This is a genomic window from Spirulina sp. CCY15215, from assembly GCF_016888125.1.
In the GTDB taxonomy this organism is placed as follows: Bacteria; Cyanobacteriota; Cyanobacteriia; order Cyanobacteriales; family Spirulinaceae; genus CCY15215.
The window spans coordinates 1-50,551 of sequence record NZ_JACSWA010000366.1; the positions used below are offsets into that span (position 1 = coordinate 1).

At 41.7% G+C, this 50,551-nt stretch carries 48 protein-coding genes, 1 other RNA gene and 1 pseudogene; 23 read left to right on the forward strand and 27 right to left on the reverse strand.

Translation table 11 applies throughout. The features are described from left to right. Positions 1 to 89 precede the first annotated feature (89 nt). From JUI58_RS10025 to JUI58_RS10035, 3 genes and pseudogenes are all read right to left on the reverse strand, one after another. Positions 90 to 1,279: pseudogene (locus JUI58_RS10025) on the reverse strand (thiamine pyrophosphate-binding protein); the annotation flags it as partial. A gap of 39 nt (positions 1,280 to 1,318) precedes the next feature. Further along, complete coding sequence (locus JUI58_RS10030) at positions 1,319 to 2,935, reverse strand: glutamate synthase-related protein (RefSeq protein ID WP_204103645.1); 1,617 nt, start codon at positions 2,933 to 2,935, stop codon at positions 1,319 to 1,321. Between the two features lie 110 nt (positions 2,936 to 3,045). Beyond that, entirely contained in the window at positions 3,046 to 3,726 is a 681-nt protein-coding gene (locus JUI58_RS10035; RefSeq protein WP_204103646.1) for an urease accessory protein UreF, read from the reverse strand. 189 nt (positions 3,727 to 3,915) lie between these two features. Between JUI58_RS10035 and JUI58_RS10040 the strand changes: the two genes are divergently transcribed. From JUI58_RS10040 to dnaK, 6 genes are all read left to right on the forward strand, one after another. After that, on the forward strand, positions 3,916 to 4,260 hold the full coding sequence (locus tag JUI58_RS10040; RefSeq protein WP_204103647.1) for a hypothetical protein: 345 nt from the start codon (positions 3,916 to 3,918) through the stop codon (positions 4,258 to 4,260). Between the two features lie 76 nt (positions 4,261 to 4,336). Beyond that, positions 4,337 to 4,579 carry a hypothetical protein gene (locus JUI58_RS10045; protein ID WP_204103648.1) on the forward strand — a complete coding sequence of 81 codons (243 nt, stop codon included), beginning with the start codon at positions 4,337 to 4,339 and terminating at the stop codon, positions 4,577 to 4,579. 150 nt (positions 4,580 to 4,729) lie between these two features. After that, positions 4,730 to 5,323, forward strand: coding sequence for a 3-isopropylmalate dehydratase small subunit (leuD, locus tag JUI58_RS10050; protein ID WP_204103649.1), 594 nt, complete (start codon positions 4,730 to 4,732; stop codon positions 5,321 to 5,323). A 112-nt stretch (positions 5,324 to 5,435) separates the two neighbouring features. After that, positions 5,436 to 6,632 (forward strand): class I SAM-dependent methyltransferase, encoded by a 1,197-nt coding sequence (locus JUI58_RS10055; protein WP_204103650.1) that lies wholly within the window; start codon positions 5,436 to 5,438, stop codon positions 6,630 to 6,632. Between the two features lie 110 nt (positions 6,633 to 6,742). After that, positions 6,743 to 7,137, forward strand: a transfer-messenger RNA (tmRNA) gene (gene ssrA / locus JUI58_RS10060). A 299-nt stretch (positions 7,138 to 7,436) separates the two neighbouring features. Continuing rightward, positions 7,437 to 9,353: a molecular chaperone DnaK gene (gene dnaK / locus JUI58_RS10065; protein WP_204103651.1), complete on the forward strand. Its 1,917-nt coding sequence runs from the start codon at positions 7,437 to 7,439 to the stop codon at positions 9,351 to 9,353. Between the two features lie 134 nt (positions 9,354 to 9,487). Here dnaK and JUI58_RS10070 read toward each other — a convergent pair whose 3' ends face one another. The 4 genes from JUI58_RS10070 to JUI58_RS10085 all read right to left on the reverse strand — a co-directional run bounded on the left by JUI58_RS10070 (position 9,488) and on the right by JUI58_RS10085 (position 11,880). After that, a complete protein-coding gene (locus JUI58_RS10070) occupies positions 9,488 to 9,943 on the reverse strand; it encodes an FxLYD domain-containing protein (RefSeq protein WP_204103652.1) in 456 nt (151 codons plus the stop codon). 75 nt (positions 9,944 to 10,018) lie between these two features. Next, positions 10,019 to 10,354 (reverse strand): DUF760 domain-containing protein, encoded by a 336-nt coding sequence (locus JUI58_RS10075; protein WP_204103653.1) that lies wholly within the window; start codon positions 10,352 to 10,354, stop codon positions 10,019 to 10,021. A gap of 113 nt (positions 10,355 to 10,467) precedes the next feature. Beyond that, the gene (scpB, locus tag JUI58_RS10080; RefSeq protein WP_204103654.1) at positions 10,468 to 10,980 is read right to left on the reverse strand and encodes an SMC-Scp complex subunit ScpB; all 513 of its coding nucleotides are present in this window, start codon (positions 10,978 to 10,980) and stop codon (positions 10,468 to 10,470) included. Positions 10,981 to 11,031: 51 nt separating this feature from the next. Further along, entirely contained in the window at positions 11,032 to 11,880 is an 849-nt protein-coding gene (locus JUI58_RS10085) for an ABC transporter ATP-binding protein (RefSeq protein ID WP_204103655.1), read from the reverse strand. Positions 11,881 to 12,059: 179 nt separating this feature from the next. Here JUI58_RS10085 and JUI58_RS10090 point away from each other — a divergent pair, with 179 nt between their 5' ends. Beyond that, entirely contained in the window at positions 12,060 to 13,169 is a 1,110-nt protein-coding gene (locus tag JUI58_RS10090; RefSeq protein WP_204103656.1) for an AAA family ATPase, read from the forward strand. A gap of 134 nt (positions 13,170 to 13,303) precedes the next feature. On the opposite strand, the gene JUI58_RS10095 is transcribed toward JUI58_RS10090, so the two are convergent. Then, positions 13,304 to 14,356, reverse strand: a complete 1,053-nt coding sequence (locus JUI58_RS10095; protein WP_204103657.1) for an ABC transporter permease — start codon at positions 14,354 to 14,356, stop codon at positions 13,304 to 13,306. An 87-nt stretch (positions 14,357 to 14,443) separates the two neighbouring features. Further along, the gene (locus JUI58_RS10100) at positions 14,444 to 14,962 is read right to left on the reverse strand and encodes an adenine phosphoribosyltransferase (RefSeq protein ID WP_204103658.1); all 519 of its coding nucleotides are present in this window, start codon (positions 14,960 to 14,962) and stop codon (positions 14,444 to 14,446) included. Between the two features lie 12 nt (positions 14,963 to 14,974). Here JUI58_RS10100 and JUI58_RS10105 point away from each other — a divergent pair, with 12 nt between their 5' ends. From JUI58_RS10105 to JUI58_RS10120, 4 genes are all read left to right on the forward strand, one after another. Beyond that, positions 14,975 to 16,462, forward strand: coding sequence for an alpha/beta fold hydrolase (locus tag JUI58_RS10105; RefSeq protein ID WP_204103659.1), 1,488 nt, complete (start codon positions 14,975 to 14,977; stop codon positions 16,460 to 16,462). A 1-nt stretch (position 16,463) separates the two neighbouring features. Continuing rightward, positions 16,464 to 17,057: a hypothetical protein gene (locus JUI58_RS10110; RefSeq protein ID WP_204103660.1), complete on the forward strand. Its 594-nt coding sequence runs from the start codon at positions 16,464 to 16,466 to the stop codon at positions 17,055 to 17,057. A gap of 43 nt (positions 17,058 to 17,100) precedes the next feature. After that, on the forward strand, positions 17,101 to 18,537 hold the full coding sequence (locus JUI58_RS10115) for an FAD-binding domain-containing protein (protein ID WP_204103661.1): 1,437 nt from the start codon (positions 17,101 to 17,103) through the stop codon (positions 18,535 to 18,537). A 159-nt stretch (positions 18,538 to 18,696) separates the two neighbouring features. After that, entirely contained in the window at positions 18,697 to 19,941 is a 1,245-nt protein-coding gene (locus tag JUI58_RS10120) for a WD40 repeat domain-containing protein (protein ID WP_204103662.1), read from the forward strand. A 38-nt stretch (positions 19,942 to 19,979) separates the two neighbouring features. On the opposite strand, the gene JUI58_RS10125 is transcribed toward JUI58_RS10120, so the two are convergent. After that, the gene (locus JUI58_RS10125; RefSeq protein ID WP_204103663.1) at positions 19,980 to 20,315 is read right to left on the reverse strand and encodes a hypothetical protein; all 336 of its coding nucleotides are present in this window, start codon (positions 20,313 to 20,315) and stop codon (positions 19,980 to 19,982) included. Positions 20,316 to 20,686: 371 nt separating this feature from the next. On the opposite strand from JUI58_RS10125, the gene JUI58_RS10130 reads away from it, so the two are divergent. Continuing rightward, complete coding sequence (locus JUI58_RS10130; protein ID WP_204103664.1) at positions 20,687 to 21,418, forward strand: Bax inhibitor-1 family protein; 732 nt, start codon at positions 20,687 to 20,689, stop codon at positions 21,416 to 21,418. 104 nt (positions 21,419 to 21,522) lie between these two features. Here the strand turns inward: JUI58_RS10130 and JUI58_RS10135 are convergent, their stop codons facing one another. Both JUI58_RS10135 and JUI58_RS10140 read right to left on the reverse strand, forming a co-directional pair. Next, positions 21,523 to 22,128 carry a pyridoxamine 5'-phosphate oxidase family protein gene (locus tag JUI58_RS10135; RefSeq protein ID WP_204103665.1) on the reverse strand — a complete coding sequence of 202 codons (606 nt, stop codon included), beginning with the start codon at positions 22,126 to 22,128 and terminating at the stop codon, positions 21,523 to 21,525. Between the two features lie 76 nt (positions 22,129 to 22,204). Continuing rightward, positions 22,205 to 22,828 carry a glutathione S-transferase gene (locus JUI58_RS10140; RefSeq protein ID WP_204103666.1) on the reverse strand — a complete coding sequence of 208 codons (624 nt, stop codon included), beginning with the start codon at positions 22,826 to 22,828 and terminating at the stop codon, positions 22,205 to 22,207. Between the two features lie 117 nt (positions 22,829 to 22,945). Between JUI58_RS10140 and JUI58_RS10145 the strand changes: the two genes are divergently transcribed. Beyond that, a complete protein-coding gene (locus JUI58_RS10145; RefSeq protein WP_204103667.1) occupies positions 22,946 to 23,518 on the forward strand; it encodes a TetR/AcrR family transcriptional regulator in 573 nt (190 codons plus the stop codon). Here the strand turns inward: JUI58_RS10145 and JUI58_RS10150 are convergent. Next, positions 23,505 to 24,281 (reverse strand): class I SAM-dependent methyltransferase, encoded by a 777-nt coding sequence (locus JUI58_RS10150; RefSeq protein ID WP_204103668.1) that lies wholly within the window; start codon positions 24,279 to 24,281, stop codon positions 23,505 to 23,507. The two genes, JUI58_RS10145 and JUI58_RS10150, sit on opposite strands and share 14 nt — an antisense overlap. Positions 24,282 to 24,495: 214 nt before the next feature. Between JUI58_RS10150 and JUI58_RS10155 the strand changes: the two genes are divergently transcribed. Next, a complete protein-coding gene (locus JUI58_RS10155) occupies positions 24,496 to 25,623 on the forward strand; it encodes a PIN/TRAM domain-containing protein (protein WP_204103669.1) in 1,128 nt (375 codons plus the stop codon). 150 nt (positions 25,624 to 25,773) lie between these two features. Continuing rightward, positions 25,774 to 27,741: a molecular chaperone HtpG gene (gene htpG / locus JUI58_RS10160; protein WP_204103670.1), complete on the forward strand. Its 1,968-nt coding sequence runs from the start codon at positions 25,774 to 25,776 to the stop codon at positions 27,739 to 27,741. Positions 27,742 to 27,850: 109 nt separating this feature from the next. On the opposite strand, the gene JUI58_RS10165 is transcribed toward htpG, so the two are convergent. Continuing rightward, complete coding sequence (locus JUI58_RS10165; protein WP_204103671.1) at positions 27,851 to 28,153, reverse strand: hypothetical protein; 303 nt, start codon at positions 28,151 to 28,153, stop codon at positions 27,851 to 27,853. Between the two features lie 201 nt (positions 28,154 to 28,354). Between JUI58_RS10165 and JUI58_RS10170 the strand changes: the two genes are divergently transcribed. Beyond that, complete coding sequence (locus JUI58_RS10170; protein WP_204103672.1) at positions 28,355 to 29,848, forward strand: protein kinase; 1,494 nt, start codon at positions 28,355 to 28,357, stop codon at positions 29,846 to 29,848. 19 nt (positions 29,849 to 29,867) lie between these two features. Here the strand turns inward: JUI58_RS10170 and JUI58_RS10175 are convergent, their stop codons facing one another. From JUI58_RS10175 to JUI58_RS10185, 3 genes are all read right to left on the reverse strand, one after another. Beyond that, on the reverse strand, positions 29,868 to 30,473 hold the full coding sequence (locus JUI58_RS10175; RefSeq protein ID WP_204103673.1) for a hypothetical protein: 606 nt from the start codon (positions 30,471 to 30,473) through the stop codon (positions 29,868 to 29,870). 115 nt (positions 30,474 to 30,588) lie between these two features. Next, complete coding sequence (locus JUI58_RS10180; protein ID WP_204103674.1) at positions 30,589 to 31,383, reverse strand: hypothetical protein; 795 nt, start codon at positions 31,381 to 31,383, stop codon at positions 30,589 to 30,591. A gap of 124 nt (positions 31,384 to 31,507) precedes the next feature. After that, positions 31,508 to 32,149 carry a Uma2 family endonuclease gene (locus tag JUI58_RS10185; protein ID WP_204103675.1) on the reverse strand — a complete coding sequence of 214 codons (642 nt, stop codon included), beginning with the start codon at positions 32,147 to 32,149 and terminating at the stop codon, positions 31,508 to 31,510. A gap of 262 nt (positions 32,150 to 32,411) precedes the next feature. Between JUI58_RS10185 and JUI58_RS10190 the strand changes: the two genes are divergently transcribed. Then, complete coding sequence (locus JUI58_RS10190; RefSeq protein ID WP_204103676.1) at positions 32,412 to 33,140, forward strand: ABC transporter ATP-binding protein; 729 nt, start codon at positions 32,412 to 32,414, stop codon at positions 33,138 to 33,140. An 11-nt stretch (positions 33,141 to 33,151) separates the two neighbouring features. Here JUI58_RS10190 and JUI58_RS10195 read toward each other — a convergent pair whose 3' ends face one another. From JUI58_RS10195 to JUI58_RS10240, 10 genes are all read right to left on the reverse strand, one after another. Next, the gene (locus JUI58_RS10195; protein WP_204103677.1) at positions 33,152 to 33,928 is read right to left on the reverse strand and encodes a sulfite exporter TauE/SafE family protein; all 777 of its coding nucleotides are present in this window, start codon (positions 33,926 to 33,928) and stop codon (positions 33,152 to 33,154) included. Between the two features lie 166 nt (positions 33,929 to 34,094). Next, positions 34,095 to 34,640 carry a rhodanese-like domain-containing protein gene (locus tag JUI58_RS10200; RefSeq protein ID WP_204103690.1) on the reverse strand — a complete coding sequence of 182 codons (546 nt, stop codon included), beginning with the start codon at positions 34,638 to 34,640 and terminating at the stop codon, positions 34,095 to 34,097. Between the two features lie 62 nt (positions 34,641 to 34,702). Continuing rightward, a complete protein-coding gene (locus JUI58_RS10205) occupies positions 34,703 to 35,401 on the reverse strand; it encodes an MBL fold metallo-hydrolase (protein WP_204103678.1) in 699 nt (232 codons plus the stop codon). Between the two features lie 143 nt (positions 35,402 to 35,544). Continuing rightward, entirely contained in the window at positions 35,545 to 36,306 is a 762-nt protein-coding gene (locus tag JUI58_RS10210) for a sigma-70 family RNA polymerase sigma factor (RefSeq protein ID WP_204103679.1), read from the reverse strand. A 123-nt stretch (positions 36,307 to 36,429) separates the two neighbouring features. After that, on the reverse strand, positions 36,430 to 36,945 hold the full coding sequence (locus JUI58_RS10215; RefSeq protein ID WP_204103680.1) for a hypothetical protein: 516 nt from the start codon (positions 36,943 to 36,945) through the stop codon (positions 36,430 to 36,432). A 32-nt stretch (positions 36,946 to 36,977) separates the two neighbouring features. Then, the gene (locus JUI58_RS10220) at positions 36,978 to 40,013 is read right to left on the reverse strand and encodes an N-6 DNA methylase (RefSeq protein WP_204103681.1); all 3,036 of its coding nucleotides are present in this window, start codon (positions 40,011 to 40,013) and stop codon (positions 36,978 to 36,980) included. A 187-nt stretch (positions 40,014 to 40,200) separates the two neighbouring features. Beyond that, the gene (locus tag JUI58_RS10225; RefSeq protein WP_348539873.1) at positions 40,201 to 41,148 is read right to left on the reverse strand and encodes a succinylglutamate desuccinylase/aspartoacylase family protein; all 948 of its coding nucleotides are present in this window, start codon (positions 41,146 to 41,148) and stop codon (positions 40,201 to 40,203) included. A gap of 54 nt (positions 41,149 to 41,202) precedes the next feature. Beyond that, positions 41,203 to 42,108, reverse strand: a complete 906-nt coding sequence (rimK, locus tag JUI58_RS10230; RefSeq protein ID WP_204103682.1) for a 30S ribosomal protein S6--L-glutamate ligase — start codon at positions 42,106 to 42,108, stop codon at positions 41,203 to 41,205. Positions 42,109 to 42,123: 15 nt separating this feature from the next. Beyond that, positions 42,124 to 42,585, reverse strand: a complete 462-nt coding sequence (locus tag JUI58_RS10235) for an ATP-dependent zinc protease (RefSeq protein WP_204103683.1) — start codon at positions 42,583 to 42,585, stop codon at positions 42,124 to 42,126. An 83-nt stretch (positions 42,586 to 42,668) separates the two neighbouring features. Continuing rightward, on the reverse strand, positions 42,669 to 44,093 hold the full coding sequence (locus JUI58_RS10240; RefSeq protein WP_239121379.1) for a trypsin-like peptidase domain-containing protein: 1,425 nt from the start codon (positions 44,091 to 44,093) through the stop codon (positions 42,669 to 42,671). Between the two features lie 220 nt (positions 44,094 to 44,313). On the opposite strand from JUI58_RS10240, the gene typA reads away from it, so the two are divergent. The 6 genes from typA to JUI58_RS10270 all read left to right on the forward strand — a co-directional run bounded on the left by typA (position 44,314) and on the right by JUI58_RS10270 (position 50,310). Continuing rightward, positions 44,314 to 46,107: a translational GTPase TypA gene (gene typA / locus JUI58_RS10245; RefSeq protein ID WP_204103684.1), complete on the forward strand. Its 1,794-nt coding sequence runs from the start codon at positions 44,314 to 44,316 to the stop codon at positions 46,105 to 46,107. Positions 46,108 to 46,223: 116 nt separating this feature from the next. Then, on the forward strand, positions 46,224 to 46,718 hold the full coding sequence (locus JUI58_RS10250; RefSeq protein ID WP_204103685.1) for a hypothetical protein: 495 nt from the start codon (positions 46,224 to 46,226) through the stop codon (positions 46,716 to 46,718). Between the two features lie 201 nt (positions 46,719 to 46,919). Then, entirely contained in the window at positions 46,920 to 47,225 is a 306-nt protein-coding gene (locus JUI58_RS10255) for a patatin-like phospholipase family protein (protein WP_204103686.1), read from the forward strand. Positions 47,226 to 47,266: 41 nt separating this feature from the next. Then, the gene (locus JUI58_RS10260) at positions 47,267 to 48,229 is read left to right on the forward strand and encodes a DMT family transporter (RefSeq protein ID WP_204103687.1); all 963 of its coding nucleotides are present in this window, start codon (positions 47,267 to 47,269) and stop codon (positions 48,227 to 48,229) included. Between the two features lie 131 nt (positions 48,230 to 48,360). Next, positions 48,361 to 48,870: a hypothetical protein gene (locus JUI58_RS10265; protein ID WP_204103688.1), complete on the forward strand. Its 510-nt coding sequence runs from the start codon at positions 48,361 to 48,363 to the stop codon at positions 48,868 to 48,870. A gap of 105 nt (positions 48,871 to 48,975) precedes the next feature. Then, the gene (locus JUI58_RS10270; protein ID WP_239121380.1) at positions 48,976 to 50,310 is read left to right on the forward strand and encodes a P-loop NTPase fold protein; all 1,335 of its coding nucleotides are present in this window, start codon (positions 48,976 to 48,978) and stop codon (positions 50,308 to 50,310) included. Positions 50,311 to 50,551 lie beyond the last annotated feature (241 nt).

Genomic DNA, 50,551 nt, shown 5'->3' on the forward strand with positions numbered 1-50,551 from the left:
CTGAGAACGCCAGTTGTTCTGGGAACGCTACGAGGTCTCTCGTAGCTGAAAGAATCCCCAACCATAATCTTTGATTTGGTTGGGGAGCGTTCAATAATCGGTTTTCCGGGGTAAATTCCCGTGTGATTGGAAAAAGATGCACCAAAAACCAACTGGCGATGGGGGTACCGCTTCGCCCTAAGACTCCACAGCCGAGGGGATGGCGATCGCTAATCAATCCTTTGGCTTTAAAGGTGGTGAGAATGGGCGCACCCAAAAGTTCCGCCAGTTCGACGATCGCGGGCATATTGAAGCGAGAACCGTGGCCGACAATGATAACGGGACGGCGGGAGGATTTCAGACGCGCGATCGCCTGTTGTAGGGACTCGGGAGGAGGCGCAATTTGCAGAGGGGTAATGCGTCCGGTGGAATTGGACGCAGGTACATCAACCGCAGATTGAACTTGAATTTCATCAGGAAAGATTAAGTGAGAAACATCCCGTTCTAAAAGAGCGTGTTTGATGGCTTGGTTCATCAATTCCGCGTGTTTGCTGTGACTCAACACCGTTTGACTCCAAGCCGCAACCCCACTAAAAGCAGCAGTGAGATCGCACTCTTGGAAATTTCCCGTCCCCAATACTTGGGAATTCACCTGTCCCGTTAAAGCCAAAATGGGGGCGCGATCGACCTTAGCATCCCATAATCCTGTCATGAGATTTGTTGCTCCTGGACCGGCGATCGTTAAACAGGCCGCTGGTCGTCCCGTTAGCTTCCCATAAGCCGAAGCCGCAAAAGCCGCCGCCCCTTCGTGACGAATCCCAAAAAAGGTCAGATTTCCTTGTTCTTCTTGACGACGCAGGGCATCTGCTAAACCGAGATTAGAATGCCCTACCATGCCGAATACATGGGTAATGCCCCAATTGACCATCGTTTCCGCCATAACATCGCTAACGGTTCGCACGTGGGGCTTTTCGACGAGTAAACCCACGTAAACCCCATCCTCTCGCACTTCAACGGGGAAAGTTTCCAGGGAGTCATCCACATCCAAAGCACCAGGAGGCTTTCCGGTGAGAGGACAGTAATCCCAACCATGCCAAGGACAGCGTAACAGCCCATTTTCAATTGAACCTTCTCCGAGAGGTCCCCCTTGGTGAGGACAGCGATTATCCAGTGCGCCATATTGGCCGTTGTAGTGGGTCAGTGCTAGACCTTTATGCCCAGCAATTACTGTTTTGACGCGGCCTTCCGGTAATTCGTCCGGCGCTAAAACTTTAAACCATTGAGTTGATGTATTTGCCATAATGGGCTCCTCAAATTCACTATTCAAATTGCTTTAGCTTTAAGTTAGAGGCATCGCACCCGCATACTGCACGCCGGAAAGATAAGCCATATCCCGATCCCAAGTGGTCAAATCGTCCGAGCAAAACTGATTTAAGTGGGTGTGTCCGCAAGCTCGCGCCAGAACCTGCATTAGCTCTGTAGAGGCACGGAAGAAGCGATCGAGCCTTGCTGCGGCTTCATCAATAACCAAACGGCGGCGTAAATGCTCCTTTTGGGTCGCAATTCCCACCGGACAGTTATTCGTGTGACAAGCACGCATTCCCAGACAACCGATCGCCTGAATAGCAGCATTAGAAACAGCAATTCCATCGGCTCCCAGTGCTAAAGCCTTGGCAAAATCCGCCGGAGTCCGCAAACCCCCTGTAATAATCAAGGTGACATCTTTTGCACCCCGGCGATCGAGGTATTTCCGCGCTCTGGCCAGGGCGGGAATTGTCGGGACGGAAATATTATTGCGGAATAATAATGGCGCGGCTCCAGTGCCTCCGCCTCGACCATCTAAAATGATGTAATCTACGCCAATTCGTAATGCTGCTTCAATATCTTGTTCGATATGCTGGGCCGAGAGTTTGACACCAATGGGAATACCTCCCGTGGTATCTCGTACCGTATCGGCAAAATTGCGAAAATCATCTACAGATTCCCAGTCAGGGAAGCGCGGGGGAGAAATGGCTGCTTCTCCTTCTTGCAAACCTCGAACTTCAGCAATTCTGCCTTTTACCTTGTGTCCTGGTAGATGTCCCCCTGTGCCTGTTTTAGCTCCCTGGCCGCATTTAAAATGAAAGGCCTGTACCTGCATCAGTTTGTCCATTGAGAAGCCAAATCGAGCCGAAGCAAGCTCGTAGAAGTAACGATTATTAGCAGCTTGTTCTTCCGGTAACATTCCACCCTCTCCGGAACAGATTCCAGTTTCTGCTAATTCTGCACCTTTGGCCAAAGCGATCTTTGCTTCTGCGGATAAAGCGCCGAAACTCATATCCGAGACGAAAATCGGCAGACTTAGCTTTAAGGGTTGTTTGGCTTTGGGTCCGATGGTTAATTCTGTCCCTACTTCGGCATCATCTAACAAGGGTAAGCGTGCTAATTGAGCGGTGACAAACTGCAAATGATCCCACTGGGGCAATTCTGGAGCCGGGACTCCCATTGCAGCGACGGGTCCGTGATGCCCGGTTTTGGAGAGTCCGTCGGCTGCAAGTTGTTGAATATATCGAGTGCTGGGTTCTTCTGTGGTACCGTGAATATCGGCGTAGGCTCCTTGGTATTCATCCCGGTTGTAGGGTTGGGGATGTTCGTTGCGCCAAGCGATAATTTCGTCGGTATCCACATAAACGCCATCATACTCGATCCAAGCGTTAAACTTGTTGAGAATCTCATCATTTTTGTAAGCGCTGATCCCAGTATCAACACGATAGTCCCATCCGTGAACGCCACAGATGATATTATCTCCTTCAATATAACCATCAGCCATTAAAGCGCCTCGATGTTGACAGCGCCCATAAAGTACCGATACCTTGTCCTCTCGACGGATGATGACGAGATCGACGTTTTCCACCAGTGCTGCGACGGGTTGGCGATCGCCGATTTCACTCCAAGTCGCAATTTTAACTTTGTTCATGTAATTCTTCTCCTTATGTTTGTAATGTCTTTGCACTCAAATAGATAGCAGCAATCCTTTATACAGTGTATACAGTGCCATTCCTCCTAGAAGTGAGCAATAGACAAGCATTAGCTACGAAAGAGGCGAGTGTATTGGGTTTCATGTGCCATGCTCGCTATTGTTAGCCCCCAACCACAACTCCCTAGCTCTTCATCTGTTAATGTGAGAATTTTTGTTTTTGCCATTAAGAGAGGAGCAGAAATATCTTGCAAGATATGTTGTGCGGTGGTTTGTCCGAGGGGAATGAGTTTCACCCCGGCACCGATTAAATTGGTTGTCCAACTCTGTAAATAACCGATCGCCGTCGCCTCGATGTCAATTTGCCAATTGGCTGCCCCGATACCGAAAGCAATGGGATAATTGCAAGGATTACCGATATCTTTGGCGATCGCGGCCAAATCCGGTTCTAAACTCACCAACAATTTGAGCAAAGATTGCCCCATTTGCCAACTCTGCTGGCGCAATTCCTTCGTTTCCCGCACCGCAGAAAACCACTCATTCCAGTAAATTAACTCCTCTTTTTCTCTTGCCTCTTGCCTCTTGCTTTGATAGGCTCTTACCATAACTGCGGTTTCAGTCCGAATTGAGCCATAACGCAATTCTTGCTCGAGCCAACTGTATAATTGTTCGCGATCGCCAATAATTTTTTGTTCGACTAAATATTCTAATCCTTCCGAATAACTATAGGCTCCCACAGGTAACATCGGATTGGATAATTGTAGAAGATGGAGGAGTTGGCGATCGCTCATTTGTTGCTTTTTCTGCCCATCGAAATAAAGATAAAAATAATCTTAGCATCAATAATTTAGATCAACTTGCTAGTTATTGATTCGATCCCTCCCAGCCCCCATCGTTGAAAAGCGAAGCATCCTCTATCCTCCCCCTTTTCAAGGGGGATAAGAGGGGGATAAGGGGGGGGAATCCAAAAGTCCCCCTTTATGCTCATGTTTAAAAATGGTATATCCACCGGATTAATGGTGTGGCTGTTTTTTCTAGTCGCTTTTGTTCTATTGGGATACTCTGTACCATTAAGCATTATTGTTGGTGCGATCGGAGGTTTATCTGGAGGTACAATCGTGACATGGTGGAACAGTTCTGATCGCCCTCCTCCTCAAAGCTCTCCAGAAGAAGAGGAAGAAGTACCAATTAACAAAACTTATCCTATGGGTATTGTAGCGGCGCAGCGACGACGAAAAGCTCGAGAAGATAAAACCTTAAGGGGTCAAGTTTTTGCTATGGAACAATTAAGAGCAAAATTAAGGCGATCGCTTCGACGGCGCTAAAACTTGAGAGATTTCTGTATTAGCGGTAAACTCAATTAGGAAGAGCGATCGCACTATTTTTTAAGTCACTGAAGCAATGAGCGAAAAAATTATTAACTGGTTAGAACGCATCTTAATCATCGATGTATTTGTGGTCTTATTGGGTTTCCTGTGGTTTGCGATCGCCATCCTCGGGCGATCCCTGGGAATTTCCCTCGGCTGGGAAATTTGGTATAAACTCTGGTATCCGGTTTTTAATCCTGCGATTGGAATTCTTTTTCTGGGTGTCTTTTTAACTTGGTTAATTAAGAAAATTGGGCAGGGTTTTCAATCTGAATAAGTCTAAATTATCTGGCTGGCAGGGTTGAACTCAATCGGTAAATAGACTGTTATAATATGGGTTCGCGCTGAAGTTTCCTAATTTCGACGGCAAATATTACTTGATTTTCCTACAACAAAGAACAACAAAGAACAACAAAGAACAACAAAGATGAGCGAAGTTAAAACAATCTCCGGTCGAGGAATTCCCCTCAAAGGCAATGATATCGATACCGATCGCATTATTCCAGCCCGTTTTTTACGCTGCGTTACTTTTGACGGACTAGGAGAACAGGTATTTGCTGACGATCGCCAACAAACCAATGGAGAACATCCTTTCGATCAACCTCAATATCAAGGTGCAAATATTCTCATTGCTAACGGGAATTTTGGCTGCGGTTCCTCTCGAGAACACGCTCCTCAAGCCCTTCTACGCTGGGGAATTCAAACAATTATTGGCGAGAGTTTTGCCGAAATTTTCTTGGGAAATTGTGTCGCTTTAGGGATTCCCTGCGTAATAGCAACCCCAAAAATTATAGCACAATTGCAAGCTAAATTAACAGAGAGTCCCAAGACAACAATTTCTGTAAATCTTGAAAATAAAGAAGTTCGTTGCGATGATTTAACTGTTCCCGTACAAATAGGGGAAGGTATTCGACAAATGTTTTTGACCGGAAAATGGGACAGTTGTGGACAATTAACTGCTAATGCCGAACAAGTTAAAACAACTGCAGCAAATTTACCCTATATTGCTTGGGCGAGTTAAGTTGTAAGTACATCACCGATATCCCTTCGGAATTGGTTGCGATCGCCCCTGCTGATGCGATCGCAAAACAGTGCTACGATCGTAAAAATCTCCCCTTGTATCTATCCAAATTATGTCTGACGATCGCACCATTGCCAACGCCGTCGAAAAACTCTACGACACCTATCCTTTTCCTCCCGATGCCATGTCCGATGAAGCACCACCGGGATATAATTGGCGCTGGCATTGGACGGGTGCCTATAGTTTCTGTACAGGACAAAAACCCCCTCATCAAAATATTCGCATTCTCGACGCAGGATGCGGAACGGGAGTAGGGACAGAATATTTAGCACATTTGAATGCTCAAGCACAAGTGGTAGCTGTTGATTTAAGTTCGGGTGCGTTAAATATTGCTAAAAAAAGATGCAAGGGTTCAGGTGTAGATCACGTCCAGTTTCATCATCTCAGTCTTTACGATTTGGAGCAAATTTCTGGAGAATTTGACCTGATTAATTGTGTGGGGGTTTTGCATCATTTACCCGATCCAGTAAAGGGAATTCAAGCCCTAGCCAAAAAGTTAGCGCCTAGTGGATTATTACATATTTTCGTTTACGCAGAATTGGGACGCTGGGAAATTACTTTAATGCAGGAAGCGATCGCCTTACTCCAAGGAGAAAAGCGAGGAGATTATAGCGATGGGGTCAAAGTTGGACGAGATATTTTTTCTTCCCTTCCCGAAAATAATCCTTTAGTACAGCGAGAAAAAACACGCTGGTCAATAGAAAATCACAAGGATGAAAGTTTTGCCGATATGTACGTTCATCCTCAAGAAGTTGATTACAATATTAATACTTTATTCGAGTTAATTGATGCTTCGGAATTGGAGTTTATCGGCTTTTCCAATCCGCAATTCTGGCAGTTAGAACGCTTATTGGGAAAATCCCCGGATTTAATGGCAAGGGCGAGTCAATTGGGAGAACGCGATCGCTATCGTCTCATTGAACTTCTCGACCCTAAAAATATTACCCATTATGAGTTTTTCTTGGGAAGATCTCCCCTTATTAAAGTTGATTGGTCCGAGGAAGAAACCTTTCTTTCAGGTATTCCTGAACTTCATCCCTGCATTCACGGCTGGCCGAGTCGAACCCTTTTTAATGCCGATTATGAATTAATTGATTTATCCGAACAAGACTTGACTTTTTTACAAATCTGTGCAACGAACTCGCGATCGCACAAAACATTAGAGGAAATTCTGGCAGAAAGCGAAGTCAACGTCAAAGAGGCTCGAAAACTTTTTGCACAACGGTTATTTGTTCTCGGTAAAATGTAAAATAAATTCGGCTTAACCCGGAAAAAACCTCATAAATTGTTCGGAAATGCAGCAAATTATTAACCCTTCTTCCCCAAAATAAAATTTTTGGTTATAATGGGAATCATTAGGGGGCCGCAACGGTTTCGACAGGTTGGCGAAATCTTACCCGTGATTCAGGTCGAGAGTGAGTCTCCTCTCGTAAATCAAAGGCTCAAACAAAATAGTAACTGCGAACAACATCGTTCCTTTCGCTCGCAAAGCTGCGCCTGTCGCTGCTTAATCCAAACCTAACCGGTTTCGAGCATCTGTGATTTGACTCCGTTAAGGATTACAGATAACAACCCCAACGGATGCACTTTTCAAGTTCCTCTGGTAGCTTGCTAAGTTAAGAACTCACTAGAGCATCCTAGCTTTCGGGATAATGAAAGTTCCCCGCTTCTAGGGTTAAAGAAGCTAAACCTGTGAACGATCGGAAAGTCAATACCCAGTCTGGACAGCAGTTCAACTCTGCTCGGCTCCATTTTTTTATTTCATTTCCCTTGTCCTGTAATAATTTTATAGGGTTTGTTTTATAGGGTTTATTATTGTCTGGAAAGATTTCCAAGTAGGTGATCCTCCAGCAATTTTTTTTTGGAGACTGAAGCAATAATAAAACTAAAGTTCGGAAAACACGACTTACGGAAACCCTGCGATCGCCTTCAGTATAGAGGAAGAAGATATCCCGTCATTTAATTAAATCCCTTAAAAAAATGCGGGAACTCGATTCGGTGTGGTTTCTCCCCGAAGAGTTTTGTAATCGTTAAATTGGAGCAAAAAGAGGAAATGCCAAAAGTAGTTGGAATTGATTTAGGAACGACAAACTCTTGCGTTGCGGTAATGGAAGGGGGGAAACCCACCGTAATCGCTAATGCTGAAGGATTTAGAACTACCCCTTCCGTCGTTGCTTACGCCAAAAATGGCGATCGCCTCGTGGGTCAAATTGCCAAACGTCAAGCGGTGATGAACACGGGCAATACATTTTATTCCGTCAAACGTTTCATCGGCCGTAAATTTGATGAAGTAACCACGGAAACCACTGAAGTTGCCTATAAAGTCCTACGGGATGGTAATGCTAACGTTAAATTAGAATGCCCCGCCCTCAACAAGCAGTTTGCCCCCGAGGAAATTTCTGCCCAGGTTTTACGGAAGTTGATCGAAGATGCCAGTAAGTATCTCGGCGAAACCGTTACGCAAGCCGTAATTACCGTACCTGCTTACTTTAATGATTCCCAGCGCCAAGCGACAAAAGACGCGGGAAAAATTGCGGGAGTGGAAGTGCTACGGATCATCAATGAACCCACGGCTGCAGCCCTCGCTTACGGTTTAGAGAAGAAAAGTAATGAAACCATTCTTGTATTTGACTTGGGAGGCGGTACATTTGACGTATCTATTCTCGAAGTTGGAGACGGTGTTTTTGAAGTTCTGGCCACTTCTGGGGATACTCACCTCGGGGGAGATGACTTCGATAAGAAGATCGTAGACTATCTCGCTGAAGAATTTAAGAAAGTTGAAGGCATTGACCTTCGCAAAGATAATCAAGCCTTACAGCGCCTGACAGAAGCCGCAGAAAAAGCGAAAATTGAACTGTCTAGCGTCACCCAATCGGAAATTAATCTTCCCTTCATTACTGCCACCCAGGATGGTCCAAAACACCTCGATACGACCCTGACTCGCAGTAAATTTGAAGAACTTTGTTCCGATCTGATCGATCGCTGTCGCATTCCGGTGGAAAATGCCGTTCGCGATGCCAAATTAGATAAGAGTGCGATCGATGAAGTTGTATTGGTGGGGGGTTCTACTCGCATTCCCGCGATCGCCGATGCAGTCAAGCGGGTTTTAGATAAGGAACCCAACCAAAGCGTTAACCCCGATGAAGTGGTGGCTGTTGGTGCCGCGATCCAAGGGGGAGTTCTCGCGGGAGAAGTCAAAGATATTCTCTTATTGGACGTAACCCCTCTCTCCCTTGGGGTGGAAACCTTGGGGGGTGTCATGACCAAAATTATTCCCCGCAATACCACCATTCCCACCAAAAAATCGGAAGTCTTCTCTACGGCAGTTGACGGACAAACTAATGTTGAAATTCATGTCCTGCAAGGAGAACGGGAATTTTCCAAGGATAACAAGAGTTTAGGAACTTTCCGACTTGATGGCATTCCTCCCGCCGCCCGAGGGGTTCCTCAAATTGAAGTCACTTTCGATATCGATGCCAATGGTATTCTCAATGTCACAGCGAAAGACAAAGGCACCGGCAAAGAACAGTCCATCAGCATTACAGGGGCTTCTACTTTACCAGGCGATGAAGTCGATCGCATGGTCAAAGAAGCGGAAGTTAATGCCAGTGCCGACCAAGAACGTCGCGAACGCATCGATCGCAAAAACCAAGCTGATTCTCTCGTGTATCAAGCCGAGAAGCAACTGACGGAACTCGGGGACAAAGTTCCGGCGGAAGACAAAACTAAGGCGGAAGGCTTAATTAAAACCGTGAAAGAAGCCGTTCAAAAAGAGGACGACGAAACGATCAAAACGGCAATGCCGGAATTGCAACAGGTGCTTTACAGCATTGGTAGCAGTGTTTACCAAGATGCAGCCAGTGCCGCAGGTGCGGCTCCTGGTGGCGAACCTAGTGACTCTGCTGGTGCTTCTTCTGCGACGGGTGGGGATGATGTTATTGATGCTGAATTCTCGGAAACGAAGGAATAAGGCGATCGCATTCTCTAATCGCTAATATTAAGGACATCGGTTTTTAAAAACTGATGTCCTTATTTCGTCCTTATTTCGTTTCTTGCGATTTCTTGCGAATCAAAATCTTATTTTAGTTTAGTTTAATCTTTTATTTATAGTTTAAAATCATCATAGTAATAGGGGCGAACGCGAGAAGAAAAGCCGGATGCTTTAAATTGTTTGAGTTGTAGGGGGGTAGGCTGATTGGCTGCGACAGAAATTCTAATTTCAAATTCGCTTTCTCCTGGGGGAATAGAGGGAATTGTGCCGACACGACTGCGATTTTGCATGACGTTATTGCCGTCCTTGTCGTAAATCCGTCCAAATACATCCGCATCAACGACATATTTATTGGAAGTATTAACGGCAGTTCCGGTAATTAAAAAACAGTTTACTTTTTGACTGCTTCCACTGGCCATCATCCCCTCTGCTAACTCCGTTGGGCATTCTCGATAATTGAGATTGTTCAGTTTGACTTGAGTTAAAGCCAGACTTTCTGGCGCGATCGCGAAACTGGCAACCCATAACAAAATGGCGATCGCGGCGATCGCTAAATTTCTAAATTTCATTTAATAACCTCCGTTGGGGAAATAACCCCAACCATTATCTGGTATCTGGCTAAAAATCAGTATCTCAAACAACCATTAATCAAGATTGAGAGATGCTATCCCCTCTAAAGAGGTATCTAGTTCCATGCGCTGTTCCATGCGACGCAGGAAATATCCCGTCATCATGGCAGATGCTAAAATGTTAGCCATGTTATCGCGATCGGTCACGATTTGAACATTAAAATCTTCAGACGGTAACATCCCTACCAAACCCTGCACATTTTGGGAAATAATCTGCTTAATTTCGGGGGTTGCAGACTGAGCAATTTGTTCGAGTATTTCGGGCTTTTGCTGTTTGAGATACTGCAAGAGGATGTTGCTAATCTCTGATTCTTCTACTTCGGAATAAAAAATATTAGGATTAAATACCATCAGAATCCTTAAAGAGCTTAACTGCGCTTATTCTACTCTAAACCATCTTGACAAAAATCGTGCGGCGATCGCAGGGTATTTTGGCAATATTTTGACACAGAGGGTAAGAAATATTATTCTTCACAATCGCTGTTCTCCTCTTCCAGATTGACTTGTGTTAAGATTTGCGACAGTTCGTCAACTTCAAAATATTGCTGAAATCGTTCGGTCACTTCTAACCAAAAAGAACGCCCTTCTGCTTGACGACGTTTGCGGACAAAGCCAAATTGTACCAGTTCTTGCACCTGTTGGTAGGCGCTACTGCCCCTCAGTTCGATCAATTCGGTTTGTAGGATAGGAGATTTGAGGGCGATCGCGGCGAGGGTTCGCAAGGCACCAATTCCCAATTCTGCGGGGACAAGGTGGTGCAGAAGGTCTTGGAAGGTTTCCCGCAGTTGCAGGCTATACCCGCTTGGAGTATCGGCAATTTCTAAAGCACTGTCTCGGTGGGCATAATCGTCCATCAGTTCGAGAAGGGCATCTTTGGCTTCTTGGCGGGAAATTCCCGCACATTCCGCGATCGCCGCTAGACCCATCGGCTGACCTTTCAGATATAAAATCGCTTCAATTTGTGTGGCGAGACGCATTATCAATGAACAATTAGCAATGAAGAGAGGGAAGGAGGAAACAGGAATTGGCTAATCTAGTTGATGTCCGGTTAGTTTAACAAAGATATCCTCTAGATTGGATTCTCGGATGGTGATGCCGATTTTATTGGAGAGGGATTCAAGGTAAGTATTGGCGGCTTCTAGGGTAGGGAAAAATTGCGATTCAAGGCGATCGCCGATCTGTTTAATGGCTAATCCTTCTCCATATTTACTTTTAAATTCTGCTAATGTTCCCAATTCAATCAATTTTCCACTATCCATAATGCCGATGCGATCGCATAAAAATTCCACTTCTTCCATATAGTGACTGGTTAATAATACTGTCATACCTTGGCGGTTTAAATCGCGAATCATCTCCCAGAGACGGCGACGGTTTTGGGGATCGAGTCCCACGGTGGGTTCATCTAAAAAGAGGATTTTGGGTTCGTGGAGGAGGGCACGGGCAATTTGTAAGCGGCGTTTCATGCCCCCAGACAGGGTTTTTACGAGGTCTTTGCGGCGATCGCTCAAATCGACGTACTCTAGCCAGCGATCGATGCGTTGCTGGCGATCGGCTTTGGGAATGTGGTGCATCCGTCCGTGAAATTCCAGATTTTCCCAGACGGTGAGATCCGCATCGACGCTGGTTTGTTGCAGGACAACTCCGATGCTGCGTCGAACCAGATCCCTTTGGTGGCGCACGTTATAGCCTGCTACTTCGATTTCTCCTTCTGTGGGTTGGGTCAGGGTAATAATACTGCGAATCGTAGTAGATTTTCCCGCCCCATTCGGTCCCAAGAGTCCAAACATCTCCCCAGATTTAATCTCGAAGGAGAGGCGATCGACTACGGGAATTTTGTTGTAGATTTTGGAAACATCTTTGAGAGTGACAGCGCCCATAAATTTAAAATATGGGCGCACGCAATGCGCCCCTACGATAGCAAATTTGACTAACTTGTTATTGTCACCGATTTTGGCGATCGCTGCAAATCTAATGTTAATCCAGTGTTAATCTAGGGAAACCGAAGGGCGATCGCACTCTCTGTTACAATCCAATCATTAAGTATGTTAAACAGTCAATGCTAAAAAACATTCAAATAAGAGGATATAAATCAATCAAAAGACTTGACCTAAAGTTAACTAATTTCAATGTTCTGATTGGTGCAAATGGTGCAGGAAAATCCAATTTAATCTCTTTTTTTAAACTCCTAAGATGGATGATACAATCGGGAACAGGCCAACTTCAATATTTTATTGGTCAGTCGGGAGGAGGCAATCCATTTTTATTTGATGGCCTTCAAACAACATCTCGATTTCAAGCTGAGTTGAATTTTGAGACGGATGCAGGAAGAAATGATTATTCTATTATATTGTCCCATGCCGATCCCGATACATTGATTTTTGCAAGCGAACGATATCGCTTTTCACGCTTCGATCGGGAAGGAACAGCAGATTGGATTTATTTGGATTCCGGACATCGAGAATCTAGATTAATCAATGCTGCCAATAATGGAGAAGACAAAACAGCAAAAACCATTTTTTCATTAATCCAAAGATGTGTTTATCATCAATTTCATAATACATCAGAAAATTCGCGTATCAGACAAAGATGGGATATTGATGATAATCGATATCTTAAGGAAGATGCTGCAAATTTAGCACCTTTTCTCTTCAGACTGCGCGAGTATGAGCCTCAATGTTACTCAAGAATTGTAGAAACTATTAGACAAATTACACCTTTTTTTGCAGACTTTGTTTTTGAACCTGTAGGAAATAAATTGATTTTGCAATGGCGAGAGTTAGAATCAGATTTGCTTTTTAGTTCTCATCAAGCCTCAGATGGAACTTTAAGAAGTATCGCTTTAATTGCTTTACTTTTGCAACCCAGAGATCAACTTCCCGATATTCTCATTTTTGATGAACCAGAATTGGGTTTGCATCCTTATGCAATTAATATTATTGCTGGATTAATGCAAAGTATTTCTCAGCAAACTCAAATCATTCTAGCTACTCAATCGGCTTCTTTAATCGACTATTTTCAGCCAGAAGATATTATAGTTGTAGAGAGGAAGGGACGAGAATCTATATTTCACCGAAAGAGTTATGAAGAATTACAAGATTGGCTAGAAGATTATTCTTTATCAGAACTTTGGGATAAAAATGTGATCGGAGGTAGACCCAGTAAATGATTCGTCTTCATATTATTGCTGAAGGAAACACAGAAGAAAGTTTTGTGAAAACTCTTTTGATCGAACATCTCGGTTATTGTAATCTTTCCACTGATGTTCGTCTGCAATTCTCTAGATGTTTCAGGAATCGCAATTTACTGCAAATTCTCCAAACGAATGCGCGGATCGACGGCTTTTAATAATAAATCTGACAACAAATTGCCGATAATCAACATTAATGCACCCATCATCAAACTGGCCATGACTAAATATAAATCTTGCGTCATAACTGCGCCTAAAATTAATCGTCCTAACCCTGGCCAATTAAAGAAATATTCAGCAATAAACGAACCGCTTAATAGACTGGCAAATTCAAACCCTAAAATTGTCACCAAAGGATTCACCGCATTGCGTAAAGCGTGAACATACATGACTCGATCTTCCGATAAACCTTTGGCTCTTGCGGTTTGAATGTATTCTTGTCGAAGAACGTCTAATAAAGAGCCTCGCGTCAAGCGTTGCAGTCCGGCAAAACTGGTAATACTGAGGGCAATAGTAGGGAGAATCATGTGCCAAGCAATATCAAAAATCCTGCCTAGAAAAGAGAGTTCATTATGGTTAATACTGGTCATTCCCCCAACAGGAAGTAAAGGGGAGAGAAGTTGAGCCACAAAAAGTAGTAATAGTGCTGTAATGAAACTGGGAAAACCCTGACCAATATAACTGAGGACTCGTAAGGCTTTATCCAAAGGTTGATTTTGCTTCACAGCACCAATAATCCCCAAAGGAAGGGCGATCGCCCAAGTGACAATAATAGAAGAAATTGCCAACAGCAAAGTATTGCCCATGCGTTCAATAATAAGAGAACTTACATCTCGGGAATAGACAAAACTGCGACCGAAATCAAAGTGAGTCACTACCCTTACCAACCAGGTCCAATACTGGGTTAACATTGGTCGATCTAGTCCATATCGTGCCGTTAATTGCGCGATCGTATCTTCGGAAATGGTCGGATCTTCCTTGAGAATATCCAGATAGTTACCGGGGGCTAGTTGGATAATCGCAAAGGATAGCGCCGAGGCTAACAGTAGCGTTAACAGCGCTTGTAATAACCGTTTGAGAATATAGAAGCTAGTCTCATTGATGAGGATACCGAGAACTCGTTGGCGCAAAAAATTGGGGCGATCGCGTAATTTAGTAGCAGTCATGTAGTGGAATGGATTATGAGGGACGAGTTAAGGAATGAGTTAGTAGGGATAAAGGCATCGGGTTTCGTGCCTATTCCCTCTTCCCTTCTAATATTCAATTAAACTGATAATTGGGACATCTGGTAATTTTTTGCGTCCTTCCAAATCTGTTAACTCAATCAGGAAAACAAAACCTTCCAGATGACCACCGCATCTTTCAACTAGATCGGCTGTTGCTTTCGCCGTTCCCCCCGTGGCAATCAGATCGTCTACAATTATCACTCGCCGACCTTCTTCAATGGCATCTTGGTGTATTTCGAGGCAATCTGTGCCATATTCCAACTCGTATTCTACAGAATAAACCTTCGAGGGTAATTTACCTGGCTTGCGAACGGGAACAAATCCGGCATTTAATTGATAAGCCAATAAAGGGGCAAAAATAAAACCGCGAGATTCCATGCCGAGGATATAATCTGGTTCTAATCCGGTTTCCCGACATCTTTGGACTAACATATCGGTAGTGTGGCGTAAACCATCGGGATGCTTCAATAGAGTAGTAATGTCCCGAAAAAGGATTCCGGGTTTGGGAAAATCGTGAATATTACGGATGAGCGATTGGATATCCATTAGGAACACAAAATGATAAACTTCTGGAAAGATAGTACACTACTTTTGCTCTTAATTCTTTTCTCTTCTTTAAAGATAAAGGCTTTTGATACAAAATATTCTGCTGAAGCAGCCGAACTCATTGAAACACATTCCTGCGCTAACTTTGATGTTCCTGCTACTGTTGAAAATGCAAGTTGTGGTTATGTGACTGTGCCAGAATTCCACGATCGCGCTACAAAAACCAGCTTTAAACTTGCTTTTATTCGTCTCAAAAGTACGGGAAATAACTCCGACTCAACGCCTTTAATTATGGAACAAGGTGGACCCGGTGCCTCTAGTTTCCATCGAGTTCGCCATTTTACCCCCGAAGGCATTTTATTACCTTTACAAAAACAACGAGATATCCTTTTAATTGAACAACGAGGGGCTTATTATTCTCGACCCTATTTGCAGTGCGATCGCGCTGAATTTCCCAGCATTTGTAAAGAACGTTTGGAGGGTGAAGGTATTAATCTCGATGCTTTTAATATGGTACAACACGCCCATGATATTGCCTTGGTTACTCAAACTCTCGGTTACGATCGCTTCAACTATTACGGCACTTCCTATGCTTCCCAACTCGCTCTTTATTTACTGCGACAATATCCTCAAAGACTTCGCACCATTATTCTTGATGCTACCATTGCCACGGACTCCGATATCGGTTTTTATCAATTAGAAAGTTTTAGTCGCGCTTTGAGGAATATCTTTGCAGCCTGCGATCGCGATCGTTTCTGCCAGCAAAACTATCCCAATTTAGAACAAGAATTAACACATCTTCTGGAGAAATTAGAACGGGATCCTTTATCCATAAGTATTTCCATTGAAGGAGAAGAAAAAGAACATTATTATTTCCTCAACGGACAAACTTTTGCTTTTTTCCTGCGAGATTTTCTCTATGATGCTCATCAATATGCCCCTCAATTACCTCGCCTCATTTACGATCTAAATCGGGAAGATTTTACTCTGTTTAAAAATATCTATCGTCAGCGTCTCAAAGAAGCCTTTCCTCTCGCCAATGGAATGCGTTTTGCGACGATATGTGCTGCCCCTAATCCTCCCATACCTTCTCTGAATTTAAAGCCCACTTTGCTCCTGCTCCAAAGGATCACTATTATATCAGGAACTTTAGTGGATTTTTGTTCGTTTTATCCCGTAACGCCCCTTGCCAATAGTGTTTATGAACCCATCCGCAGCGATATTCCTAGCTTAATTTTACATGGAGAATACGATCCCATTACTCCTTTACCCTATGGTGAATATGTTGCTCATTTTCTCAGCAAGGCGTATATTTTTGAATATCCTGGTTTGGGACATGGTGTATTAGAACAGGGAAATTGTCCTATTATTATGGCATTAGAGTTTCTCGATCGCCCCCAACAATCTCCCGATCGCACTTGTATTGCTAAAATGGGTCAATGGGGAGTTTGGGAGAATGTTCTGTCTCCAAATTCCGAACTTAATGAGAGGAAGCCTTAAAATGTTAGATAATCTCGATCGCGACACAATCTCTGATGATGAATTAATCGCCACGATCAAACAAGAATTGAAAATTATTCAGGTATTTTGCGAGGAAGAAACCATCGAGAATTTCCCCCCTACATTACAAGTTTTAGATTCAGAAGGACGCTGGCAATTTCTCGAGATTCCTAGTGAACCGGATTTTAATAATTCTGTCCAACGTCGTCAAGTTTTAGTCGAGTTGGGTGCAGTTTTCTATCAAGCATGGGGTCGAGGAATTTATCCTATGATTGTTATGCTGTCTTCAGAAGCATGGATGAAATCTTTTGATTCTAATTCTCAACCTAATCCTTATCGATCTCCGAGTGACTATCCCGATGCGATCGATTCAATTGTCGTACAAAGTATTACCTTAACTAAAACAGAAATTAATGCGGAAGACAATCAACCTCGTGCCTGTTTAGCAGTATTAGAAATTAAACAAAGACAACCCTACATTCAAACAGAAATTTTGGTCGAACCGACAATTACACCAGCAGGTCGCGATCGCACGGATTTACTGAATCATTTTTATTTAGGTTGGATACAACAAAGTTTAGCTGAAGAAAATTAAAAATTTAGTTGCTTAATTACTGCTTATTAATTACTTTTAAATTATGTGTATTTTGTTTTGGCATCGTTGCGATTTACGGGTTGAGGATAATTTGGGATTGAGTGCTGCACGAGAATCTAGTGCTAAGATCATTGGCGTTTTTTGTCTCGATCCCAATATTCTCAAACGAGATGATATTGCTCCTGCAAGAGTAGCTTATATGCTAGGTTGCTTACAGGAATTACAAATAAGTTATCAACAACTTGGTAGTCAACTTCTTATCCTTTATGATGAACCAGATCGCGCAATTCCTAAACTCGCTTCAGCGTTAAATTGTCAACAAATATTTTGGACTTTAGATATTGAACCTTATGCAAGAGAACGCGATCGCCGACTGCAACAAATTTTAGAAGATCGAAGTATAGAAGTTAAAACTTATTGGGATAAATTATTACACGAACCAGGTACAATTCAAACAGGAGCAGAGAAGCCTTATACGGTTTATACACCATTTTGGAAGAATTGGCTTAAACAGAAAAAATACGAACCTTGTCAGCCCTTAGAACGGTTATTGGGATTAACTGAAGCGGAAGAAATAGCAGCCCGAGCAGCAGGCGCGATCGCCTTACCCACAGCGCAAGATTTAGGTTATCCTTGGGAAAATGGATTTATTTTAGAACCTGGAGAAAAAGCAGCTAAAGAGAGGTTAGAAGAATTTTGTAATTCTGTTTTATACGAATATCAAGAACAGCGAAATTTTCCCGCTATCGATGGTACATCGCGACTGAGTGCAGCCTTAAAATTTGGCGCGATCGGTATTCGTACAATTTGGCAAACTGCACAAATTGCTTATGAAAATTGTCGCAGTGATGAAGCACGAAAAAATGTACAAACCTGGCAACAAGAGTTAGCTTGGCGCGAGTTTTATCACCATGCTTTATACTTTTTTCCCGAACTTGCAGAAGGGGCATATCGCGAGACATTTAAACATTTTCCTTGGGAAAATAACGAGGAATATTTTCAGGCATGGTGCGAAGGAAAAACAGGTTATCCTATCGTTGATGCGGCTATGCGCCAACTCAATGAAACTGGATGGATGCACAACCGATGTCGCATGATTGTTGCCAATTTTTTAACCAAAGATTTGATTATAGATTGGCGTTGGGGAGAGAAGTATTTTATGCAAAAGTTGTGCGATGGAGACTTAGCTGCTAATAATGGAGGATGGCAATGGAGTGCTTCTAGTGGGATGGATCCAAAGCCATTACGCATTTTTAATCCTGCCAGTCAGTCTAAGAAATTTGATTCAGAAGGAGAATATATTCGTCAATGGGTGAATGAATTACGTTCTTTCGATCCGGAGTATTTAGTAACAGGAAAAATTCCCTCTTTAGAGTTACAGTATTGCGGTTATCCTGCTCCAATTGTCGATCATAATCAACAGCAACGTAAATTTAAAGCGCTTTATAAATACATTAAAGAAGAGAATGGAAAAGTATGAAGTATGAAGAAATGTAACAATCAACCTCAAAAATTCCAAATTCTTTCTTAGAGAATTTAAGCCAATCTTTTCAGAGAAAACTAATCGGCAATTTGATGGTGAGATGTTTTTCAATGATTCTTAGGGTATTCTAGGAATTAACTTAAAGTTCAATGTTTCATGAGCGATCGCGATTACGAAATTCTCGAACTCAAACCCGGTGCATCTCCAGATGAAATTAAACAGGCTTATCACAAGCTGGCAAAAATTTGGCATCCCGATCGCTTTGTCGATGCACCAGAATATCAACAGGAAGCTGAAGAAAAATTCAAACAAATTAATGAAGCCTACGAACACTTAAAAACAGGCCAAGTTAATGTTAAACAATCTCCTTCTGAAGATAATATTCCCGATACACCTCAATCTCCTTCTGAAGATAATATTCCCGATACACCTCAATCTCCTTCTGAAGATAATATTCCCGATACACCTCAATCTCCTTCAAGAAAACCAATTTGGCAGCGTACTAATATTATTAAAAAACATAACGGAAAAGTCAATGCGATCGCGATCGATCCCAAAGGGAAATTTTTTGCCAGTTGTAGCAGCGATCGCACCATTAAACTCTGGACAATGCGATCGAATCAACTCATTAAAACCTTGAAAGGTCATTCTGGAGAAGTTAACGATCTTGCTATTAGTCCAGATGGTAAAATTCTGGCTAGTTGTAGTAGCGATCGCACCATTAAACTCTGGAATCTCAAGAAAGGGAATGTCCTTCGTACTTTAGGAGGAATGTTTTCTGGTCATTCCGATGTTGTTTCCTGTATTACCTTTAGTCGCGATGGAACTATAATTGCAAGTGGGAGTTGGGATAAAACTGTTAAACTTTGGGATAGTAATACAGGCAAAGAAATCAATACACTGAAAGGATATGGCCAGAAAATTTATACCCTTGCTTTAAATCCAGATGGCAAAACTTTTGCGAGTGGTGGACTTGAATCTAATGTGCGTTTGCGACAGATTCAAACTGGAAAATTAATGCGATCGCTAAAGATGAATTCTGCCATTTTAACAGTAGTTTTTAGTCCCGATGGCAAACTTATGGCAACAGGAGGATACGATTGTACAATAGGAATTTGGATCCTAGATACACAGGAAGTTCCTTTGATTTTACTCGGTCATGGCGATCGCATTTCTTCCCTCGCTTTTAGTCCCGATGGGGAAATTCTAGCCAGTGGTAGTTGGAATGGCATTATTATTCTTTGGCAAGTTAAAACAGGTCAAAAAATTGTCGAACTTAAAGATAATTCTGCCGATATTTTATCTCTTGCTTTCCATCCTACAGGCAAAATTCTCGTTAGCAGTAGCGCCGATAAAAGCATCCAGATTTGGCAAAATCTGAAAAAGATCGCACTTCAGTAATTTAATGCTTTTGCTTTGATTTCCTCAAAACTTATTTCCTAAAAAAGAGACTCAAATTCTTGGCGCAAGCGATCAACATTTGCAACCCTACCGATAATCAAATTATCCCCTTTGATGTGATCGAGTTCGAGTTTCCACTGTTGAATTTTGTCTTCATGTTTGAGCCAAAAATTAACGATCTCCCTGACGACATTATCCCAGTCCCAATCTGGTTTTTGGCAAACCATTTCTGTAGAATCGATAAAACTATCTAGGGTGCAATTATAGCTACCCAAATAGGCTTTACTCCGATGAGGAGTTCGTTCGACTTGCTGTTGATGCTGAAAAAACTGAATGATGGGACTAACACCAATAATATCAAATGAATAAGACATAGCCTAGACTTAATTAACTCATGGTTGACTTTCCCTCATTCTAAATTCTTATTTTATTTTGTGGGTATAAAATGTAACATTTTTTGATGTTTTAGCCTTCTTTTTTATTAGCACTCTAGCCTTAAGACTGCTAACATCTCTATCTGTTCTCAAAAGAAAAATTCCGGATTTAATTAGCACTCAAAAACCGAGAGTGCCAAGGTAAACGCATCTAAATTTAGTAGAAATTAGAGTGCATCTTAATGGTTGACAAGGGTTGGAGATGCAGGGTAAGGGCATCTAAATCATTCGGTATTCCTCATCTCCCGTCTTTAAGAAGTCGCGATACAATAAACGTATTGGTTATCAAACATTATTTTTTAGAACTGGCTATGGCAAACTCAAGCAATTTCATTGATGCAATGCGGAAAGCTGGCAAGCAAGACCTTGTTGGCCCTAATGTCGTTGCTAATGCCCTGCCTTATGTTGGTGGTGGCTTGATTCTCACGGCGATCGGTACTTATGGCGGTTTAGGGGTTCTCAACACCAATCCTGCTACATTTCTCACGACTTTTTGGCTAGCAATTATTGTCGAATTCGCTCTTTTCTTTGTCGTGCGCGGTATTGCTGAAAAGGAAAATAATAATTTTGCTTTACCCCTGTTGAGCGTCTATAGCCTGTTATCTGGTTATACCCTCAGTGGACTGGTCTGGATTGCCCTAAGTTCGTCGTCAGGAATTCAAGGTGTTTGCATCGCCGCTTTTGGGTGCGGTGTCACCTTTATTGCAGCGCGAAGTATTGGCTCTAATCTTTCCGATACCGACGGTATGGCACTGATGAAAACCGTGCGGATTGGTATGATTGCCCTCATTGTTGTCTTAGTGGCACAACTCGGCCTCTCTTTATTTGGATTCGGTACACCGACCTTTTTAGAAGTAGCAATTTCGGCTGCTGGGGTGTTTATTTTTGCGGGTGCTGCGGTTGTTGATTTCTACGTTCTTCCTCGCGCTTATCGGGACGAACAGTATCTCTCAGCAGCTTTATCGATGTATTTAACCTACATCAATTTGTTTATTTTTCTGTTACGTCTCATCATCATTTTAAGTGGTGGCAGTCGCGACTAGATTTAGGCGGTTAGATCGGTTATAAAACAAGTTCGGGGAGGTTTTGCGATCGCAAAACCTCCCTAATTTTTTAGTTATTTTTTTAAGCAATGTTATAGCTATTTTTATTGCTTCTCTAGTTCTTTCACTCGCGCTTCTAATTCTAGAATACGTGCTTGCAAAGGAGCAATTATTTCTGTAACTTCGGTTTCTGAATATTTATGGGGAATGTGTTGCGGACAATTCCAATCCCATGCTTCAACTTGAATCAAAAATCCTCTTTTGACTTCGGCATTATATTCTGGTATTGCTAATTTGTTGATGGTTTCTGGATCATCAAAAATAACTTTAGCACGTCCCCAGATTTTTAAGCGGCGACGATTGGCATAGTCCATCAAAAACAGAAAAATGCGATCGTCAACGGATAAATTACCGATGGTAAGATACTGGCAATTTCCACTAAAATCGGCAAATCCCAAGGTCTTTTCATCGAGGACTTTGAGAAATCCAACGGGACCACCTCGAAACTGAATATACGGCCAACCATTTTCATTTCTCGTCCCAAGATAAAAACTATCTCTCGCTTGAATAAATGTTTCGAGTTTGGGGATAATTGTGTTATTTTCTGGGTCGCTTTCCTCCATACGAGCATACATTTCTCGAGAACCATAACGATCTTGAAATGCTTTTACAGCAGGAGTGAAGGCAATTTGAGTAAATTTACGAGGCATGATTTTAAAGGGATTATCAGTTATAAAAAGGCAGAGAAAACAGAGATTATCCATTATCTCTGCCAATAAACTCGAATTAAGCAGGTTGCAATTGAGGCGCATCAATCCCGATTGTACCCACAAAACCAGGTAACTTTTTAACTCGTTCGATCCAGGCGATAATATGAGGATACTCTTCTAAAGATATCTTGCCATCAGCCGCTAAAGCAATATAGGGAAATACGGCAATATCGGCAACTGTAGGACGTTCAAATTCTAGCCACGATCGCGTTTCTAAATACTTGTTTAATAACGTTAGAATATATTTCGCCTTCTCTGTTGCGCGATCGATATTAATGCTTTTTACGCCAAATAAGTGGTATAGACGGGCATTTTCCGGTCCCTGACGCACTTCTCCGGCTGTAGTAGACAGCCAACGGACAATCTGACTCGAGGCGATCGCATCGCTAGGAAACCAATCTTCCCCCCCATAACGTCGCGCTAAATAAGTGAGAATTGCTTGTGCGTCTTGAATAACCGTTTCGCCATCCACAAGCACAGGGACTTGTCCAAAAGGATTAATGGTAAGGAATGCAGGTTTTTTATGCTCTCCACTCATCAGATCGACCCGAATGACCTCATGTTCTAATCCTAATACAGAGAGCATCAAGCGGACTTTGTAGCTATTCCCGGAAAGTTCGTGGCTGTAGAGTTTCAACATGGGACTATTTCCAAAAAATAATTGAGCTTTTTTTGTACCGAACGTTCGGTACAGTTTTAATTTACCGAACGTTCGGTACAATGTCAATAGGTCAAAGAAGAAATTTCCATCCAAATCATGCAAACTTCCAGAGATGAGGCGATTCGGAAACTAATTAAGGTTTTTCGCACCTATGGTTATGAGGGAACTACCCTCTCGCTAATCTCCAAAATGACAGGGTTGGGAAAAGCTAGTCTATATCACCATTTTCCCAAAGGTAAACAAGAAATGGCAGAGGCTGTGCTAGTTCATTTATATCAAATGTTTGGCGAAATTGTTCTCAAACCTTTACAAGAAGATACTCTTCCCCGCGATCGCTTGAGAGGAATGTGCGAGGGATTAAACCAGTTTTACGATCGCGGACAAGCTGCTTGTTTAATTGCTGTATTTTCCTTGGGAGGGGAGGAGAGTATGTTTCGCGAACCCGTTAAACGTGCGTTACAGGAGTGGGTTGAGTGTTTAGAGAAAATCCTTTTAGAAGCCGGCTGCGATCGCGCTAAACAGCGAGCAGAAGAAGCAGTAATGCAAGTACAAGGAGGGTTAATTGTGACGCAAGTTTTGGGAGATACACTCCCTTTTGAAAAGATGCTTGCAGAATTACCAGAAAAACTACTGGAAGGAAGCCAAAAAGACTCGATTATGGTTTCTTAAGGGCAATAATACGCAGACGACGATAATCAGCAAGCCAGGTATTATCTCGATATAATTGCGGGCGAGTTTCTTGCTCGATCGCGCTCAAAATATCTAAAATTTTCTCTTCTGGAATATCTTTAAAAAAAGGATTGGCAAACATTCTCAACCAATTTTGCAAACCTGTTTCTGTATCTTTTAAAGAAGTTGGGCGATCGAATAACATGGCCAAACGAACTTCAAATCCTTGTTTTTCTAGTAATCCTGTATATTCGCCAATACTGGGAAAATACCAAGGATTGAGAGTAATATTATCAGTATATTCTGTCTTTTCTAAAGCGAGGTCGATCGCTTTCACAATCGTTTCTATATTCCCTTTTCCGCCAAATTCTGCCACAAATCGCCCTTGTGGTTTCAGCGATCGCCAAATTCCTGTAACGACTGCTTCTGCATTTTTCATCCAGTGTAAAGCCGCATTAGAAAAAACCGCATCAAATTGCTCGTTAAAGGGCAATTTTTCCCCATCTATGACTTTAAAATTAAGTTTCGGATAGTTTTTCTCTGCTTCTGTAATCATACTTTGTGCGCTGTCAATCCCTAAAACTTCTGCTCCTGTTTCCGCGATCGCCTCAGTTAAATATCCCGTCCCACAACCGAGATCGAGAATAATTTCACCCTTTTTTGGAGCTAATAATTCTACAACATCCGTGCCGTATTGAGCCACAAAATCATGTTCTTGATCGTATAAATTTGCGTCCCAAGCATTCTTTCTTTGTTTCTTCATGGTTTTAATAATTGAGTGCAAGAGTGAGAGTTAATGCGATCGCAATATCGATTTCTCCATAATTGCAAATAATTGCCAACCTAAAAGCACTACCAAATGTCAAAAAGTAAGGTAAAGTAAATAGGATTATATCTGTTTTTGTTCTGAGTTCGCGCAATTCCAACAAAAATTCATCTTATCGCTTTCATACCTTATCTTAATTTTCACCGGAATCATGTTTGATGCCATCATTATCGGGATCTTCGTCATTGCTGTCGCTGGAGTCGGTTACGAAGCGATCGATCTACTTCCTCCCGAAGTCCTCGTACAAGTCACCAATATCGAAGCCGTTCGCTTTATTATTGCTGGTTTTGGTGCGATCGTGGGTTTGGCTCTGGGTTTAACGGCTCAAACCACCTATCACCGCGTCGAGGCTCGAGTGCGTCGCCAACCCGTAGAGGTTATTCTAACCAGAGCCGTCGGTTTATTGTTGGGTTTATTGTTGGCAAATCTCATTCTTGCTCCTATTTTCTTTTTTCCCATACCACAAGGATTTAGTTTTGTCAAGCCAACTTTTGCAATATTAGCAAGTGTTATGTTTTCTTTCTTGGGAGTAAGTTTAGCTGATACTCACGGACGCACATTTTTACGATTAATTAATCCCGATAGTATTGAGAGTCTATTGGTTGCAGAAGGTACTCTCAAACCTGCTTCTAGTAAAGTTTTAGATACCAGTTGTATCATTGACGGACGTATTGAAGAACTATTAAAAACTGGATTTATTGAAGGACAGATTATTATTCCTCAATTTGTTTTACAAGAATTACAACTTCTAGCAGATTCTTCCAACGATCGCAAGAGAACTCGAGGACGAAGGGGATTAGATATTTTGAACCAAATGCAAGGAAGATATCCCGATCGCATTGTCGTCAACTCGGAAGATTACGAAGATATCAATACGGTAGATGCAAAATTGGTACGCTTTGCCTTAGAATTGAATGGCATTCTGTTAACCAATGATTATAATTTGAGCAAAGTTGCCAATCTACAAAAGGTTCCGGTTTTAAACGTTAACGATCTCGCGCGATCGCTGCGTCCCATTTATTTACCAGGGGATACTTTAGAAATTAAAGTCATTAGACCAGGAAAAGAACCCGATCAAGGAGTTGGCTATCTCGAAGATGGTACAATGGTTGTTGTAGAAGAAAGCCACAAACACATCGGGAGTGAAATTCGTGCGGTAGTCACCTCTGCATTGCAAACTTCCGCAGGTCGCATGATTTTTGCAAAACTGGAAGACTGGGAAAAAGGAAACGGAGAAAAGAAGGTCAGTAGCAAGAAAAATTTAACAACCAATTCCTAGTTTGCATAAATAATCAACATGAATTGGCGATCGCTTGCATTGAGATATCGGATATCCGCATTCCTAATGGGGGAAATTGCTACGCCATAATAGACAAAAATCATCCACAATAAGTTACAAGTAACCCCACATTTACAATTAGAGACAATTATGACAACTGTACTCGAACAAGGCAATATTACAATCCATACAGAGAATATTTTTCCCATTATCAAGAAATCTCTCTACACCGATCACGAGATTTTCTTGCGGGAATTAATCTCGAATAGCGTGGATGCGATCTCAAAACTAAAGATGGTATCCTACGCAGGGGAAATTGATGGAGAATTACCAGAACCGCAAATCGAGATTAAAATTGACAAAGAGAAGCAAACTCTCTCTGTTTCTGATAATGGCATCGGTTTGACCGCAGAGGAAGTCAAGAAGTATATTAACCAGGTTGCTTTCTCAAGTGCTGAAGAGTTTGTTGAGAAATATCAAAAAGACCCCAATCAACAAATTATCGGTCATTTTGGTTTGGGTTTTTACTCTACTTTTATGGTGGCCAAACAGGTAGAAATTGACACTCTCTCTCATCGTTCCAGTTCTCAAGCAGTACATTGGTCTTGTGATGGTTCTCCTGCGTTTGAGTTAACAGATTCCTCCCGTACAGAACCGGGAACAACGATTACTCTGACCATGATGGAAGAGGAAACAGAGTATCTCGAAGAAGAACGGATCAAGCAGTTAGTTAAAACTTACTGTGACTTTATGCCTGTTACGATTAAGTTAGGTGAAGAACAGGTTAATCAACAAAAGGCACCTTGGAAAGAATCGGCACAAAATTTGAGCGATGAGGATTATTTGGAATTCTATCGCTATCTCTACCCTTTCCAAGAAGATCCTTTGCTTTGGGTTCATCTCAATACCGACTATCCTTTTGTTCTCAATGGTATTCTCTATTTCCCTCCCATTAAACCGGATGTAGACGTTAATAAAGGACAAATTAAACTCTACTGCAATCAGGTTTTTGTTAGCGATCGCTGCGATGAAATTATCCCAGAATTCTTGCGACCTTTACGCGGGGTAATTGATAGTACGGATATTCCTCTCAATGTTTCTCGCAGTGCTTTAACGAATAATCGCACAGTGCGTCGCATTACCGATTTTATCTCTAAAAAGATTGGCGATCGCCTCAAAGCGATGTATGGAGAAAACCGCAGTGAGTACGTTCGTTGTTGGGAAGATGTGGGAACATTTGTCAAGTTTGGTTCTCTCAAGGATGAAAAGTTCAAGAAACAAGTTGAGGATATTATTATCTTCAAAAGTACCTTAGAAGACAAGAAAAGCGAAGAAACCCCTAAAGTAGAGGTACAAACAGAAGAGGGAGATGCTTGGCAAGATGCAGACCCAAGCTCGAGTAACGATGGTTATACCACATTAAAGGATTACTTGGAACGGAACAAGGAAAAAAACGAAAATCGCGTCTTTTACTGCACCGATACGGGTTCCCAAGCGACTTATGTGGAACTGTACAAAAATCAAGGTTTAGAAGTCCTGTTTATGGACTCTTTCATTGATACTAATTATTTTATTCCTTTCCTCGAACGAGAATACACTGATGTTAAATTCTTGCGGGTTGATTCAGATTTAGATCAAACTTTAATTGAGGAGGAAAAATCAGAAATTGTCGATCCGAAGACCAATAAAACTCGCAGTGAGTTGGTGAAAGAACTGTTTGAGAAAGCGCTTAATAACAAAAGCATTACCATTCAGACAAAATCTCTTAAATCTGACGATCTCCAAGGTACTCCTCCCGCAATGGTGATTGTACCGGAAGAGATGCGACGCATTCAAGAAATGACGGCATTATTGCAACAAAAGTCGGTTGATTTTCCCGATATGCACACTTTATTGGTGAATGTTGCTCACCCAATGGTACAAAATTTGGTGAATCTTTCTCAAGGTGCGATCGTCGAGGGTGAAGGTATCTCGAAAACGGGAGAATTGGTCAATCAAATGTGTCAACATATTTACGATCTGGCTTTGATTTCTCAAAAGCCTTTTGATGCGAATAATATGAAGGCATTTATTGAGCGATCGAATACACTCTTAACTCAAGTGACAGAGCGATTGTAAGATTTGAAAGTTGAGTTTTATAGAACAAATGGGGTGCAACAACTGCACCCTTTTTTATAGGGTTTTACTGCACAACAGTAAAAAGAATTTGTTATGTTGGTAATGCAGACTAGCGATCGTAACAACTAATAAACTCTCTAAAAACCCACCCCCAGATTCTATATTCTCCTTGATAATAGCCTCCAATTTTTGCCCAAGGCCGGTTTTTGCGATCGTAGGCAATTTCAATGATATAGACTTCTCGGCCATTCCGCAGGGCATTGACGACACGACCATTAGGACTATCTCGTACATTTAAAGGTGTACCTGTCGGATCGGTCACTTCACAAACATTTTCAGCTTTAGCGGGTAAGCTCATCCCCATAGCTAACAAAGCAGCCACAGAAAATGAGAGAATTGTATTGAGTTTCATATTGCTTCCACACTTTAAAAAATCACAGAATACGCATTCTCGCATTTTAGTGCTAATTTTTCGATCATCACAGAATACAGAAATATTTCTTAATATTAAAGTATTCTTAAATAATAACGATCGCGCTAATCCAACAAAATTGTAGAATAGAGAAGCCAACAGAAAAATCAGAACAAAAGTATTTGAAAAATTGCGATCGCCATGATACCCGAAATCTTAAAAAATCGTTATCGAACCTTACACCCTCTAAGCAGTGGGGGATTTGGGGAAACTTTCCTTGCAGAAGATCTGGATTCTCCGACCAAGCGTCGTTGTGTCATTAAGCAACTGAAACCCGTTACCGACGATTCTCAAGCGTATGAAATGATAAAAGAGAGATTTCAACGAGAAGCGATAATTTTGGAAGATTTAGGAGAAGGACAATCTCAAATCCCCTCTCTTTATGCGTATTTTGAATTAGAAGAAAGGTTTTATTTAGTGCAAGAATATATTCAGGGAGAAATGCTAAATCAACAATTGCAACAACAAGGAATTTTTAGCGAAAGTCACGTTCGCGATTTACTGATTAACTTATTGCCTACTTTGAATTATATTCACGATCGCGGTATCATTCATCGCGACATTAAACCCAATAATATTATTGTTAGAAGTGCCGATCGCAAACCCGTTTTGATTGATTTTGGGGCAGTTCGGGAAACAATGGGAACGGTAGTAACACCATCGGGAACTCCCACCAGTTCAATTGTTATTGGAACACCCGGATTTATGCCTTCAGAACAAGGAATAGGCAGACCTGTTTTTTCCAGCGATCTTTATTCCTTGGGACTAACGGCAATTTATTTGTTAACTGGAAAAATTCCCCAAGAGTTGGCCACCGATCCGCGAACGGGAGAAATTGTTTGGCGAGAATTTGCTGTAAATGTCAGTCCGAGTTTAGGAAATATCTTAGATAAAGCAATAAAATCTCATGTTCGCGATCGCTTTTCTGCTGCTAGAGAAATGTTAGAATCCTTACAGTCAAAAACAGTTCCTATTGCTCCCACTGTAACCTCTATTCCTTCCGTTCAGTCTTCCTCTCAAACTGTTGTTACAACTCCAACAAAAAGCGATCGAGAGAGGAATAATGCCACGCCGATTTTATTAGGAAGTTTAATGATCGGTGGATTAGCTTGCGCTGGTATTGTGTTGGGATTTGTTTTAACTCGTTCTCCACAGCCAGAATCTTCTCAATCTCAAGTTAGCGAAGAAAAGGAAATTGTTGCTTCTCCGTCAGACCCTTCCCCAGTTCAAGAAGAAACAATTACTACACCATCAAATCAGTTAAATAGTACACCAATTGTTGTCCCTGAACCTGTTGCTCCTGAACCTGTTTTTTCACCTCCTACTACGACAAATGTTCCTCCCCAACCTTCAGGTTTTTATATTATCCAAGATTCTGCTTACGCTACCATTAACGATGCTCAAAATCAAGTGCAGAATTTAAAGACTTCAGGGTATAACGGTGCAAATCATTTGTGGATACCCGATTATCCAAATTTGTCTGGCAAATCTTTTTATTCGGTTTATCCCGCTTCTTTTTCCAATCGAAGCGACTGTGCTAATTTTTTGCAACAATATAGCCGGAGAAATCCCAATTCTTATTGCGTTTATGCCAGCAAAAATCCTGCTGATTCTGCCGATCGTTTTTATCCCTAAGTCAAAAAAAATAAATAACTTAAGAGGTCAGAATTTGTAGGAGAATGCGAAGGAGAGTTTCGATATCTTCGGGAACTCGGTAGCTTTCTAGACCACGCTGGATCTGTTTTTTCTCGCGATCGAGTCTGCCGAATTCCCAGATTGTCCCCGTCGTCACTGCACCAAACAAAATACTCCCCTCGCTGCGATCCCAGCGATCGAGGGCAATAAGTTCTACTGCAAGTTGTGTGAAGCCGTTGATTAAATTTTCTCGTTTGGCCTCGATAACGAGTAGATTTATCTGGGTCGTCAGTAGATAATCAAGAATACCTTGCAACTGTTCGGATACCTTCAGGGGGTATTCTATTCGTAGTTTGGCTCGAGTCTGACGTACTAATTCTACAACAACGGGAGCGATGAGGATTTCCCGCCGAGCTAATTCTGTTGTCAGGTTGACCAACGGTAAGACATCTTCGATGCGATCGCGCAGGTCTTGCAGTCGTTTGAGTTCTCCGCTATATTGTGGCAAAGCGAGTTTTTCTTGTGAGAATGAATACCCAAAATCTGCGAGGATTTCATCGACTTCCGCGTTCAATTCAAAGATTTTGCTGAAGGTGTATTCGCGATTAAAATCGAGAACGTTCATGGGTTTTAATAATTAAGTTGCTCTAAACACTCTTGCAATCGATGCTCTAGAATACTATAGAATCCTCGTCTTTTTAAAGCAGGGAGATGTTAAAATAATAGAGAATGAGGTGCAGTTATTGCAACTTTTTTCGCGATTTTTCATAATCTCCCAACCATTCTGTTTTTGGATTCAAGGAAAATATTAACATTTTTATACGAGCAACTATTACGCTTCTTTTTAACAATGCTCTTTTTTGTTCTTTTCTTATCTGATGCTGGCCTTCCAAGTGATATTCAATTGTTAAATTTTCTACCAGATCGATTTTTAAATCTGACATAACTTGCTTTCTCCATTGTAATAAAGATTGGAAAAGAAAGGAAGGAGAAGAATTTTCAATACTAATAACATATTTAATTAAATGTCTCGGTGTAAGGGCTAATACATAACTAGCAGAACTGGGTTTATGTGTTATGATGCTTAATAACCAATTTTGTGTTAAATGACTATCAATAGTGTAAAATACAGGCTTATTTTTTAATTGAACAATTTCAGCAAAACAGTATTGTTGCGGATGAACGAGAAATCTTGAAAATGCTTGATTGGACGACCAAGAATAATCCATCAGTTGCATAAACCCCAATCTTTCTAAATCGATTGTATAGCTATCCATTTGCTCTCGATCTAAGAAATTGCAAGATTCGGGATTAGTGGGAATAAACTTGAGAGAAGGGAAGGCAAGAAAATCTAAAAATCTAAAAAGAATTTCAAACAACAAGATGATAAATAAAAGCGGTTCGATTAGAGATGAAGGAAGTGCGGTTACATTACTCAGCATTCCAACAAGCGATGGTACAATTAGGGAAAAAGTTAAACCGAAGATGATGCCACCGACAATCCCATAAATAACCAAAGAGATAACCCGTTTCATAAATTCTGTTTGTTTTAGGACAACGCAATTATAACTGTATCGATAAAAAACTACAAGGCTAGAGAAATGCGATCGTTGCGCTAATCCTGCGATGTAGAATAGAGAGGAGATGCGATCGCCTTACTCATTGTTCATTCAATATCTCTCGAATTCTCTGACGAAACAAACGAACTGCCGATCTCTGTCCAAGGCGATCGCTTTGTTCGATAAAATCAGGAATTTCTGCAATCGGTAAAAAAGGAAAAGCCAAACTTTCCTCCTGTTGTTGATAACTATTAGCAATTAAATGATAAACAAACAAAGTTCGTTGACTGTAGCGCCATAATTCAGGAATTCCCAAAGCAGCATAAATAGATTGTTTGTTAATTGATGAATGGGTATAATCTGATTCGATCGCTAAATCTGGAGGAGGATCGCGATCGAGATTAATTGTTCTTCCTCTGACTCTCGACTCATTTTGAATGTAAAAACAGGTATCTGGTTCGATAAAACTTCGTAAATCTTCTCGTTTTAAACTCCATGAACCCAACTGCATCACTTCTATCTCTAACTCATCTGCAATTCCTTCAATGAAACTTCCAAGGAGGATTTTGGGTTTTTCATGTTCTTGCAACGGCATTCTAAACTCTAAGACTTCTTCATTATAAGTTATTCGACAAGCCCGATCTTCGCCAATTTCTGCTAAAAGGGTTTTAAAAGTTTGCCATGTTACTCCCGATAAGGTTAAATGAGCATCTTTTTCTTTGGGTTGAGGGACTACAATCATATTTAATTTTCCTCCCTATCTCTTTAGTAGTTTTAAACTAACGTAGATTATAGTTTGTTCTGGTGGAATTTGCTGCATTTGGGTTAAATAATTTCATGTTGCCTCAGCATCTTGATATAATCGAGATTTACTGGGAAAATCTCCCTCACTCAAACCAAAGCCGCGATAATCAATTAAAACTAAAATAGGCGATCGCCAGAGAACCACCATAGATTTTGAGAATTCGCTTCACACCCATCGTTAAAACTTGTTTTTGCTGTTAATGATTCAAAAGACTGCACTCACTCTTACTAATCTTACCTTTACTTATCCCGATCGCCCTGCGATCTGGCAAGATTTAAACCTCCAAATTCAACTAGGAGAAAGAGTCGGGGCGATCGGTCCCAATGGTGCCGGAAAAACCACTTTATTCTTATCCATTTGCGGTATTTTAGCCCCTCAAAACGGACAAATTGACTTATTTGGTCAATCTGTTAAAGCCAAAGAATTTCGCCCAGAAATTGGCTTTGTTTTTCAAAACCCAGACGATCAGCTTTTTTGTGCTTCCGTGTGGGATGATGTGGCCTTTGGGGTAGAAAATATGGGTTTATCTCCCTCAGAAATTAAAATGCGCGTCCAAGAAGCATTGAACTTGACAGGAACTTTCCCACTCCGCGATCGCATTCCTCACGAACTATCAGGAGGGGAAAAATGTATGGTTGCGATCGCTTCCATCCTTGCGATGCGTCCCCAATTCATCCTCTATGATGAACCTAGCGCTAACCTCGATTTAAGCGCCCGCCGTCGTCTGATAAAATTTATTCAGCAGTCTCGAGAAACTATCTTAATTTCTTCCCACGATCTCGAATTACTCCTTGAGGTTTGCGATCGCATTTTCCTGCTCAATCAAGGTACAATTCTCGCAGATGGCAAACCCAAAGATATTTTAAGCGATCGCACTCTCATGGAAGCAAATGGGCTAGAAGTACCTTACTCTTTAATAGTAGGTTAAACCAACATCAATCAATGTTTAACTAAAACGAGAACAGCAATAGCAAGAACAAAATAACCAAAACCTTTTTGTAAGTGTTTACTATCGATATTTTTGGTTAAATAGGCACCGGCGATCGTACCAAAACTAGCAGCAACAGTAAAAGATAACATCAATGTCCAATCTAGAACGGTTTGATCGATATATCCCCAAAAACCCGTCACAGATTTCAACGCAATGACAAGCAAAGATGTACCGATCGCCTCCTTCATGGGAATTCCTCCCAAGAGAACTAATGCAGGAATAACGGCAAATCCTCCCCCCACACCAACAAATCCAGTTAATACTCCTACTCCTAATCCTTCAAGAGGAATAGCTAACCATTTTGGCAATCCATAATGGGATTTTGGGGGCTGTTTTTGGCTATCTTCTTTGGGGGTTTTTCGACTCTGACTAATCATCAGAACACTTGCTATAATCATTACGACTCCAAAACAAACTAATTGGATAGTTTCTGTAATGAAAGGTAATGCCGCAAGACGAGCGCCAGAATAAGCTCCAAGCATGGCAGCAGGAGCAAATAAAGCAACAATTTTTAAATTAACATTGCCTTGAAACCAATGAGGAATTGCACCAACTAAACTCACTGTTCCCACGATAAATAAACTCATGGCGATCGCTTCTTTGATGCCGACTCCCATCACATAAACTAAAATTGGCACAGCCAGAATTGAGCCACCACCGCCAATTAATCCCAAACTCAATCCAATCCCAACGGCTAAAATATAGCCGAAAATCAGAATAAACATGATATTAACTTTTTTGAAAAGGTGAATTTTAAAGGTGATGTAGATTGGTTTTTAGGACTTACACAACTAGGGAGCGAGACGCTCCCACTACTGTATTCTGTCGTTATAGTAGTGCGGAATATTGCCCGCTAATGCGTAAGTTATATCTACAAAAAACTAGGGTTTCTTAAACTCGTTGATTATAGGGAAGTTTGGCCAGTAACATTGCCATTGCACAGGTATTGCTAACTCCCGCAAAAACCAAGCCAGCCCCAACAAAACCACTGAGAATTAAAAACCAGGGAGATACAAATGCGCCTAAAAGCGTGCCAGTAAAAACTAACGATCCTGCGACAATCTGCACTTGACGCATCATACTAATGGGTGCATTTTTATTGACTTTTAGAGGATAATTGGCTGCTTTCCAAGCATTAATTCCTCCTTTAAGCTCGTAAATTTCTGTCCAGCCTGCGGCGAGTAACTGTTTTGCAGCTTGTTGGGAACGACTTTGACTTCGACAGTATAAAACGAGATTTTTGCCTTGTTCTTGAGGGACTTCACTCGGATCGAAAGTAGATAGAGAAATCCGTTTTGCCCCAGAAATATGTTCTCCAGCATATTCAGAAGGTTCGCGCACGTCAACCAGTGTTACTAGGTCTTGATCTAACCATTGTTGCAGCGTAGAAGGTGCAATTTCTGTAATGTTTGAGGTTGATTCTCGATCGGTTGTCATCATTATTTTAGTTTCCTTGTGTTTGTAGAAAAAATGGTAAAAATCCCAAAAATCAAGTACATTTAGGCAGCAAAATTGCTTTTACCACAGTGTTTATTAGCGGGAACAGCTTCCATCATCTTTTTCGGATTGGCAAGATTTAAGTCTTTCATAAAGGCAATAAAATCATCGCGATCGCGTCCGACAAAACGAGGATTAAACTGCTTTTCTTCTCCGATCGCAGACATGGTTTGCCCGCGATAGTCGTGACCGGGATAGACGAGGGTTTCCTCTGGTAGGGTAAATAGCCGTTGCGTGACGGCATCATAAAGTATTCCGGCATCACCACTTTGAAAATCAGTACGCCCGCACCCTCGAATAAATAAGGCATCTCCGGTTAAAACCCGATCGCCATTGACGAGATAGGCCAAATGGCTGTCAGTATGTCCAAGGGTGGCGATCGCTTCGATCTCAATTGTCCCCAGTTGGAGAATTTCTCCATCTTTTATATGTCGATCTGCACAGGCTACATTGGCATTATCTGGGACGATCCCCTGACACCCAGTAAGTTCTCGCAGTTTTCCGGTTCCGGTGATGTGATCGGCATGAATATGGGTTTCTAAGCCATAGCGTAGAACTAGCCCCAATTCCTCAATCAGTTTGAGATCGCGATCGACCTGTTCCAAGACGGGATCGACAAGAGCCGCATCTCCCGTCCCGCGATCGGCGATGAGATAAGTATAGGTATAGGTTTCCCTGTCAAAGAGTTGACGAAATAGCATTTTTCTCCCTCTTAGTTTGTAGTGGGGTTCTTAATTTCAATATATCACCATATAAGAATATTGGCATCAAAAAAAATGAATCTTTACCTTTCGGGACTGACCCATTGAAACACTAGCGGGCAAGATACCCGCACGATAACGATTCAAGCCACTTGTAATAATCTTTCTAGCTGTTGAATGCCGCGATCGACATAACGGGTCACTGTCATGGGACTGATACCAATTTTTTTAGCGGCTTCCTTACGGGTCAAATTTTTGAGAAAGACCAACTCGAGGGCAGTTTGCGTCTTCTCCTCCAACTGGTCGATCGCATTCATTAATTGCGAGCATTCTTCTCGTTGCTCTCGATGAAAGGTAATACTAACATCAGCTAACGTATCCGCCAAAGTAATATTCGAGTCTACCTGCCGCGTTACCGTGGCATCTAAACTGAGCAATAGGCGATTTTTGACCGCCATTTTGCACTCTCGCCATTCTTGCAGAGATACCCCGAGAGATTGGGCAATTTCGCTATCTTCGGGAATGCGTCCCAGTTCCGTCCGCAATTGTTTGCTAACTTTCTGCGATCGCCCGTGGAGTTCTTGCCAACGACGGGGAATTTTGATAATTGTCCCCTTATCTCGTAAATAATGCAGGATTTCGCCGCGAACGTAAGGCAGTGCAAAAGAACTAAAAGCTCGGCCTTGTTTGGGATCGAAGCGATCGATCGCTCGGATCAACCCTAAATATCCCGTTTGCTCCAAATCTTCATAGGGTTCGTTACACTGACGACAGAGTTGATGAGCCACTTTGCGGACGAGGCCGCTATTTAACTCAATCAATTCATTTCGCAAGTTTAGGGAGCGATCGCGGGAGTAGGCGACCAATAGTTCAATATCGCGAGTTCGCAGGGCAGAATGTGTCATTACTCAATTACATTGGCTAGTAAGTATAAGCACCTAATTGTTGGAAATTGCTCCAAAATGGGTGCATCCACTTATGACTCTCACGTTCATTGTGGAAATTTTGCGACCTTTCCACCATCGTTGTTATACGGAAATCTCAGAGGGCGATCGCGATCGCATCCGCAAAAATACTGATCCTGAACAATCCAGAAAAATGTGATGGATTAATATTGGCTTTCCTGTAGCTCTTTCATGTTCGCTCAACCATTCATAAGGAATATCTTCTATCACGATAACTCGTTGCAGTTTTTGTTTGATTTTGAGAATATTTTCTGAATCTTTATCAAATTTTCCTTTTAGTTGTTTTTCCCAGCGATCGCAATCATCACTTTGAATATAAGCAATCATTGCAGCTTCAGGACATTCAGAGGCATATATACCATTAATAAAGCGCTGTAATCCATCTTCTCCTGTATATTCACCAATTGGACAACTATTTTTACGCAATCGCTTTGCTTCAAAAATATACTCTAATCTTGGTTGAAAAATGCTACATTCAACAACAATATCTAATCGCCTTCGGTGTTTTCCTTTTCTGCCTTCTCCTAAAATTGGTCTTTCTTCGTCTACGAAATAGCGATCGAATTTGTTTTGATTCATGTGTAATTTCCTATCGAGAAAATATTTTTGATTCAAAGATTCATAGAAAGAATTTCAGCAATGATATCATCAGAGTCTAACAAGGCTTGGGTTTCTGTCCAATCAATGAGACGCGCTGTTTTGCAAATATGAATTTTTGAATCTTCTATAATTCGGAATCCTCTTTGTATATAAACCCATTGGCTAAATTTCTCCCGTAATTTTTGTTGAATTTCTTTGAAGAATGACTGAGAATCCGGATTAACTGGTTGTACGGTGACATCTAAACTGGTATCGCAGAAAACCAATTCAACGGTACAAATGACTAAATCTTTTGAGTAAATAATTGAGATTTTATGATGTAATTCACTTCCTTCAGCAAAGCGATCGAGTTCATAAGCTAAACGTTTACTATAAGCAAGTAAATTATCTTGAGTCGGTAAATCGGTAGCAGTACCAACAATTTTCCCTTCGTTTAAACTAAAACGAACCTTCCAAAATTCTCTAGTAATTGTTCTAATATTTGGAGAAATATTAAAAACTTCTTCTATTTTTCGATCTATCATATCTTGATTGATTTCTGCAAATCTCTCAGAATTTTCTAATTCTTCTAGTTGCAGATAAAATTTGGAGAGTTCATTCATTTGTTTATCTGTAAAATCAGGAATAGGAACTTTTTTTGTTGGTCTAACATAAATTCTATGTCTTCCAAAACCCCATGCAGGACTAATAAAAAATAGATAGTATTTGATAAGGCTTGAATTTAAGAAAATAGTAAGTGACTGTAAATATTGAGCATCACTAGGTTTTCCTGAAATCCCTACATGAGGATTAGGAATTACAAAATCTAGATCGCTGTAAGCTATGAAATTAGGATGAATAACTAAATGAGGAGCAGAAATTAGTTTTAATCCTCCCGGCCTTCTAATATAATAATTTTGTTCTGTCATTTTTTTGAGTATCTTTTTTGGCACACTATAAATAAATGATGATTTATTCATTGCCTCAATATTCAGCAATTGTTTATCTATTAATGAAGACTCTCTAACAACTTCACTTTGTTTTTCAACACTTAATTTAGAAATATCTTTCCATTCTAATCCTGATGTAATATGCCATCCTTTCTCTTCGCATAGTTCTCCTATAGTGTTAGAAAACAATCGATTCAAACGTTGTATAATTTTTTTGTCTCTATAGCTTCCCCATAACGCTAATTTCCACGGCAACATATCTCCTGTTTCAATATCATTGTGAGAAATTGCTTGAATCTCAGTTTCGTTAATCGTAATTGTCCAAGTTTTATTTTGTTGCTCTTCTTGCCAAGACTTATTAGAAATTTGATTGACCCCGAAAGGAGCATAATGAATAAGATTGGGTTTACTATAGTTTGAATCTTCTATTTTATAAACAATTGTAGCCACAGCAACTTTTGCTCGTTTATAAAATAATACTCTAGCTAGATGAGAAAAATTTGTTACTCTTCTAATTTCATGTTGTTGAAAAAAATCTTTGCGATATTTTTCAGATTCACCATTAAAAAGACTGGATGCCTGAATAAGTAAAGCGACATAACCAATTGTTTTATCCAATTTCAGCAGATCGGTAACTCTCCAAGTAAATGCTTCACAAACTCGGTTTCCTGTAACTGTTTTTTGGGAATAAGTTTTCATCCAATTTCGGATATATTCTTCTCCTTTTGTTTCTTTTTTCAGTTTTATAAAAGGAGGATTTCCGATAATCCAATCAAATTTTTTATTTCTTTTCCAAAATTTAGAGAGATCGTCAAACAAATCGCATTCAAATACTCTCTCATTATGCAATTTAGGAAACTTGAAATTTTTCTTTTTATGTAAAACTGGTGGTTCTATGTAGTCCAGCATTGTTAAAATTAAGCTGAATTCAGCAATATAACAAGCATCTCGGTTTCGTTCAACTCCATAGCAACTTTCTAAGAGAATTTCTTTTAATTGTTCAGGAGAAACTTTTTCATAAAAATTATTTTGAGCTTCTTTTTCAATTAATCGACGATATGCAAGCACGAGAAAAATTCCTGATCCACAGCAAGGATCGAGAATTTTCATACCTTTTTCTAAAGGTCTTACAGAATTCAATTCAGATATCATATAATCGGCCAATGGTTCAGGAGTATAGATTGCGCCATCCTTTTTACTTTTTCCTTGGCTGCGTAAGAACTGCTCGTATATTGACGAAAGTAATTCAATGGGAATATATTCAAACTTATATGCCTCAAAATCAAGATGAAGTTGTCCTGATTCGATGTCGTCACCTTTGAAAACAGAAGCGACTAAGCGAATTTCCTCATCAGAAGGTGCATTTTCTCCAGACAAAGGTAAAGGAAAAATATCACCTTCAAAACGCTCTTCTAGAACTTCTATAATACGTCTTAAGCCTTGTAATGTCGCATTTCGACTCAAAACACTATCGAGATTGATTTGCTTTTCCTCTAACCATATATCTGAAAGAATTCCCCGATCGCGCAAATAGCGAATATAGACATATTTACCAATCAGAGCATGAGCGATAGATAATTCTAAACCCTTGTTTGTGAGTCGCTTTCCGAGTTTTTCGAGATTGTTTAATAAATGAACATCCACTCGGCGATCGACCGTTAAATTTTTTGCTTGGACTTTCCAAATATTTCCCGAGTCAATAGATTCTGCAAACAGATAATCTACTTGTTTCTCGATCTGAGAAATTTCATTAACCGTACTAATTAATCCTTGCTCTTTCTTCTGAGCAGAATAATCAAATCCCGTATAAACTCTAATTTGATAGGGAAGAACGACAACTAAAAAGGGAACATAACCAAGATTCCATAGCTTACAATGAATTTCTCTGGCTTCTTCTTCTGTATTGGCTTCAGCAACGCAAACTACCGATCGCCGAGGTAATATCTCGTCACTGGGAGGACTTGTCCTAAAAACATAAGTTCCTTGAACTCCGGCTTTATGGGCTGCACGAAAGAGATGTTCTGTAGAGGGATGAGGATTACTACGCGGGCGATCTGTTGCAATATAATTCTCAGAACCCTCATAATTAAGGATGCCAAGCAATTCATTCAGTTGCATGATATCCTCTCCTTTACTTAATTACAACAATTCTTTTCAGACAAATATACTATGTATCTTAACGAGCTAGGAGAAAATTGTAACAAAGATTTGTATTCATACTTGACTGAATTTATTTTACGATCGCGATCGCCCCTCCAGAAAAACGATATTGAGAGGCTGAAAGATATGTTGATCAAGAGTGTTTTCAGACTTCAGATAAAACCGCAATATGAACGATCGCATCTCCTTGATTGACTAAAGGATTTTGCGTATGACCAATTACTAACCCGGTTAAATTTGCTCGAACCGAAACCGTTGTTTCTCCAAAGGCATCAAAGATTTTACCAATAACTTGACGTTTTTTAACGCGATCGCCCAGGGTAATAGATAACCGCAAAATCCCGCTACGAGAAGCACGAACCCATTTTGAGGAATGTACTTCGATGGATTCTACTACAGGGTTAATTGTAATCGGACTTAACATTTCTAACGCGGTCATGGCTCGAAAAACGCCTTCAACCCCAATACGAATTACTTCCGTATCAAAACGTAATGCTTCTCCCCCTTCGTAAAGTAGTACGGGGATGCCTTTTTTCCCCGCAGCCTCTCGCAGGGACCCATCTCGCGTATCGGAGTGCAGCATCGCTGGGGCTCCAAAAGCCCGCGCAAAACGAGCAGTTTCTTCATGCTTTAAGTTAGCACGAATTTGCGGCAAGTTCGTGCGGCTGTCGGAAGCAGTATGCAGGTCAATTCCGTGGGTACTGCGACTGACAATTTCTTCCATGAATAAATAGGCCAAACGAGAAGCCAAAGACCCTTTGGGGGAACCTGGAAAACAGCGATTCAAATCCCGGCGATCGGGAAGATAGCGAGACTGTTGTAAAAAACCGAAAATATTCACAATCGGAACAGCAATTAATGTTCCTCGTAAATTACCCGCACTTAATTGCTGCACAACTTGGCGAATAATTTCCACCCCATTCAATTCGTCCCCGTGAATGGCTGCACTCAACCACAAAGTGGGACCTTCTTCCCGACCGTGAATGACGGTAATGGGTAGAGAAAGTAATGTTTGGGTAGGAAGTCGCGCTACAGGAAGTTCCACGCGCTGGCGTTTTTTAGGGACGAATACGAAGGCGTTACGATGGGGTATATCCAACGACTTAACACTCACTTGTATGAACCAATATTGTTAATTAAATTGTTATTAATAGGGGATGCGATCGCGGCTTATACCGGAAGCGCCATTTTTGGACACAAAGTCAATGATTTTCCCAGCGACATCAATACCCGTGGCTTTTTCAATCCCTTCTAAACCTGGAGAAGAATTCACTTCCATGACTACGGGTCCGTGGTGCGATCGCAATAAATCGACCCCCGCAACCCGCAACCCCATTGCTTTAGCCGATCGCACAGCCGTACTACGTTCTTCTGGGGTTAATTTAATCGCTTCGGCGTTACCTCCTCGGTGTAAATTGGAGCGAAATTCTCCTTCTGCACCCTGTCGTTTCATGGAAGCAATCACTTTGTTTCCGACTACTAAACAGCGCAGATCCGCACCCTTGGCTTCTTTAATGAACTCTTGAACTAAAATGTTAACATCCAAGCCGCGAAAGGCTTCGATGACGGATTTTGCGGCTTGTTGGGTTTCCGCCAAAACAACCCCGATCCCTTGGGTTCCTTCTAAAAGTTTAATCACCAAGGGCGCACCGCCGACGGTTTCGATCAACCCGTCAATATCTTGGGTCGCGTGGGCGAATCCTGTTACGGGTAAACCGATCCCATCCCGCGCTAAAATCTGCAAACAGCGCAATTTATCCCGCGATCGCGAAATCGCTTGAGATTCATTGGCACTAAATACGCCCATAACTTCAAATTGACGCACTACCGCCGTTCCATAAAATGTTCTTGATGCACCAATGCGAGGAATTACAGCATCAAACTCTTCTAAAGTCGTACCGTTATAAACCACTGTGGGTTTATGAGAAGCAATATTCATATAACAGCGTAGGTAGTTCACTACCCGCATATCATGCCCCTGATTTTCCCCTGCTTCTTTCAAGCGCCTAGTAGAATATAGTTTGGCATCTTGAGATAAAATTGCAATTTTCATTGAGTTGTTTTTGTACTATTCTTCGTTAAAATCTGTTTGAATTTGTTGTTGGGGATTTTGAATGTAAGAGTTGCCTGCATCCACAAGAAAACGCTGTCTTATTGCTTCTCGTCCCAAGAGCATTCTAAACCCCATTTCGTCCCGATTGGTTAAAGTTAGCTCGATCGCCCATCGTTGCCCGCCTAATTCTACTATAGTTTGAATGACTGGGCGTAACTGCGCCGCACCGCTAGAACTGCGGACGCTGCGGCGATCGCATAAAATCGCTTCGGCAATGATAACGCGATCGCTGTCTCGTTGGTAAGGATGAACGCTAAAACGCACCATTGTTTGTCCATCTCGTTCAAATTCGGCGATCGCAAAAGCGTGCAAGGCAGACGATCGCGCCCCTGTATCAATTTTGGCTTTAATTTCGGGAATATTTAACTCAGGTAAAGCAATATATTCTCGCCAGCCGATCGGAGAAAGTGTAGTCATGTAAATTATTGATGATCGCTCCTTTTTGAGTTTAAATTACTGTTGCCTCTTGCCTCTTGCCTAGCAGATAGTGCTATAAAAAATTATTGTCCTCTTATGGTTAATTGATAGCGTCCTCGTCCTTCTTGGGCATAAGAATTGACAATAACGCGATAGACTTCATCTCGAGGTAAACGCACTTCAATTTGAGAGTTTGTATCTCCCTCAGTAAAATCGTCGTTTTCTCCTAATTTTTCGCCATTCGCGTCCACCAAAATCAAATAAGTATCAAAATCTGGGCTTTCTAATCGCAAACTTACCGATTGTCCGGCTAACCCGCGAAACCGATGTTCTTGGTATAAACTGCCATCATTCAAACGTCGCGCATTAGCACCAAGAATACCCTGTTGTTGGAGGACAAATTCAGCGCGACGAGTCGCATTAGAGCCATCCAATACTCGCGCTTGCAGATTGTAATTACCCATTTCACCGCGTTGGTAAGAATTGGCCACTAAAAAATACTTGCCGTCAAGGGGTAAAGTTGCCAAAATTTTCGCATTGCGTCCTCCCCCACTATCGTCATCCCGAGCCACGTTAGTGCCGTCAGGAGCGACTAAAATCAGAAAAGGATCGAGATTGTTACTGCTCATTTGAATCTCGATTTGCATCCCCGCCCGAGCTTCAAAGGTATAGGCATCAAAAAAACTGCGATCGGCTGACAGCAAATTATCCCCCCGATCCAAACTACCCTGGATAATTTCGCCATTGAGATTAAGATTTTGTGTCGTGAGGGTGCGATCGCGGCTAGGATTGGGATCTCGGGCAGTGCGGGAGGCGCGACCCTCATTGACAGCAGTTAAAAAAGGCTGTACCTGTTCGATGGGAATGGCAAAACCGATACCAATATTCCCCGCATTACCGCGACTGTAAATCGCCGTATTCACCCCAATTAATTCCCCCCGCGAGTTCAACAAAGGACCCCCAGAATTACCAGGATTAATGGCTGCATCGGTTTGAATTAAACCCTTTTCGGGATCGATGCGGCTGACAATTCCTGTAGTATAGGTCCCTTGAAAACCGAAAGGACTGCCGATGGCAAAGGCTTGCTGTCCAACCCGCACCGATCCCGAGGAAGCAAAAGGAATAGTTGGTAAATTGTTTGCACCGCGAATTTGCACCACAGCCAAATCTAAACCCGACTGGTCAAAACCAATCACTTCTCCCTCTAATTCACGCCCGTCGGATAAAATCACCTTAACCACAGACATCTCTTGCACCACATGGGCATTGGTCAGGATCAAGCCATCCGATCGCACGATACTCCCGCTTCCGGTGGCACCGTCTCCCTCGAGGGAAACCACTGCTGGACTTGCCTTTTCATAAACGCCAATACTGGTATTTTCATCAAAAATTTGCGCTTGTGCGGGTTGCAGAGATAGGGGGAAACCAAGACTCATCCCATTGATTCCCAGGACGGCGATCGCGCTTAAACATCCTGCTTTTATAAGGTTTTGATTATTTTTGTTCATCTGTCGATTAATTATCTTGTCCTTTTCTACATATTTTAGATTTTAGATTCTGGCAGACTGTTCCTCCAACTCCTTAAATATTGTTCTCTTCATTCCCAGACTGAATCCTCCACGCCCCTCCTCAATATCTTATGAACTTTTGTTACAAAAAGACTTATAATTATAGCGTAAAGGAAATTCTCGAATTTTCCTTACTATTTTCTAGTCCAGAAACACTATCATGTCTCTTCCCATTCGCAACCTCGCTATCATTGCCCACGTCGATCATGGTAAAACTACCCTAGTCGATGCCATGCTCAAACAATCTGGAATCTTTCGCGAAGGGGAAGAGATTCCGGACTGCGTGATGGACTCTAATACTCTAGAACGAGAACGGGGAATTACTATCCTCTCCAAAAATACCGCCGTTTACTATCAAGAAACTCTGATTAATATTGTCGATACTCCAGGTCACGCGGACTTTGGGGGAGAAGTCGAACGAGTTTTAGGTATGGTAGACGGTTGTATCCTCATTGTTGACGCGAATGAGGGTCCTATGCCCCAAACCCGTTTCGTGTTGAAAAAAGCCCTAGAAAAGGGTTTGCGTCCTATTGTCGTGGTCAATAAAATCGATCGCGATAATGTAGATCCCGATGTGGCGATCGATAAGGTCTTCGATCTCTTTGTAGAGTTGGGGGCAGATGACGATCAATGCGACTTTACCACCCTCTACGCTTCCGGTTTGCAGGGATTTGCGAAAGAAAAGGTCAATGATGAGGGAGTCGATATGAAGCCCCTCTTTGAAGCCATTCTGCACCATGTTCCCCCCCCAGCCGGCGATCCAGAAAAGCCTTTACAATTGCAAGTTACAACTCTCGATTATTCGGAATATTTGGGACGGATTGTAATCGGTCGCATTCACAACGGTACGATTTATGCAGGACAACAAGCCGCTCTCACTAAAGATGACGGAAAAATTGTTAAAGGCAAAGTTGCGAAGCTAATGGGCTTTAAGGGCTTGGCGCGGGTAGAATTAAAAGAAGCCAGTGCGGGTAATATCGTTGCCGTGTCTGGGTTTGCCGATGCTAATATCGGCGAAACGATTACTTGTCCTGATGAACCCAAAGCACTACCTCTAATTAAGGTAGACGAGCCTACTCTGCAAATGACTTTCTCGATTAATGATTCGCCTTTTGCCGGATTAGAAGGAACTTACGTGACTTCTCGACAACTGCGCGATCGCCTTTACCGAGAGTTAGAAACCAATGTCGCTTTGCGGGTCAACGAAATGGACTCCCCCGATAAGTTTCTCGTTTCGGGACGAGGAGAATTACACTTAGGGATTCTCATTGAAACCATGCGTCGGGAGGGATACGAGTTCCAAGTTTCCCAGCCGCAAGTCATTTACCGAGAAGTAAACGGCCACCCCTGCGAACCTTTTGAATACTTGGTTTTAGATGTCCCGGAAGCAGCCGTGGGAACTTCCATCGAACGATTAGGACAGCGCAAGGGAGAAATGCAGGATATGCAGGTGGGAGCAAACGGACGCACCCAGTTAGAGTTTATCATCCCTGCTCGCGGTTTAATCGGCTTTCGCGGTGAATTCCTCCGTCTCAGTCGTGGGGAAGGAATTATGAACCATAGTTTCCTTGAATATCGTCCCATGATTGGGGAGTTGGATACCCGTTACAATGGTGTTATTATTGCCTTTGAGGAAGGAACATCGACTTTCTATGCTATGAAACAAGGGGAAGATCGCGGTGTTTTCTTCATTGTTCCTGGTACGAAAGTATACAAGGGAATGATTGTGGGAGAACACAACCGACCTCAAGATTTAGATTTGAATGTCTGCAAAACCAAGCAATTGACCAACCATCGTGCCGCAACGGGGGATGAATTGGTACAATTACAAGCACCTGTGGATATGAGTCTAGAACGGGCATTAGAATACATTGCCTCGGATGAGTTGGTAGAAGTAACTCCCGAGTCTATTCGCTTGCGGAAGATGAAAACGAAGAAGTTAGCCAAGCGTTAAGTTTGAGGAATTGGCGATCGGTGATGGGTAATTATTAAGATTACTCATCACTACTTTAGATTAACTTTTAAACTGGTTTTTGGATTTCTCACTTGTTGTTTTCGGAGAAATAGATTATGTCTACAGCAGTAGCAATCTTAGAACATTATCAACTTAATTTTGAGCAACTTGACAATATTAATCGCCGAGTTGCCTATCCGTCAAAATTTCGGATTCTTGGACGCAATATTAATAAAGCAACACAAAACATTCAAGAAAACTGGTTTGACTTGTCTGAAGGCGATCGGCAAAAATTACGAGATATTGCCTATGAATTAGTTGAACCCGATCGCGACAATATTAATTTATTCGATCGCGCTTTAGCACTATTCTTGGTTATTATTATTAAAATCACAGGACAAGAAAAGGACTTAATGTACTGTGTTGAGGCATTAGATGATTTTGTCGATACAATCTTGGATGCTATTGAACGAGAAGATAGTTCCTATCAAGAGACTCTATCCGATATAGTAGAAGAAGTGAGTTCTAATCTTCAAGGTGGAGAAATCATTGATGCCAAACGACAAAGACAATGGCTTCGAGAACTATCAGATCAAGGCTTGGTAGGCTAATATATTTAATTCACCATTCCACTAAAACCGTGCATCTCTTATGGATTTATACTCACGCAGAGTACGCTAAAAGACCAAGGGATTCAGAGTTAAAGAAAGTGATTAATTCTGTTAAAGATGAGATAGATAACGCTGATAATAATTCTGAATAAGAAATTTTTTCGTAATTCTAAAAAAACACAAAAATCGAGGAAAATTATTATGACCTTTAAAATTCTCAGTTTAGACGGTGGTGGGATGCGCGGCGCACTTTCTGCCAAGATTTTACAAGCGGTAGAAAGAGAACTCTGGGAGAAGAAAAAACTAAAACTGCACGAGTATTTCGATGCGATCGCCGGAGTTTCTACTGGGTCAATTTTAGCTGCGGGTTTAGCGAAGGGAAAAACTTGTCAAGAATTATTAGAACTCTATCAACAAAATGGCGATCGCAAGCGCAGTAAGCGACTTACACAATATAATAGTAATAGTATAAGATGCGATCGCGACTATCCAAACACGAGAGTTTAATTTTTCATCTTTTTTTAAGTTTATTTTATTTTTCCAATATTGTGACCAAAGCATTAGAATTAACCGCGTCATCAACGACGATAAAACGGGAAACTGTGATGGCCTTAGTTGCTTTATTTGCTGACTTGGTGATCGTTGCTTTCCTGCCTATTTTAATCAAAATTAGCGAATCTGAAATTAGTCCGAATGCCGCAATATTTAATCGTCTCTGGATCTCAACCGTAGTTTTAGGATTGTGGAATGGACTGTCGATCTTCAAAAGGCAATGGTCAGGAAATGCTCTTTCTGTCAAACCTCTCCCAGATAAGCGTTTCCTCTTCTTACTATTACCAATGCTGATTGTATTTTCTGGAGGATATCACCTACTCTATGCTTGGTCGCTAACTCAAACCACCGTTGCCAACTCGGAAGTTCTGCACAGCCTCACCCCCATATTTATTACCTTAGCGGGATGGATATTGTTCAAGCAACAGTTTGAGAGTAGATTTTTGTTGGGAATTGCGATCGCCATTTGTGGTTCGATCGCCCTAGTTGCTAATGACTTTTCAATCACCATCGATAAATTACAAGGTGATGGACTCGCTTTTATTTCAGCTATTTTGTGGGGTTGGTATCTACTGGTTTTAGAAAAACTGCAAACTCAATTAAGTACAAATGCAATAATAACATTAAATTTTCTGCTCGAGACGGTTTTGGTATTCCCTATTCTCTTGGTGTTTGGTGACGATCTGTTTCCTCATTCTTGGCAAATATGGTTGGTTGTAGTTGCGATGGGTACTATCGGAATTTTTACTAAAATTTTGATAATCTATAGCCTCAAATACTTATCTTCAGGATTAGTAGCAACTATCTTACTGCTGCATCCCGTAGTGACTGCTATCCTCGCTTGGGGAATCTTTTCGGAGACCTTAAGTCTGCTTAACCTATTGGCATTGGTTATTGTTTTACTGGGGGTATACCTCGCGACATCTAGCAAAGCAGGCATTAAAACCGAAGAAGAATAACTAAATTTTCAGGGATGAATTTGGCGATCGCCGACTCGAAGGAGATATCCACAAATTACTTCGATCTATAATATTGTTGTCGGGTGCCGCATTTTTACAAACAGTCAATCTTTCTTGAAGGAGGGCAATTCATGCTATCTCAATTTTTGAAGCGATTCTTATCCTATGCTAGTGTCGTAGGGTTAGCTGGAGTCTGGGTTTTATCTCCTCAACTCCTCGGGCAAGCACAGCCTCAGTCTATCGGCGATCGCCATCATTCCTCAAAGGAAACACAATATTTTGTACAAGCATCCGATGTGCTTTCTATTCTGAAAGGAATTCCTCAACCCAACGGAATAAGCAATACTATTTCAGAAATCTTTAGTGCCAATGCCTATGGCCAAAAATCCCTAAATTTTGAGGCTTCTCTTAAACCCGATGATGCCGTCACCTTTTATCAAGGAAAACTCTCTGAAAATGGGTATGTTGAGCGAGAAATTAATCGAGTAACAGGAGCATGGGGATTTAATTTAGTTTTTGATATTCCCGATAGTATTAACTTAACTCCTGAAGATTCTTCTAAAAGTATTGTTCTGGTTTTACAAGGAACAATGTTGGGTGCAGATATGATTAATATTAATGTGCGCTTTGAAGAAATCTAGAGAGAGATGGAGGGAGTGGGGACGGTTTACTGATCGTAAAGAATGCGTCATAAATGGATTGATACGCTCTATGATTGCCGTGCATCGACAATAAATCATCAGGATATGACATTGCATCTACTACCGTTTTTTAAAGCGTGCAATCCCAGCAAAACCATCGATCTAGCTAATCCCTTAGAGCGTCCCTATTACATTGATTTTTCCTCAGTACGAGGAGGCAAAGTCGTCGAAACCTTAGAGCGAACCATTGTTCGCCTTTCCCCCGACGAACCGACCTGTCAATTATTTAGCGGACATATTGGCTGTGGCAAATCGACTGAGTTATTGCGTTTAAAAGCACGTTTAGAGGAACAAAACTACCATGTTGTTTACTTCGAGTCCAGTCGCGATCTGGACATGGCGGATGTCAGCATTAGCGATATCCTTATTGCTATTGCCAAATCCGTCAGCGATTCCTTGGAAAGCACCGCAGGGATTCGACTGAAAGCCCCCTACTTTACCAACTTATTTGAAGAAGTCAAAACCTTCCTGCAAACCCCAATCGAATTAGAAGCAGGAGCCGAACTTTCCTTGGGAATTGCCCGTATTACGGCGAAAACCAAAGAAAACCCCAAACTGCGCGAACAACTCAAACAGTCCCTCGAACCGCGCACGGAGAGCATTCTGCGGGCGATTAACGAAGAAGTCTTAGGGCGAGCCGATAGCGAACTTCGAGCCAGGGGTAAAAAAGGCCTCGTGGCCATCGTCGATAACCTCGATCGCATCGCCCCGCGTCAAGTTACCCCGACGCGATCGCTTCCCGAATATCTATTCATCGATCGCGGTTCCCAACTGGGACGACTCAACTGCCATCTGGTCTATACCATCCCCCTCGCCCTCATTTTTTCCAATGAGTATCAAACTCTGAAAAATCGTTTGGGGGGAGGAGTTGCCCCCATTATCTTACCCATGATTCCCGCTTGCGATCGCGACGGACGAGATAATCCCCAAGGCATGGCCTTATTGCGACAACTCTTACTCGTCCGTGCTTTTCCCAGCCTGGAACCCCCCGCGCGGCTCGATTTAATCTCAGAGGTTTTCGATAGTCCTCAAACCATCGATCGCCTGTGCCGGGTCAGTGGTGGTCACGTCCGCAACCTTCTCGGCTTACTTTATACCTGTTTGCGACAGCAAGATCCGCCCATTAGCCGAGACTGCGTAGAAACCGTGATCCAAAACTATCGCGAAGATATCCTTCTCGCCCTGGAAGACCATGAATGGGATTTAATTCTGCAAGTGGTCAGAGAGCAAAAAGTGCGCGGTGAGCAGGAATATCAACTGCTTTTGCGGAGTATGTTTGTCTTTGAGTACCAAGACCCCCAAGGACGTTGGTTTGGCATTAACCCCGCTCTCGCTGAAAGCCAACGCTTTCAACAAAAGTGGCAAGGGTTTTCCGCTTGAAGGCAAAGCACTGAGCCTGCATAAAGATATCGTCTTTGCTCCTAATGGCGATCGGGTGTAGGGTATAAAAGACAAGAATCTGGGTATGGGGCGATCGGGTGACTCTGCCCTCAATTCCTTAACTCCTTCGCTAAAATATCGTCAGTCGAAGCTAACTTTACCCCGAAAGGGAGGCTCGAAAGAGCAAAACCGCTATGCGTACAGGGTTGTTTAATTAGATACAGTAATTGTCCTGTTAAAA

What these genes read in the sequence shown, in the direction of transcription:
- JUI58_RS10130 (WP_204103664.1), top strand. Translation starts at nt 20,687, where the DNA reads ATGGCAAACTCAAGCAATTTCATTGATGCAATGCGGAAAGCTGGCAAG.
- typA (WP_204103684.1), top strand. Translation starts at nt 44,314, where the DNA reads ATGTCTCTTCCCATTCGCAACCTCGCTATCATTGCCCACGTCGATCAT.
- JUI58_RS10215 (WP_204103680.1), bottom strand. Translation starts at nt 36,945, where the DNA reads ATGAATCAAAACAAATTCGATCGCTATTTCGTAGACGAAGAAAGACCA.
- JUI58_RS10045 (WP_204103648.1), top strand. Translation starts at nt 4,337, where the DNA reads ATGAGCGAAAAAATTATTAACTGGTTAGAACGCATCTTAATCATCGAT.
- JUI58_RS10250 (WP_204103685.1), top strand. Translation starts at nt 46,224, where the DNA reads ATGTCTACAGCAGTAGCAATCTTAGAACATTATCAACTTAATTTTGAG.
- JUI58_RS10105 (WP_204103659.1), top strand. Translation starts at nt 14,975, where the DNA reads ATGATAAACTTCTGGAAAGATAGTACACTACTTTTGCTCTTAATTCTT.
- JUI58_RS10155 (WP_204103669.1), top strand. Translation starts at nt 24,496, where the DNA reads ATGTTTGATGCCATCATTATCGGGATCTTCGTCATTGCTGTCGCTGGA.
- JUI58_RS10175 (WP_204103673.1), bottom strand. Translation starts at nt 30,473, where the DNA reads ATGAACGTTCTCGATTTTAATCGCGAATACACCTTCAGCAAAATCTTT.
- JUI58_RS10195 (WP_204103677.1), bottom strand. Translation starts at nt 33,928, where the DNA reads ATGTTTATTCTGATTTTCGGCTATATTTTAGCCGTTGGGATTGGATTG.
- JUI58_RS10035 (WP_204103646.1), bottom strand. Translation starts at nt 3,726, where the DNA reads ATGAGCGATCGCCAACTCCTCCATCTTCTACAATTATCCAATCCGATG.
- JUI58_RS10125 (WP_204103663.1), bottom strand. Translation starts at nt 20,315, where the DNA reads ATGTCTTATTCATTTGATATTATTGGTGTTAGTCCCATCATTCAGTTT.
- JUI58_RS10090 (WP_204103656.1), top strand. Translation starts at nt 12,060, where the DNA reads ATGCTAAAAAACATTCAAATAAGAGGATATAAATCAATCAAAAGACTT.
- JUI58_RS10120 (WP_204103662.1), top strand. Translation starts at nt 18,697, where the DNA reads ATGAGCGATCGCGATTACGAAATTCTCGAACTCAAACCCGGTGCATCT.
- JUI58_RS10145 (WP_204103667.1), top strand. Translation starts at nt 22,946, where the DNA reads ATGCAAACTTCCAGAGATGAGGCGATTCGGAAACTAATTAAGGTTTTT.
- JUI58_RS10270 (WP_239121380.1), top strand. Translation starts at nt 48,976, where the DNA reads ATGACATTGCATCTACTACCGTTTTTTAAAGCGTGCAATCCCAGCAAA.
- htpG (WP_204103670.1), top strand. Translation starts at nt 25,774, where the DNA reads ATGACAACTGTACTCGAACAAGGCAATATTACAATCCATACAGAGAAT.
- JUI58_RS10240 (WP_239121379.1), bottom strand. Translation starts at nt 44,093, where the DNA reads ATGAACAAAAATAATCAAAACCTTATAAAAGCAGGATGTTTAAGCGCG.
- dnaK (WP_204103651.1), top strand. Translation starts at nt 7,437, where the DNA reads ATGCCAAAAGTAGTTGGAATTGATTTAGGAACGACAAACTCTTGCGTT.
- JUI58_RS10135 (WP_204103665.1), bottom strand. Translation starts at nt 22,128, where the DNA reads ATGCCTCGTAAATTTACTCAAATTGCCTTCACTCCTGCTGTAAAAGCA.
- JUI58_RS10040 (WP_204103647.1), top strand. Translation starts at nt 3,916, where the DNA reads ATGCTCATGTTTAAAAATGGTATATCCACCGGATTAATGGTGTGGCTG.
- JUI58_RS10030 (WP_204103645.1), bottom strand. Translation starts at nt 2,935, where the DNA reads ATGAACAAAGTTAAAATTGCGACTTGGAGTGAAATCGGCGATCGCCAA.
- rimK (WP_204103682.1), bottom strand. Translation starts at nt 42,108, where the DNA reads ATGAAAATTGCAATTTTATCTCAAGATGCCAAACTATATTCTACTAGG.
- JUI58_RS10185 (WP_204103675.1), bottom strand. Translation starts at nt 32,149, where the DNA reads ATGATTGTAGTCCCTCAACCCAAAGAAAAAGATGCTCATTTAACCTTA.
- JUI58_RS10075 (WP_204103653.1), bottom strand. Translation starts at nt 10,354, where the DNA reads ATGGTATTTAATCCTAATATTTTTTATTCCGAAGTAGAAGAATCAGAG.
- JUI58_RS10170 (WP_204103672.1), top strand. Translation starts at nt 28,355, where the DNA reads ATGATACCCGAAATCTTAAAAAATCGTTATCGAACCTTACACCCTCTA.
- JUI58_RS10200 (WP_204103690.1), bottom strand. Translation starts at nt 34,640, where the DNA reads ATGACAACCGATCGAGAATCAACCTCAAACATTACAGAAATTGCACCT.
- JUI58_RS10205 (WP_204103678.1), bottom strand. Translation starts at nt 35,401, where the DNA reads ATGCTATTTCGTCAACTCTTTGACAGGGAAACCTATACCTATACTTAT.
- JUI58_RS10220 (WP_204103681.1), bottom strand. Translation starts at nt 40,013, where the DNA reads ATGCAACTGAATGAATTGCTTGGCATCCTTAATTATGAGGGTTCTGAG.
- JUI58_RS10265 (WP_204103688.1), top strand. Translation starts at nt 48,361, where the DNA reads ATGCTATCTCAATTTTTGAAGCGATTCTTATCCTATGCTAGTGTCGTA.
- JUI58_RS10140 (WP_204103666.1), bottom strand. Translation starts at nt 22,828, where the DNA reads ATGTTGAAACTCTACAGCCACGAACTTTCCGGGAATAGCTACAAAGTC.
- JUI58_RS10255 (WP_204103686.1), top strand. Translation starts at nt 46,920, where the DNA reads ATGACCTTTAAAATTCTCAGTTTAGACGGTGGTGGGATGCGCGGCGCA.
- JUI58_RS10115 (WP_204103661.1), top strand. Translation starts at nt 17,101, where the DNA reads ATGTGTATTTTGTTTTGGCATCGTTGCGATTTACGGGTTGAGGATAAT.
- JUI58_RS10210 (WP_204103679.1), bottom strand. Translation starts at nt 36,306, where the DNA reads ATGACACATTCTGCCCTGCGAACTCGCGATATTGAACTATTGGTCGCC.
- JUI58_RS10165 (WP_204103671.1), bottom strand. Translation starts at nt 28,153, where the DNA reads ATGAAACTCAATACAATTCTCTCATTTTCTGTGGCTGCTTTGTTAGCT.
- JUI58_RS10095 (WP_204103657.1), bottom strand. Translation starts at nt 14,356, where the DNA reads ATGACTGCTACTAAATTACGCGATCGCCCCAATTTTTTGCGCCAACGA.
- scpB (WP_204103654.1), bottom strand. Translation starts at nt 10,980, where the DNA reads ATGCGTCTCGCCACACAAATTGAAGCGATTTTATATCTGAAAGGTCAG.
- JUI58_RS10150 (WP_204103668.1), bottom strand. Translation starts at nt 24,281, where the DNA reads ATGAAGAAACAAAGAAAGAATGCTTGGGACGCAAATTTATACGATCAA.
- JUI58_RS10100 (WP_204103658.1), bottom strand. Translation starts at nt 14,962, where the DNA reads ATGGATATCCAATCGCTCATCCGTAATATTCACGATTTTCCCAAACCC.
- JUI58_RS10070 (WP_204103652.1), bottom strand. Translation starts at nt 9,943, where the DNA reads ATGAAATTTAGAAATTTAGCGATCGCCGCGATCGCCATTTTGTTATGG.
- JUI58_RS10055 (WP_204103650.1), top strand. Translation starts at nt 5,436, where the DNA reads ATGTCTGACGATCGCACCATTGCCAACGCCGTCGAAAAACTCTACGAC.
- JUI58_RS10110 (WP_204103660.1), top strand. Translation starts at nt 16,464, where the DNA reads ATGTTAGATAATCTCGATCGCGACACAATCTCTGATGATGAATTAATC.
- leuD (WP_204103649.1), top strand. Translation starts at nt 4,730, where the DNA reads ATGAGCGAAGTTAAAACAATCTCCGGTCGAGGAATTCCCCTCAAAGGC.
- JUI58_RS10235 (WP_204103683.1), bottom strand. Translation starts at nt 42,585, where the DNA reads ATGACTACACTTTCTCCGATCGGCTGGCGAGAATATATTGCTTTACCT.
- JUI58_RS10180 (WP_204103674.1), bottom strand. Translation starts at nt 31,383, where the DNA reads ATGAAACGGGTTATCTCTTTGGTTATTTATGGGATTGTCGGTGGCATC.
- JUI58_RS10190 (WP_204103676.1), top strand. Translation starts at nt 32,412, where the DNA reads ATGATTCAAAAGACTGCACTCACTCTTACTAATCTTACCTTTACTTAT.
- JUI58_RS10085 (WP_204103655.1), bottom strand. Translation starts at nt 11,880, where the DNA reads ATGGGCGCTGTCACTCTCAAAGATGTTTCCAAAATCTACAACAAAATT.